The organism is Streptomyces sp. A01 (genome assembly GCF_059026195.1).
In genome coordinates, this window is the sequence record NZ_JBWLKN010000004.1 from 56050 (window position 1) to 113720 (window position 57671).

General features: G+C 71.3%; 47 protein-coding genes and 2 pseudogenes (2 of these 49 only partly in view). 42 read left to right on the plus strand and 7 right to left on the minus strand.

The features are described 5' to 3' along the window. The 5 genes from yajC to AC5P1B_RS06490 all read left to right on the plus strand — a co-directional run. Window positions 1–153, plus strand: partial view of a preprotein translocase subunit YajC gene (gene yajC / locus AC5P1B_RS06470; protein WP_493885555.1) — the 3' end only. 387 nt of this gene lie to the left of the window's left edge; the window shows 153 of its 540 coding nt (coding positions 388–540); the start codon falls outside the window, past its left edge; the stop codon is at window positions 151–153. A gap of 148 nt (window positions 154–301) precedes the next feature. After that, on the plus strand, window positions 302–2083 hold the full coding sequence (gene secD / locus AC5P1B_RS06475; protein ID WP_493885557.1) for a protein translocase subunit SecD: 1782 nt from the start codon (window positions 302–304) through the stop codon (window positions 2081–2083). Between the two features lies 1 nt (window position 2084). Beyond that, window positions 2085–3242, plus strand: a complete 1158-nt coding sequence (secF, locus tag AC5P1B_RS06480; protein ID WP_493885559.1) for a protein translocase subunit SecF — start codon at window positions 2085–2087, stop codon at window positions 3240–3242. Between the two features lie 71 nt (window positions 3243–3313). Next, the gene (locus AC5P1B_RS06485) at window positions 3314–3844 is read left to right on the plus strand and encodes an adenine phosphoribosyltransferase (RefSeq protein ID WP_493885798.1); all 531 of its coding nucleotides are present in this window, start codon (window positions 3314–3316) and stop codon (window positions 3842–3844) included. 221 nt (window positions 3845–4065) lie between these two features. Next, window positions 4066–6507 (plus strand): RelA/SpoT family protein, encoded by a 2442-nt coding sequence (locus AC5P1B_RS06490; RefSeq protein WP_493885799.1) that lies wholly within the window; start codon window positions 4066–4068, stop codon window positions 6505–6507. A gap of 78 nt (window positions 6508–6585) precedes the next feature. On the opposite strand, the gene AC5P1B_RS06495 is transcribed toward AC5P1B_RS06490, so the two are convergent. Both AC5P1B_RS06495 and AC5P1B_RS06500 read right to left on the minus strand, forming a co-directional pair. Then, entirely contained in the window at window positions 6586–7815 is a 1230-nt protein-coding gene (locus tag AC5P1B_RS06495; RefSeq protein WP_493885561.1) for a DUF349 domain-containing protein, read from the minus strand. A gap of 297 nt (window positions 7816–8112) precedes the next feature. After that, window positions 8113–8970, minus strand: coding sequence for a peptidylprolyl isomerase (locus tag AC5P1B_RS06500; RefSeq protein WP_493885563.1), 858 nt, complete (start codon window positions 8968–8970; stop codon window positions 8113–8115). 298 nt (window positions 8971–9268) lie between these two features. On the opposite strand from AC5P1B_RS06500, the gene AC5P1B_RS06505 reads away from it, so the two are divergent. The 4 genes from AC5P1B_RS06505 (at window position 9269) to AC5P1B_RS06520 (ending at window position 13469) form a co-directional block, all read left to right on the plus strand. Further along, a complete protein-coding gene (locus AC5P1B_RS06505; RefSeq protein WP_493885565.1) occupies window positions 9269–9979 on the plus strand; it encodes an MBL fold metallo-hydrolase in 711 nt (236 codons plus the stop codon). Window positions 9980–9990: 11 nt separating this feature from the next. Further along, window positions 9991–11253, plus strand: a complete 1263-nt coding sequence (hisS, locus tag AC5P1B_RS06510; protein ID WP_493885566.1) for a histidine--tRNA ligase — start codon at window positions 9991–9993, stop codon at window positions 11251–11253. A 60-nt stretch (window positions 11254–11313) separates the two neighbouring features. Next, on the plus strand, window positions 11314–11973 hold the full coding sequence (locus AC5P1B_RS06515; protein WP_493885568.1) for a vitamin K epoxide reductase family protein: 660 nt from the start codon (window positions 11314–11316) through the stop codon (window positions 11971–11973). Window positions 11974–12080: 107 nt separating this feature from the next. Further along, entirely contained in the window at window positions 12081–13469 is a 1389-nt protein-coding gene (locus AC5P1B_RS06520) for a replication-associated recombination protein A (protein ID WP_493885570.1), read from the plus strand. Between the two features lie 18 nt (window positions 13470–13487). Here AC5P1B_RS06520 and AC5P1B_RS06525 read toward each other — a convergent pair whose 3' ends face one another. Then, complete coding sequence (locus AC5P1B_RS06525; protein WP_493885800.1) at window positions 13488–14171, minus strand: DUF2470 domain-containing protein; 684 nt, start codon at window positions 14169–14171, stop codon at window positions 13488–13490. 185 nt (window positions 14172–14356) lie between these two features. On the opposite strand from AC5P1B_RS06525, the gene rpsD reads away from it, so the two are divergent. Beyond that, entirely contained in the window at window positions 14357–14971 is a 615-nt protein-coding gene (rpsD, locus tag AC5P1B_RS06530) for a 30S ribosomal protein S4 (RefSeq protein ID WP_493885572.1), read from the plus strand. A gap of 95 nt (window positions 14972–15066) precedes the next feature. Here the strand turns inward: rpsD and AC5P1B_RS06535 are convergent, their stop codons facing one another. Then, the gene (locus AC5P1B_RS06535; RefSeq protein WP_493885574.1) at window positions 15067–17346 is read right to left on the minus strand and encodes an ATP-binding protein; all 2280 of its coding nucleotides are present in this window, start codon (window positions 17344–17346) and stop codon (window positions 15067–15069) included. Between the two features lie 259 nt (window positions 17347–17605). On the opposite strand from AC5P1B_RS06535, the gene AC5P1B_RS06540 reads away from it, so the two are divergent. The 14 genes from AC5P1B_RS06540 (at window position 17606) to nusB (ending at window position 32088) form a co-directional block, all read left to right on the plus strand. After that, the gene (locus AC5P1B_RS06540; protein WP_493885576.1) at window positions 17606–18040 is read left to right on the plus strand and encodes a DUF948 domain-containing protein; all 435 of its coding nucleotides are present in this window, start codon (window positions 17606–17608) and stop codon (window positions 18038–18040) included. Window positions 18041–18045: 5 nt separating this feature from the next. Next, the gene (locus AC5P1B_RS06545) at window positions 18046–18420 is read left to right on the plus strand and encodes a DUF6167 family protein (protein ID WP_493885578.1); all 375 of its coding nucleotides are present in this window, start codon (window positions 18046–18048) and stop codon (window positions 18418–18420) included. Further along, window positions 18420–21089 (plus strand): alanine--tRNA ligase, encoded by a 2670-nt coding sequence (gene alaS / locus AC5P1B_RS06550; protein ID WP_493885580.1) that lies wholly within the window; start codon window positions 18420–18422, stop codon window positions 21087–21089. Before AC5P1B_RS06545 ends, alaS begins: the two co-directional genes overlap by 1 nt. Before the next feature lie 97 nt (window positions 21090–21186). Continuing rightward, window positions 21187–21651 carry a Holliday junction resolvase RuvX gene (ruvX, locus tag AC5P1B_RS06555; RefSeq protein WP_493885801.1) on the plus strand — a complete coding sequence of 155 codons (465 nt, stop codon included), beginning with the start codon at window positions 21187–21189 and terminating at the stop codon, window positions 21649–21651. Window positions 21652–21777: 126 nt separating this feature from the next. Next, window positions 21778–23637: an endolytic transglycosylase MltG gene (mltG, locus tag AC5P1B_RS06560; protein WP_493885582.1), complete on the plus strand. Its 1860-nt coding sequence runs from the start codon at window positions 21778–21780 to the stop codon at window positions 23635–23637. Between the two features lie 14 nt (window positions 23638–23651). Beyond that, window positions 23652–24485: a shikimate dehydrogenase gene (locus tag AC5P1B_RS06565; protein ID WP_493885584.1), complete on the plus strand. Its 834-nt coding sequence runs from the start codon at window positions 23652–23654 to the stop codon at window positions 24483–24485. 479 nt (window positions 24486–24964) lie between these two features. Further along, on the plus strand, window positions 24965–26149 hold the full coding sequence (aroC, locus tag AC5P1B_RS06570) for a chorismate synthase (protein WP_493885586.1): 1185 nt from the start codon (window positions 24965–24967) through the stop codon (window positions 26147–26149). 107 nt (window positions 26150–26256) lie between these two features. Beyond that, window positions 26257–26754 (plus strand): shikimate kinase, encoded by a 498-nt coding sequence (locus AC5P1B_RS06575; protein WP_493885802.1) that lies wholly within the window; start codon window positions 26257–26259, stop codon window positions 26752–26754. Window positions 26755–26794: 40 nt separating this feature from the next. Beyond that, on the plus strand, window positions 26795–27943 hold the full coding sequence (gene aroB, locus AC5P1B_RS06580) for a 3-dehydroquinate synthase (RefSeq protein ID WP_493885588.1): 1149 nt from the start codon (window positions 26795–26797) through the stop codon (window positions 27941–27943). Continuing rightward, a complete protein-coding gene (gene aroQ / locus AC5P1B_RS06585) occupies window positions 27940–28386 on the plus strand; it encodes a type II 3-dehydroquinate dehydratase (protein ID WP_493885590.1) in 447 nt (148 codons plus the stop codon). Before aroB ends, aroQ begins: the two co-directional genes overlap by 4 nt. Window positions 28387–28562: 176 nt before the next feature. Further along, window positions 28563–29453, plus strand: coding sequence for an AAA family ATPase (locus AC5P1B_RS06590; protein ID WP_493885592.1), 891 nt, complete (start codon window positions 28563–28565; stop codon window positions 29451–29453). A gap of 476 nt (window positions 29454–29929) precedes the next feature. Then, the gene (locus AC5P1B_RS06595; protein ID WP_493885594.1) at window positions 29930–31036 is read left to right on the plus strand and encodes an aminopeptidase P family protein; all 1107 of its coding nucleotides are present in this window, start codon (window positions 29930–29932) and stop codon (window positions 31034–31036) included. 48 nt (window positions 31037–31084) lie between these two features. After that, window positions 31085–31651: an elongation factor P gene (gene efp, locus AC5P1B_RS06600; RefSeq protein ID WP_493885596.1), complete on the plus strand. Its 567-nt coding sequence runs from the start codon at window positions 31085–31087 to the stop codon at window positions 31649–31651. A 2-nt stretch (window positions 31652–31653) separates the two neighbouring features. Then, window positions 31654–32088, plus strand: coding sequence for a transcription antitermination factor NusB (nusB, locus tag AC5P1B_RS06605; RefSeq protein ID WP_493885598.1), 435 nt, complete (start codon window positions 31654–31656; stop codon window positions 32086–32088). 244 nt (window positions 32089–32332) lie between these two features. Here the strand turns inward: nusB and bldD are convergent, their stop codons facing one another. Next, complete coding sequence (gene bldD, locus AC5P1B_RS06610) at window positions 32333–32833, minus strand: transcriptional regulator BldD (protein ID WP_030879716.1); 501 nt, start codon at window positions 32831–32833, stop codon at window positions 32333–32335. 222 nt (window positions 32834–33055) lie between these two features. On the opposite strand from bldD, the gene pyrR reads away from it, so the two are divergent. The 14 genes and pseudogenes from pyrR to AC5P1B_RS06680 all read left to right on the plus strand — a co-directional run bounded on the left by pyrR (window position 33056) and on the right by AC5P1B_RS06680 (window position 50711). Continuing rightward, on the plus strand, window positions 33056–33667 hold the full coding sequence (gene pyrR, locus AC5P1B_RS06615) for a bifunctional pyr operon transcriptional regulator/uracil phosphoribosyltransferase PyrR (RefSeq protein WP_493885600.1): 612 nt from the start codon (window positions 33056–33058) through the stop codon (window positions 33665–33667). An 86-nt stretch (window positions 33668–33753) separates the two neighbouring features. Further along, window positions 33754–34785 carry an aspartate carbamoyltransferase catalytic subunit gene (locus tag AC5P1B_RS06620; RefSeq protein ID WP_493885602.1) on the plus strand — a complete coding sequence of 344 codons (1032 nt, stop codon included), beginning with the start codon at window positions 33754–33756 and terminating at the stop codon, window positions 34783–34785. Window positions 34786–34788: 3 nt separating this feature from the next. Then, window positions 34789–36084: a dihydroorotase gene (locus tag AC5P1B_RS06625; protein WP_493885603.1), complete on the plus strand. Its 1296-nt coding sequence runs from the start codon at window positions 34789–34791 to the stop codon at window positions 36082–36084. Beyond that, window positions 36081–36614 (plus strand): annotated as a pseudogene (locus AC5P1B_RS06630) (PH-like domain-containing protein); the annotation flags it as partial. The gene AC5P1B_RS06625 and the pseudogene AC5P1B_RS06630, both read left to right, overlap by 4 nt. Window positions 36615–36832: 218 nt before the next feature. Then, a complete protein-coding gene (carA, locus tag AC5P1B_RS06635) occupies window positions 36833–38005 on the plus strand; it encodes a glutamine-hydrolyzing carbamoyl-phosphate synthase small subunit (RefSeq protein WP_493885803.1) in 1173 nt (390 codons plus the stop codon). Beyond that, the gene (carB, locus tag AC5P1B_RS06640; protein ID WP_493885604.1) at window positions 37998–41309 is read left to right on the plus strand and encodes a carbamoyl-phosphate synthase large subunit; all 3312 of its coding nucleotides are present in this window, start codon (window positions 37998–38000) and stop codon (window positions 41307–41309) included. Before carA ends, carB begins: the two co-directional genes overlap by 8 nt. Window positions 41310–41458: 149 nt before the next feature. Next, window positions 41459–42568, plus strand: a complete 1110-nt coding sequence (locus tag AC5P1B_RS06645; RefSeq protein ID WP_493885605.1) for a quinone-dependent dihydroorotate dehydrogenase — start codon at window positions 41459–41461, stop codon at window positions 42566–42568. Window positions 42569–42657: 89 nt separating this feature from the next. After that, on the plus strand, window positions 42658–43488 hold the full coding sequence (gene pyrF, locus AC5P1B_RS06650; protein WP_493885804.1) for an orotidine-5'-phosphate decarboxylase: 831 nt from the start codon (window positions 42658–42660) through the stop codon (window positions 43486–43488). 215 nt (window positions 43489–43703) lie between these two features. Continuing rightward, window positions 43704–44027 (plus strand): integration host factor, encoded by a 324-nt coding sequence (locus AC5P1B_RS06655; protein ID WP_493885606.1) that lies wholly within the window; start codon window positions 43704–43706, stop codon window positions 44025–44027. Window positions 44028–44077: 50 nt separating this feature from the next. Then, entirely contained in the window at window positions 44078–44698 is a 621-nt protein-coding gene (gmk, locus tag AC5P1B_RS06660; RefSeq protein ID WP_493885607.1) for a guanylate kinase, read from the plus strand. Window positions 44699–44739: 41 nt separating this feature from the next. Next, complete coding sequence (gene rpoZ / locus AC5P1B_RS06665; protein ID WP_003970369.1) at window positions 44740–45012, plus strand: DNA-directed RNA polymerase subunit omega; 273 nt, start codon at window positions 44740–44742, stop codon at window positions 45010–45012. 148 nt (window positions 45013–45160) lie between these two features. Further along, window positions 45161–46411 carry a bifunctional phosphopantothenoylcysteine decarboxylase/phosphopantothenate--cysteine ligase CoaBC gene (gene coaBC / locus AC5P1B_RS06670; protein WP_493885805.1) on the plus strand — a complete coding sequence of 417 codons (1251 nt, stop codon included), beginning with the start codon at window positions 45161–45163 and terminating at the stop codon, window positions 46409–46411. 486 nt (window positions 46412–46897) lie between these two features. After that, window positions 46898–48106: a methionine adenosyltransferase gene (gene metK / locus AC5P1B_RS06675; RefSeq protein ID WP_493885608.1), complete on the plus strand. Its 1209-nt coding sequence runs from the start codon at window positions 46898–46900 to the stop codon at window positions 48104–48106. Between the two features lie 385 nt (window positions 48107–48491). Next, a complete protein-coding gene (locus AC5P1B_RS06680; protein ID WP_493885609.1) occupies window positions 48492–50711 on the plus strand; it encodes a primosomal protein N' in 2220 nt (739 codons plus the stop codon). Window positions 50712–51072: 361 nt separating this feature from the next. Here AC5P1B_RS06680 and AC5P1B_RS06685 read toward each other — a convergent pair whose 3' ends face one another. Further along, window positions 51073–51612, minus strand: coding sequence for a hypothetical protein (locus AC5P1B_RS06685; protein ID WP_493885610.1), 540 nt, complete (start codon window positions 51610–51612; stop codon window positions 51073–51075). Window positions 51613–51862: 250 nt separating this feature from the next. Here AC5P1B_RS06685 and fmt point away from each other — a divergent pair, with 250 nt between their 5' ends. From fmt to AC5P1B_RS06705, 4 genes and pseudogenes are all read left to right on the plus strand, one after another. Next, the gene (fmt, locus tag AC5P1B_RS06690) at window positions 51863–52795 is read left to right on the plus strand and encodes a methionyl-tRNA formyltransferase (RefSeq protein ID WP_493885611.1); all 933 of its coding nucleotides are present in this window, start codon (window positions 51863–51865) and stop codon (window positions 52793–52795) included. Window positions 52796–52821: 26 nt separating this feature from the next. After that, window positions 52822–53031 (plus strand): annotated as a pseudogene (locus AC5P1B_RS06695) (LLM class flavin-dependent oxidoreductase); the annotation flags it as partial. A gap of 180 nt (window positions 53032–53211) precedes the next feature. Further along, window positions 53212–54627 (plus strand): RsmB/NOP family class I SAM-dependent RNA methyltransferase, encoded by a 1416-nt coding sequence (locus AC5P1B_RS06700; RefSeq protein WP_493885612.1) that lies wholly within the window; start codon window positions 53212–53214, stop codon window positions 54625–54627. Window positions 54628–55348: 721 nt separating this feature from the next. After that, entirely contained in the window at window positions 55349–55999 is a 651-nt protein-coding gene (locus AC5P1B_RS06705; RefSeq protein WP_493885613.1) for a hypothetical protein, read from the plus strand. 659 nt (window positions 56000–56658) lie between these two features. Here AC5P1B_RS06705 and AC5P1B_RS06710 read toward each other — a convergent pair. Then, window positions 56659–57671: the 3' portion of an MMPL family transporter gene (locus AC5P1B_RS06710; protein WP_493885614.1), read on the minus strand. 1120 nt of this gene lie beyond the right edge of the window; only the last 1013 of its 2133 coding nucleotides appear in the window; its start codon lies off the right edge, out of view; its stop codon occupies window positions 56659–56661.

Consider the following 57671-nt stretch of genomic DNA (forward strand, 5'->3'; position numbering starts at 1 on the left):
GACACCGCCGGTGAGCCCGAGGCCGCCGACGAGGCCGACACGACCGGCAAGGCCGACCTCAAGAAGGCCGACACCGGCTCGGCCGACTCCTCCGAGTCCGACGCCGCGGAGCCCGAGGACACCAAGCGTCCCGGCGACAACGACGCGAAGTAGTCGCACTCGGGGCAACGCGGAGCGCCACCGCTCGGTGCGCCGCGGCTCCGAGACGGTCTAGGCTCCGGCGGGGGGCACGTCCCCACAACACTTCGTGGCCGCTTGGCGCGCACCCTCGCCTGGCGGTTGGACAGGGAGAAACGAAAAGGTGGCAGCACCGAAGAAGGGCCGTAGGACCCTTGGGCCCAAGGGCAGGCCCGGTCGTGCCCTCGTCGCGATCCTGATCGCCATGGTGGCGCTCGTGGGGGGAATGTTCCTCTCCGGCAACACCACGCCCCGGTTGGGCATCGACCTCGCGGGCGGCACCAGCTTCACGCTGGAGGCCAAGAACGAGCCGGGCAAGCCCAACGCGATCAACAGCGACAACATGAACACCGCCGTCGGCATCATGGAGCGGCGGGTCAACGGGTCCGGTGTGACCGAGGCCGAGGTCCAGACGCAGGGCAGCAAGCACATCATCGTGAACATCCCCAAGGGGACGGACGCGAAGCAGGCCCGGGAGCAGGTCGGCACCACGGCCAAGCTCGGCTTCCGCCCGGTGCTGACCATGGCGGCGGGGGAGCCCACCAAGGAGCCGAAGCCCGACCCCACCAAGGGCGGCGCTGACAAGGGCAAGGACGGCGACAAGGACAGCGGCAAGAACGGCGACAAGCCCAAGGACGGCGACGAGGGCGAGAACGGCGACAAGACGTCGCCGAACCCCACCGCCACCGCCCAGGGCCGCGCCGTCCCCAGCGCGCTGAAGGCGCCGACGCCCACGCCCACGCCGACCCCTCCGGGCAGCGAGGACCCGCAGAAGCCTTCGAAGGACGAGCAGGCCAAGATCGCCGCGCTGCAGAAGAAGTTCGCGGCGCTGGACTGCACCACCACGAAGGCCCAGGCCAAGGCGAGGACCGCCGGTGCCACGGCCAAGACGACCGAGCCGATCGTCGCGTGCAACAAAGACGGCCAGAAGTTCCTGCTGGGCCCGGTCGACATCGAGGGTGACAAGATCACCGACGCCTCGGCTGTCTACGACTCGGCGCAGGGCCAGGGCTGGACCGTCAAGCTCGACTTCAACAAGAGCGGCGGCAAGAAGTTCGGGAAGATCACCGCCGAGCTCGCCAAGCAGCCCGAGCCGCAGAACCAGTTCGCGGTCGTCCTCGACGGCGAGGTCGCCTCGAACGCGCGGGTGACCAACGCCATCACCGGCGGTGCGGCCACCATCTCCGGCGGTTTCAACAAGGACTCCGCCGACGACCTGGCCAACATCCTGTCGTACGGTTCGCTGCCGCTCTCGTTCAAGATCGCCGACCAGCAGACGGTCTCCTCCGCCCTCGGCGAGGAGCAGCTGCAGGCCGGTCTGACCGCCGGTGCCATCGGCCTCGCGCTCGTCATCCTGTACATGGTCGTCTACTACCGCGGCCTGGCCCTGGTGGCCATCGCCAGCCTCGGCGTCTCCGCCGTGCTGACGTACACGATCATGGTCCACCTCGGTGAGGGCATCGGGTTCGCACTGAACCTGCCGGCGGTCTGCGGCGCCATCGTGGCCATCGGTATCACCGCGGACTCGTTCATCGTCTACTTCGAGCGCATAAGGGACGAGATCCGCGACGGCCGCTCCCTGCGGCCCTCCGTGGAACGCGGCTGGCCCCGCGCCCGGCGCACCATCCTCGTCTCCGACTTCGTGTCGTTCCTCGCCGCCGCCGTGCTCTACATCGTCACCGTCGGCAAGGTGCAGGGCTTCGCGTTCACGCTCGGACTGACGACCCTGCTGGACGTCGTCGTGGTCTTCTTCTTCACGAAGCCGCTGATGACGATCCTCGCCACCCGCAAGTTCTTCGCGAGTGGGCACCCCTGGTCCGGCCTCGACCCCACGCGGCTCGGCGCCAAGCCGCCAGTGCGGTCCCGCCGCCGCCCCATCGCTCCCGCCGACACGAAGGAGGCGTGAGATGTCGCGACTCGGCAGTCTCGGCGCCAGGCTCTACCGGGGCGAGGTCGGGTACGACTTCGTCGCCAAGCGGATGATCTGGTACGGCATCTCGATCCTGATCACCATCACGGCGATCGTGGGCCTGGGGGTGCGCGGTCTGCACATGGGCATCGAGTTCTCCGGTGGCGCGGTCTTCACCACGCCCAAGACGAGCATCTCCGCCGACGAGGCGCGGGACAAGGCGGAGTCGGCCGCCGAGGGTCACACCGCCATCGTCCAGGAGCTCGGCAACGGCGGCCTGCGCATCCAGATCAGCGATCTGGACACCGCGGCGTCCGAGCCGGTCCAAGAGGCCCTCGCCAAGGACCTCGGTGTGCCGGCGCAGAAGATCGACACGCAGCTCGTCGGCCCCAGCTGGGGTGAGGAGATCGCCAAGAAGGCCTGGCAGGGCCTGGCGATCTTCATGGTCCTGGTGGTGATCTATCTCGCCATCGCCTTCGAGTGGCGGATGGCACTGGCCGCCCTCATCGCCTTGATACACGACCTCACGATCACGGTCGGCGTGTACGCGCTGGTCGGGTTCGAAGTCACACCAGGCACCGTGATCGGTCTGCTGACCATCCTCGGTTACTCCCTCTACGACACCGTCGTCGTCTTCGACGGCCTCAGAGAGGGCTCGAAGGGCCTCACCAAGCAGTCCCGCTACACCTACAGCGAGATCGCCAACCGCAGCCTCAACTCCACGCTGGTGCGTTCCATCAACACCACCGTGGTGGCGCTGCTGCCCGTCGGCGCGCTGCTGTTCATCGGCGGCGGCCTGCTCGGCGCCGGCATGCTCAACGACATCTCGCTGGCGCTGTTCGTGGGTCTCGCCGCCGGCGCGTACTCCTCGATCTTCATCGCCACCCCGCTGGTCGCCGACCTGAAGGAACGCGACCCGCAGATGAAGGCCCTGGCCAAGCGGGTGCTCGCCAAGCGCGCAGCGGCCGCCGCCAAGGCCGACTCCCAGGGCGAGGGCGATCCGGCCGAGGACGCGCGCGGCACCTCCGACGCGAGCGACGACGAGGACGACGACGTGGAGTCCGACGACGCGACCCCGGCAGGCGTCGTCGGCCAGCGCCGCACCCAGCCCGCCCGCAACCGCGGCCGCGGCAGGCCCTCGGGCAAGCGGCGGTGACCGGGGTGGAGGCCACGGGCCTGGAGACGGGCGGCGCACGGCTGGATGCCAGCAGCCCCGCCGGTGCGGAGCTGCGCACGCTGCTCCTCAACCGCATCCACGACGTCCCCGACTACCCGCAGCCGGGGGTGATGTTCAAGGACATCACCCCGCTGCTCGCCGACGCCGAGGCGTTTGGCGCGCTGACCGAGGCGCTGGTGGAGCTGTGTGTCGCCGCTCGGGCCGACAAGGTCGTCGGTCTGGAGGCCAGGGGCTTCATCCTGGCGGCGCCGGTCGCGGTGCGGGCCGGGGTGGGGTTCGTGCCCGTGCGGAAGGCGGGCAAGCTGCCCGGGGCGACGCTGAGCCAGGCGTACGAGCTGGAGTACGGCACGGCGGAGATCGAGATACACGCCGACGCCGTACGTGCCGGGGACCGGGTTCTGGTCATCGACGACGTGCTGGCCACCGGTGGCACCGCCGAAGCGTCGCTGCACCTGATCCGGCGGGCCGGGGCCGAGATCGCCGGCGTCGCCGTCCTGCTGGAGCTGGGATTCCTCGGTGGCAGGAAGCGGCTTCAGGGCGCGCTTGACGGCGCCCCGCTGGAGGCGTTGATCACGGTCTGACCAGCGGATATCTGTCCAGGGCGGGCACCAGGGGCGACCTCGGTGCCCGCCTTCGGTGTGCCGGGGGGACGTGGTGGGAGCGAGAATGGACTGGCGGGATCGATATCATGGCTGTCCGAGCTCCTTTACGGACCGGTCCTGCATGAGGAGTGCTCTTGCCAGACGAGGCCCAGCCGCTGACCGCCGCGCACCCTGACGAGCCGAACGCCGCGGGTGCCCCGGTGGGAGCCGACGCGCCGAGGACCAGTGGTGGCGGTGCGTCCAGCCCTGGACCCAAGCCGGGACCCAAGCCCCCGGCCGAGCTGCCCGAGGGCGGCCCGAACACCAATGTCCCGGCCCGGCCGCAGGCGCCGGGTCCCGCGCCGCGGCAGGGTTCCTCCAACCGGGTGCGCGCGCGGCTCGCCCGGCTCGGCGTGCAGCGCTCCAGCCCGTACAACCCGGTCCTCGAACCGCTGCTGCGCATCGTCCGGGGCAACGACCCCAAGGCCGACGCGGCCACGCTGCGCCAGATCGAGCGGGCGTACCAGGTCGCCGAGCGCTGGCACCGGGGGCAGAAGCGCAAGAGCGGCGACCCGTACATCACGCATCCGCTCGCGGTCACCACGATCCTCGCCGAGCTGGGGATGGACCCGGCGACGCTGATGGCGGGCCTGCTGCACGACACCGTGGAGGACACCGAGTACGGCCTGGACACGCTGCGCCGCGAGTTCGGCGACCAGGTCGCGCTGCTGGTCGACGGCGTCACCAAGCTCGACAAGGTCAAGTTCGGTGAGGCGGCGCAGGCCGAGACCGTACGCAAGATGGTCGTGGCCATGGCCAAGGACCCCCGCGTCCTGGTCATCAAGCTCGCCGACCGCCTCCACAACATGCGCACCATGCGGTACCTGAAGCGGGAGAAGCAGGAGAAGAAGGCCCGCGAGACCCTGGAGATCTACGCCCCGCTGGCGCACCGGCTGGGCATGAACACCATCAAGTGGGAGCTGGAGGACCTCGCCTTCGCGATCCTCTACCCCAAGATGTACGACGAGATCGTGCGGCTGGTCGCCGAGCGGGCGCCCAAGCGCGACGAGTACCTGGCGGTCGTCACCGACCAGGTCCAGGGCGACCTGCGCGCGGCGCGCATCAAGGCGACCGTGACCGGGCGCCCCAAGCACTACTACTCCGTGTATCAGAAGATGATCGTGCGGGGCCGCGACTTCGCCGAGATCTACGACCTGGTGGGCATCCGGGTCCTGGTCGACACCGTCCGCGACTGCTACGCCGCGCTCGGGACCATCCACGCCCGGTGGAACCCGGTGCCGGGGCGGTTCAAGGACTACATCGCCATGCCCAAGTTCAACATGTACCAGTCGCTGCACACAACGGTCATCGGACCCAGCGGCAAGCCCGTCGAGCTCCAGATCCGCACCTTCGACATGCACCGCCGCGCCGAGTACGGCATCGCCGCGCACTGGAAGTACAAGCAGGAGGCCGTCGCCGGTGCCTCCAAGGTCCGCACCGACGTGCCCAGGGGCAAGGGCGATCGCCAGGACACCGTCAACGACATGGCGTGGCTGCGGCAGCTGCTCGACTGGCAGAAGGAGACGGAGGACCCGGGCGAGTTCCTGGAGTCCCTGCGCTTCGACCTCTCCCGCAACGAGGTCTTCGTCTTCACGCCGAAGGGCGACGTCATAGCGCTCCCGGCCGGTGCCACGCCGGTGGACTTCGCTTACGCGGTGCACACCGAGGTCGGCCACCGCACCATAGGCGCGCGGGTCAACGGCCGTCTGGTGCCGCTCGAATCGACGCTCGACAACGGTGACCTGGTGGAGGTCTTCACCTCGAAGGCGCCAGGCGCCGCCCCGTCCCGCGACTGGCTCGGCTTCGTCAAGTCACCACGCGCCCGGAACAAGATCCGCGGCTGGTTCTCCAAGGAGCGCCGCGACGAGGCCATCGAGCAGGGCAAGGACGCCATCGCCCGCGCGATGCGCAAGCAGAACCTGCCGATCCAGCGCATCCTCACCGGCGACTCCCTGGTCACCCTCGCGCACGAGATGCGCTACTCCGACATCTCCTCGCTGTACGCAGCGATCGGCGAAGGCCACGTCGCCGCGCAGAACATCGTGCAGAAGCTGGTCCAGGCCCTCGGCGGGGAGGACGCGGCGAGCGAGGACCTCGCCGAGTCCACCCCGCTGCGGACCCGCACCAAGCGGCGTAAGAGCACCGACCCCGGCGTGGTCGTCAAGGGCGTCGACGACGTGTGGGTCAAGCTGGCGCGCTGCTGTACGCCCGTGCCGGGCGACCCCATCATCGGCTTCGTGACCCGCGGCAGCGGCGTCTCCGTGCACCGGGCGGACTGCGTCAACGTGGACTCGCTGTCCCAGCAGCCGGAGCGCATCCTCGAAGTCGAGTGGGCGCCCACCCAGTCCTCGGTCTTCCTCGTCGCCATCCAGGTGGAGGCGCTCGACCGGTCCCGGCTGCTGTCCGACGTCACCCGGATTCTCTCCGACCAGCACGTCAACATCCTCTCGGCCGCCGTGCAGACCTCCCGCGACCGGGTCGCCACCTCGCGCTTCACCTTCGAGATGGGCGATCCCAAGCACCTGGGCCATGTCCTGAAGGCCGTACGGAGCGTCGAGGGCGTCTACGACGTGTACCGCGTGACGTCGGCGCGCAGGCCGTAGGACCGACCGGCCCACGGCATAAGGCGGCCCCGGTACGCGCCGCGTACCGGGGCCGCCTCACGCCCGGACGGAAAAGCGTCAGCCGCCGAACTCCTGCAGGCCCTTCAGCGCCTGGTCGAGCAGCGCCTGACGCCCCTCAAGCTCCTTGGCGAGCTTGTCGGCCTTGGCGTTGTTGCCGGCGGCACGGGCCTTGTCGACCTGCTCCTGCAACTTCTCCACGGCCGCTTGCAGCTGCCCGGTGAGCCCGGCGGCGCGCGCCCGCGCCTCGGGGTTCGTACGCCGCCACTCGGTCTCCTCGCTCTCCTGGAGCGCCCGCTCGACGGCCTGCATCCGGCCCTCGATCTTCGGCCGGGCGTCCCTCGGCACGTGGCCGACGGCCTCCCAGCGCTCGTTGATCGAACGGAAAGCGGCCCGCGCCGCCTTCAGGTCCGTGACCGGCAGGAGCTTCTCCGCCTCGGCGGCCAGCTCCTCCTTGCGCGTCAGGTTCTCCCGCTGCTCCGCGTCGCGCTCGGCGAACACCTCGCCGCGCGCCTGGAAGAAGACGTCCTGCGCGCCCCGGAAGCGGTTCCACAGGTCGTCCTCGGCCTCGCGCTGCGCGCGGCCCGCCGCCTTCCAGTCCGCCATCAGGTCCCGGTACCGGGCGGCCGTGGGGCCCCAGTCCGTCGACTTGGACAGCGCCTCGGCCTCGGCGACCAGCTTCTCCTTGGCCTTGCGTGCCTCCTCGCGCTGCGCGTCGAGCGAGGCGAAGTGCGCCTTGCGCCGCTTGGAGAAGGCCGAGCGGGCGTGCGAGAAGCGGTGCCACAGCTCGTCATCCGTCTTGCGGTCCAGGCGCGGCAGGCCCTTCCAGGTGTCGACGAGGGCACGCAGCCGTTCCCCGGCCGACCGCCACTGCTCACTGGCGGCCAGTTCCTCGGCCTCGGTGACCAGCGCCTCCTTGGCCTTACGGGCCTCGTCGGACTGTTTGGCCTTGACCGCCTTGCGCTCCTCGCGGCGCGCCTCGACCGTCTCGACCAGCTTGTCCAGGCGCTTCTTCAGCGCGTCCAGGTCGCCGACGGCGTGGTGCTCGTCGACCTGCTGGCGCAGATGGTCAATGGCGGTCGTCGCGTCCTTCGTCGACAGGTCAGTGGTTTTGACCCGGCGTTCGAGGAGGCCGATTTCGACAACAAGGCCCTCGTACTTGCGCTCGAAGTAGGCGAGGGCTTCCTCGGGGGAGCCCGCCTGCCAGGAACCGACGACCTGTTCGCCCTCGGCCGTCCGCACGTACACGGTCCCCGTCTCGTCGACGCGGCCCCATGGGTCGCTGCTCACAGCGCCTCCTCCACATGATGCCGACGCGGGCGCGCGGCCCGCGGGCATCGTCCACGGTTTACTCCCGGCCGGGCAGCGCCGGGCCGGTCCGACGGGCTGCTGGTGCACCGATCCGGCAGGGCGGCAGCCGTCGGAGCAGGCACCCTACACAACGCAAACATAGGCGACCGGCGGCCCGGCTGTCCGTATCCAGCGCGACCGAAATTTCGCAGTACGCGCGTCAGTACGCGTCCTGCCCCGCCCGTTGGCGGGGCGGGGCCGGGACCTCCACCGGGCACGGGCCAGGGCCGGGCGGCCTCAAGAGCGCGTGACGGTGGCCTTGTTGATCACCACGGTGGCGTTGGGCGCGGTGTTTCCCGACGTCGGGTCGGGGGCGGACGCACCGGCCTCGGCGATCTTCTTCAGCACGTCCTTGCCGCCCTTGATGGTGCCGAACGGTGTGTAGTAAGGGGGCAGCTCGCTGTCCTGATAGACGAGGAAGAACTGGCTGCCGCCGCTGTTCTTGTTCTCGCTCTGGCCCTTTTCGGGCTTGGGGTTGTACCGGTTGGCCATCGCGACCGTACCGGCCGGGTACACGTTGCCCTTGAGCTTCGGGTCCTTCAGGTTCTCGTCGGGGATGGTGTAGCCGGGGGAGCCGGTGCCGTCACCCTTCGGGTCGCCGCACTGGAGGACGAAGATGCCCTGATTGGTCAGCCGGTGGCACTTGGTGTGGTCGAAGTACCCCTTGCCCGCCAGGAAGTTGAAGGAGTTCACCGTGTGCGGCGCCTTGTCGGCGTCCAGGTCGATGGAGATGTCGCCGCAGGTGGTCGCCAGCTTCATCGCGTACGAAGCGGACGTGTCGATGTCCAGCGCGGGTTCCTTCTTCCAGCTGAGGCTCTTCGGGCCGCCCTTCGCGGGCTTCGCGCACGGGTCGGGCGCCTTGCTGGTGGGCGGGGCGCTCGGGGTGGGGGAGGCGTCGGCCTTGTCGGACGAGTCGCCGCCGCCGAGGCCGACCGAGGCGTACGCCGCCGCACCCGCGGCCAGTACCACGGCGAGTGACGTCGCGATCACCGCGTTGCGGCGGCTGTTCCGCTTGCGTGCCATGGCCCTGCGCTGCTGCTGCCGTTCGTACTTGGCGCGGGCGAGCTGCCGCCGCCGCTGATCGTGACTGACCACCGGGTCTTCTCCTCGTGTCCTGATGCCTGATGTGCGATGCGGTGTGCTGGGATGCGGTGTGTTGCGTGCGGTGTGTGGCGATGCGGGATGTGCGGTGCCGGACGCGCGGGCTGATGGCCCGGGGCACCCGGGGGCGGAAGCGCCCTTCCCGCGCACGCCGTCGTGCCGCACGCCGTCGTACGGCCGTACCGTATATCGGTTACCTGTGCCCGGTGCGTCGCCGGTAGGCTCTGTGAACGCCGAGTTCCACGGCACCGACGCCACCGTACGCAGACCACCGGACGACTGAAGGACGATCGTGCTCATTGCTGGGTTCCCCGCCGGGGCCTGGGGGACCAACTGCTATCTGGTCGCCCCCGCCGCCGGTGAGGAGTGCGTGATCATCGACCCGGGCCACCAGGCCGCCCAGGGAGTCGAAGAGGCCATCGCCAAGCACCGGCTCAAGCCCGTCGCCGTCATCCTGACCCACGGCCATATCGACCACGTCGCCTCCGTCGTCCCCGTATGCGGCGCGCACGACGTACCGGCGTGGATTCACCCGGCGGACCGCTACATGATGAGCGACCCGGAGAAGGCCCTCGGCCGCTCCATCGGGATGCCGTTGATGGGCGAGCTGACCGTGGGGGAGCCCGACGACGTCAAGGAGCTGACCGACGGCGCCGCCCTGAGCCTGGCCGGGCTGGAGCTGACCGTCGAGCACGCACCCGGCCATACCAAGGGGTCGGTGACCTTCCGGATGCCCGAGACCACCGACATCCCGCCGGTCTTCTTCTCGGGTGACCTGCTCTTCGCCGGCTCCATCGGACGTACCGACCTGCCTGGCGGCGACCACGCCGAGATCCTCCAGTCGCTGGCCCGTGTGTGCCTGCCGCTCGACGACTCGACCGTGGTGCTGTCCGGCCACGGCCCCCAGACCAGCATCGGCCAGGAACGCGCCACCAACCCGTATCTGCGGCAGGTGGCCGCCGGCCTCGGAGGCGGCCCCGCCGCCCCGCGACGAGGAATGTGACGAACTGCCCCGTGAACGCCTTCACCGCCCCCAAGGGCACGTACGACCTGACGCCTCCGGACTCCGCGGTCTTCCTCGCGGTGCGCGAGGCCATCGCCGCGCCCGTACGCCGCGCCGGATACGGCTACATCGAGACGCCCGGCTTCGAGCACGTCGAACTCTTCTCACGCGGCGTCGGTGAGTCCACCGACATCGTGACCAAGGAGATGTACACCCTCACCACCAAGGGCGGCACCGAGCTCGCGCTGCGCCCCGAGGGCACCGCCTCCGTGCTGCGCGCCGCCCTGGAGCGCAACCTCCACAAGGCCGGGAACCTGCCGGTCAAGCTCTGGTACTCCGGTTCGTACTACCGCTACGAGCGGCCGCAGGCCGGACGCTACCGGCACTTCTCACAGGTCGGCGCCGAGGCGATCGGCGCTGAGGACCCCGCGCTCGACGCCGAGTTGATCATCCTGGCCGTGGACGCCTACCGCTCGCTCGGACTGCGCCAGTTCCGGGTGCTGCTCAACTCGCTCGGCGACAAGGAATGCCGCCCCGCCTACCGCTCCGCCCTCCAGGACTTCCTGCGCGGCCTCGACCTCGACGAGGAGACGCGGCGCCGCGTCGACATCAACCCGCTGCGGGTCCTCGACGACAAGCGGGAGGCGGTCCGGGCCCAGCTCGGCGGCGCCCCGAAGCTGCGCGACCGCCTGTGCGAGGCGTGCAAGGAGTACCACGAGCAGGTACGCACGCTGCTGACCGCGGCGGGCGTCGAATTCGAGGATGACGAGCGGCTGGTGCGCGGCCTTGACTACTACACGCGTACCACTTTCGAGTTCGTTCACGACGGTCTCGGCTCGCAGTCGGCGGTGGGTGGCGGCGGCCGGTACGACGGGCTGTCGGAGATGATCGGCGGACCCGCGCTGCCGTCCGTCGGCTGGGCGCTCGGCGTGGACCGCACGGTGCTCGCGCTCCGCGCCGAGGGCGTCGAACTCGACCTGCCCGCCGTCACCGAGGTCTACGCGGTGCCGCTCGGCGAGGAGGCCAGGCGCGTCCTGTTCGAACTGGTCACGGCGCTGCGCCGGGCCGGAGTCGCCACCGACTTCGCCTTCGGCGGCAAGGGGCTGAAGAACGCCATGAAGTCCGCCAACCGCTCGGGGGCGCGGTTCGCGCTCGTCGCGGGTGAGCGGGATCTGGCCGACGGGGTCGTTCAGCTCAAGGATCTGGAGAGCGGCGATCAGACACCTGTCGCCCTGGACGCCGTCGTGGAGGAACTCCTCACGAAGCGGCGCTGACGCACAGGACCCTGGTGCACAATGACCAGGCAATGTCCGGCTGACGAGACGAATGGCGTTATGACCACTTCGGCACTTCACCGCTCTGACAGAGGCGAGAGCGACGCGGAGACTCCCACGGGCGCCGTCGGCGGCGGCCGGATCTTCGCCGCACTCCTCATCATCACCGGGGCCCTGGGACTGCTGGCCGCCTGGGTCATCACGCTCGACAAGAACAAGATCCTTGAGGCGAAGGCAGACGGCGGCTCGTACACGCCGGGGTGCAGCATCAACCCGATCGTGTCCTGCGGCAACATCATGGAGAGCGACCAGGCGGAGGCGTTCGGGTTCCCGAACCCGATGCTCGGCCTGGTCGCCTACGGGATCGTCATCTGCGTCGGGGTCTCGCTGCTGGCCGGGGCGCGCTACCCGCGCTGGTACTGGCTGGGGCTGTGGGGCGGCACGCTGTTCGGCGTCGCCTTCTGCACCTGGCTCCAGTACCAGTCGCTGTACGAGATCAGCTCGCTGTGCCTGTGGTGCTGCCTGGCCTGGGTCGCGACCATCGTCATGTTCTGGTACGTGACGGTGCACAACCTGCGGCACGGGTTCCTCCCGGCTCCGGAGTCGCTGAAGCGCGGCCTGCTGGAGTTCCACTGGGTCGTGCCGGTGCTGTGGATCGGCGTCATCGGCATGCTGATCCTCACCAAGTGGTGGGATTTCTGGACGACCGGCCAGGCGTGAGGGCCGGGGCCGGGCGGCCCCTCGGACAGGCGTGGACAGCGGCTCCCTCACGGGGGCCGCTTCGCTGTTCCGGGGGGAGTGTCACAGGGGTGGCATAGGGTTTCAGCGTGGAGCCCGACCTGTTCACCGCCGCCGCCGAGGACCGTCAGCAAAAGGACCCGGCCAGCAGCCCCCTCGCGGTCCGGATGCGCCCGCGCACCCTCGACGAGGTGGTGGGCCAGCAGCATCTGCTGCGGCCCGGATCACCCCTGCGCAGACTCGTCGGGGAGGGGAGCGGGGGCCCGGCGGGGCCGTCGTCCGTCATCCTGTGGGGCCCGCCGGGCACCGGCAAGACGACGCTGGCCTACGTCGTCAGCCTGGCCACGCAGAAGCGCTTTGTCGAGCTGTCCGCGATCACCGCCGGGGTGAAGGAGGTGCGGGCGGTCATCGACAGCGCGCGCCGCAGCTCCGGGGGGTACGGCCGCGACACCGTGCTGTTCCTGGACGAGATCCACCGTTTCAGCAAGGCCCAGCAGGACTCGCTGCTGCCCGCCGTGGAGAACCGCTGGGTGACCCTGATCGCGGCCACCACGGAGAACCCGTACTTCTCGATCATCTCCCCGCTGCTGTCCCGCTCGCTGCTGCTCACGCTGGAGTCGCTGACCGACACCGACCTGCGCGGTCTGGTGCGGCGGGCGCTGACCGACGAGCGGGGGCTCGGCGGCGCCGTGGAGCTGCCCGCTGACGCCGAGGAGCATCTGCTGCGCATCGCGGGCGGGGACGCCAGGCGGGCGCTGACGGCCCTGGAGGCGGGTGCGGGCTCGGCCATATCGAAGGGCGAGCCCTCGATCACCCTGGAGACGCTGGAGGAAGCGGTCGACCGGGCCGCGGTGAAGTACGACCGTGACGGCGACCAGCACTACGACGTCGCCAGCGCGCTCATCAAGTCCATCAGGGGCTCGGATGTGGACGCGGCGCTGCATTATCTGGCGCGGATGATCGAGGCGGGTGAGGACCCGCGGTTCATCGCCAGGCGGCTCATGATCTCGGCGAGCGAGGACATCGGCATGGCCGACCCGACGGCCCTGCAGACGGCGGTCGCCGCCGCTCAGGCCGTCGCGATGATCGGCTTCCCGGAGGCCCGTATCGCGCTCGGCCAGGCGACGGTGGCGCTGGCCCTGGCGCCGAAGTCCAACGCCGCCTATCTCGCGATCGACGCCGCGCTCGCCGATGTCAGGGCCGGGCTCGCCGGCCCGGTGCCGGCGCATCTGCGGGACGGCCACTACAAGGGCGCGGCGAAGCTCGGCCACGCCCAGGGCTATCTGTATCCGCATGACATGCCCGGCGGCATCGCCGCCCAGCAGTACGCGCCGGACGCGGTGCACGGCAAGCGCTACTACACGCCCACGCGCTACGGCGCCGAGGCGCGCTACGCGGACGTGGTGGAGCGGGTCCGCGCACGGCTGGGCGGCGAGCAGCCGGGCCCGGCGGAAGGCCCGGCCGACGGGCGGCAGTGACCGGGCGGCGCGTGGAGTTCAGTGCGCCGCCGCGTCGAAGAGGGTGTGCATGGCCCGGCGCAGCCCGGTGATGTCGCTCACCGGCTCGGGGAAGTCGAAGCGCGCGTCGAAGCACTCCTGGCCGGTGAAGCGGACCCGCAGGCCGAACCGGTCGAGCGCGAGCGGCACGGCGGCGGTGGTGGCCTGCTTGACCCGCTCGCCGAGCAGCCCGCACAGCCCCTGGACCTGCTCGCTGTGGGCGGAGTGCAGATGCTGGAGCAGCTCCGTCTCGTGCGCGGCCAGCGGGTCGGCTGTGGCGTGGACGAGGTCCTCGGGCTCGACGTCCTCGGCGCCCCACAGGTCGTCGATGTACGCCTCGCCGACCTCAAGGCGCAGCATCATGCGGCCCGGCTCGGCCATGCCGGGCGCGCACACGAGCCACCCGGAGAGCCAGGCCCTGCCCCGGATGCGGTGCGGGACGGAGACCGGTGCGACATCGGTGATCTCCAGCACAGCGGCCAGCTCGTCGTCCTGCGCGTGGGTGGCGGCCCGTACGGCCGGTGAGTCGGCGGGGAAGAGCAGGAACACCTCGCCGTCGTTTCCGGTGCTCCGGGCCTCCGAGGTGAGCTGGTCGGGGCGCGCTCCGTCCAGCCCGGGGATGAGCAGCACTCCGCAGGAGGTACTCTGTACGAGAGTTCGTGTGCGTTCGGCTGCTGACGGCATCCGTGCGATATCAAGTCCGCTGGGACGCGGCTGACCACGATCTGATCGGACCTCCGTCGCGTCGACGCCCAGAGCGTCGGCCTTCTTCGTGTTGTCCGTGACGTGACTGGTGTTCCCCGGGCGAGACATGCGATCTCCTTCAGTAAGGTGAGCCTAACCTAACTTACAACGGAGGTCTGGAGAACGTGCCTAACCAGTCGCGTCCCAAGGTCAAGAAGTCTCGTGCGCTCGGCATCGCGCTGACGCCGAAGGCCGTCAAGTACTTCGAGGCACGCCCCTACCCGCCGGGCGAGCACGGCCGTGGCCGCAAGCAGAACTCGGACTACAAGGTCCGTCTGCTGGAGAAGCAGCGTCTGCGCGCCCAGTACGACATCAGCGAGCGCCAGATGGCGCGTGCGTACGACCGCGCCAAGAAGGCCGAGGGCAAGACGGGCGAGGCACTGGTCGTCGAGCTTGAGCGCCGCCTCGACGCGCTGGTCCTGCGTTCGGGCATCGCCCGGACCGTCTACCAGTCGCGCCAGATGGTCGTCCACGGCCACATCGAGGTCAACGGCCGCAAGGTCGACAAGCCGTCCTTCCGGGTCCGCCCGGGCGATGTCGTCATGGTCCGCGAGCGCAGCCGCGAGAAGCACCCGTTCCAGGTCGCCCGTGAGGGTGGCTACGACACGGACGGCGAGACCCCGCGTTACCTTGAGGTCAACCTGAAGGCCCTGGCCTTCCGCCTTGACCGGGACCCGAACCGCAAGGAAATCCCGGTCATCTGCGACGAGCAGCTCGTCGTCGAGTACTACGCCCGCTAAGCAGGGCTCCGCGCGCCGCTCGCGGCGTGCACGCACCACCCGCGCGAGACCGCTCCGCCGTACGGCCAGCCCGTACGGCGGACGCCATGCGCACCTCAGCCCGCGGGCTCCTCACCGGTTTCGGCCGACGGGGGGCCCGCGGGCTGTTTGCGCCGCAGCGCGGCCGCCGCCCGGGCCGCCCACTCCTCGGCGGCCCGCCCCTCGCTGGCCCGGTCCTCCCGTGGCCAGGGCCGCCCCGCCGCCCCGCCGGCCTGGCCCACCAGGCTCGCCGGTTTCCCGCGCCCCCGCTCCAGCACCTGCGCCACCGCCGCGTCCAGGCCGCCGAGCCGCCCGTCCCGGTGCGCCTCCTCGTACCGCGCGTCGCCCAGCTCGCCGCGGGCCCGCGCCGCGCAGCGCTCGTGCTGCCCCCGCAGGTGCCGCGACCGGTACGGCTTACCGCTCACCTCCAGCCAGCCTCTGGCCGCCGCGCCCTGCAGCCGCGCCGCCCACTCCGGCGCGTCCACGACGACCAGCGGCGCCAGCTGCTCAAGCGCCAGCGTCGTGCCCAGCACATCGCCGAACTCCCGCTTGATCTCCAGACAGGCCACCAGCAGCTCCCTGGCGTCGGCGTCCTCGCCCCGCGCCGCGTGCGCGTACGCCAGCGCGTACAGCGCGTACGAGCGCACCCAGCGCTCGCCGCTGTCCTCGGCGACCTGCCGGGCGTCCTCGCCCAGGGCCAGCGCCGCCTCGATGTCGCCGTCGAGCGCCAGCGCCAGCGCGAGCTGCACCTGCGCCAGCAGCACCAGCGCGTTCAGCTCACCCAGCGCCCGGTAGCGCTCCAGGCACTCACGGAGCAGCGCGATCGCGCGCGGCAGGTCGTCGCTGATCAGCGCCGTCGTGCCGAGCATCTGCGTCGCGTACGCGGCGGCGCTGTCATCGCCGCGGCTCTCCGCGATCTCCTGGCACTCGTGCAGGGCGGTCAGCGCCGCCACCGCCTCGCCCCGTACCGCGGCCGTCAGCCCCGCCACCCACAGCGCCTTCGCGCGGGGCTCGGGCTGCTCGCTGTCCAGCGCCAGTGCCCGGTCCAGCCACCGCTGCCCCTCCGTCAGCCGCCCGCAGCCCACCCAGCAGAACCACAGGGTGCCGGTCAGATACTGGGCGACGTGCGCGTCCTCGGGGTTCTCCAGGCTGTACTCCAGGGCCAGCCGCACGTTCGGCAGCTCGACCTCGACCCGCTGCGCGACCTCGGCCTGCCGCATGCCGAACCAGTCCAGCTCACACCAGGTCGCCAGGCCCAGGTACCAGTCCCGGTGCCGCTTGCGCAGCCGCTCCGTCTCGCCCAGCTCCGCCAGCCATCGGGCGCCGTACGCACGCACGGTGCCCAGCATCCGGTAGCGGGCCTGCCCGCCGCCGTCCGGCGGGTCCTCCCGTGCGACCACGGACTGTTCCACCAAGCCCGACAGCGCGCCCAGCACCTCGTCGGCGGGGAGGCTGGCGCCGGAGCACACGTACTCGACGGCGTCCAGGTCGAAGCCGGTGGCGAAGACCGAGAGCCGCGCCCACAGCAGCCGCTCCCCGGGCGTGCACAGCTCATGGCTCCAGCCGATGGCCGTCGACAGCGACCGGTGCCGGGGCAGCGCGCTGCGGCTGTGGCTCGTCAGCAGCCCCAGCGGGTCGTCCAGCCGGTGCAGCAGCTGCTGCGGCGACAGTGCCCGCAGCCGGGCCGCCGCCAGCTCCAGCGCCAGCGGGAGGCCGTCGAGCCTCCGGCACACCTCGGTGACGATGTCGCGGCCCGCCGCCCCGGCGTCGAAGCCCGGCAGCACGGCGCGCGCCCGGTCGCTGAACAGGGCCACCGCGTCCGGTGTGAGCGGCAGCGGGCCCAGCGGCAACAGCCGCTCGCCCGCGACATCGAGCGGGCGCCTGCTGGCGACGAGCACTCGCAGGCCAGGGGCGCGCCGCAGCAGGTCGGTGACGAGCGCGGCACACGCGTCGAGCAGGTGCTCGCAGCCGTCGAGGACGAGGAGCGCCTCCTGGCCCGCCAGCCGCTCCAGCAGCGCCTCGCGCTGCGAGCGGCCGGCGGGCACGGTCAGTCCGAGCGCCATGGCGACCCGCTGGTCGGGCTTCTCGTCGGCGGGCAGCTCGGAGAGTTCGGCCAGGTGGACGCCGTCGCAGAAGCGATTCCGCAGCCCTCTCGCCGCGCGGAGTACGAGCCGGGACTTGCCGATGCCGCCCGTGCCTGTGACGGTGACCAGGCGGGCGTCGGAGAGTAAGTCCTCCAGATCGGCCAGCTCGGCGCTCCGGCCGGTGAACCGGCTCAGTTCGGCGGGGAGACCGTCGGGCGAGGCGGGCTGTGCGGGGGAACCCGGCTGCGGGCCGGGGCACGGAGCTTGTCGCATGGAACACGGAGCGTACTCAAGGGTAAGCGGGCCGTACAATCCCGTCTCGCGGCCGCCCGCCCACTTCCCGCCCGTGCCCCGCGCCCCCCTTGGCGGCGAGCGGGAATCGGGTAGGGGCCGGGAGGCGCGGCGCGATAAGGTCGGTACCTGCCGCCCCTGCCCGGAAAGACGCAGGTCCTCTCCGCTCGCAGGGGGCGGCCGACTGTGACGATCAAGACCAGCCAATGACCCGCCAAGATTCAGCAGGGAGCGGTGCGACGTGTCCGGTGGAGAGGTGGCCGGGATTCTCGTGGCCGTCTTCTGGGCGATCCTTGTGTCCTTCCTCGCCCTCGCGCTGGTGAGGCTCGCACAGGTGCTCAAGGCGACGACGAAGCTGGTGGCCGATGTCACCGACCAGGCGGTCCCGTTGCTCAGCGAGGCGTCGGCGACGGTGCGGTCGGCGAACACGCAGCTCGCCCGGGTGGACTCCATCGCGGCCGATGTCCAAGAGGTGACCTCCAACGCCTCGGCGCTCTCCTCGACCGTCTCCTCCGCCTTCGGCGGGCCGCTGGTCAAGGTCGCCGCCTTCGGCTACGGCGTACGCAAGGCGATCGGCCGCAAGGGCGAGCCCGCCCGGCGCACCACCGTGGTCGTTGGCAAGACCGTGCCACGCGCCAGGCGCGGTGGCCGCCGCAACCGGGGTAAGAAGGACTGATCGCGATGTTCCGCCGCGCATTCTGGTTCACGACCGGCGCCGCCGCCGGGGTATGGGCCACCACCAAGGTCAACCGCAAACTGCGCCGCCTGACCCCGGAGAGCCTCGCCGCGCAGGCGGCGGACAAAGCCGTCGAGACCGGCCACCGGCTGAAGCAGTTCGCCATCGACGTACGCGTCGGAATGGCCGACCGCGAGGCGGCGTTGAACGACGCACTGGGCCTGACAGCCGGCCAGGAACCCATGAAGGAGCTCCCCGCCCAGCGCGGGGAAGCGGTGCTTGAGGCGAAGGCCTACCGCCCGGCGACCTGGCCCGCGACGAACGACCGGAACACCCACCGGAATCACGACCGGAATCACGACCGGAAAGAGGACTACTGATGGAGTCGGCCGAAATCCGCCGCCGCTGGCTGCGCTTCTTCGAGGAGCGGGGGCACACCGTCGTGCCGTCGGCGTCGCTGATCGCGGACGACCCGACGCTGTTGCTGGTCCCCGCGGGCATGGTCCCCTTCAAGCCGTACTTCCTCGGTGAGGTCAAGCCCCCCTTCGACCGCGCCACCAGCGTGCAGAAGTGCGTGCGCACCCCCGACATCGAAGAGGTCGGGAAGACCACCCGGCACGGCACGTTCTTCCAGATGTGCGGCAACTTCTCCTTCGGCGACTACTTCAAGGAAGGCGCCATCGTCTACGCCTGGGAGCTGCTGACCAGCTCGCAGGCGGACGGTGGCTACGGCCTTGACCCGGAGAAGCTGTGGATCACCGTCTACGAGCAGGACGACGAGGCCGAGCGCATCTGGCGTGAGGTCGTCGGCGTCCCCGCCGAGCGCATCCAGCGCCTCGGCATGGGCCCCAACTACTGGTCCATGGGCGTGCCCGGGCCGTGCGGGCCGTGCTCCGAGATCAACTACGACCGCGGCCCCGAGTTCGGCGTCGAGGGCGGCCCCGCCGTCAACGACGAGCGCTACGTGGAGATCTGGAACCTGGTCTTCATGCAGTACGAGCGCGGCCCCGGCTCCGGCAAGGAAGACTTCCCCATCCTCGGCGAGCTGCCGAGCAAGAACATCGACACCGGCCTCGGCCTCGAACGCCTCGCGATGATCCTGCAGGGCGTGCGGAACATGTACGAGACCGACACCCTCCGCGTCGTCATGGACCAGGCGACCGCCCTGACCGGCGTCTCCTACGGCGCCTCCCAGGACACCGACGTGGCGCTGCGCGTGGTCGCCGACCACATCCGCACCTCCGTCATGCTGATCGGTGACGGCGTCACCCCCGGCAACGAGGGCCGCGGTTATGTGCTGCGCCGCATCATGCGCCGCGCCATCCGCAACATGCGGCTGCTCGGCGCCACCGGGCTGGTCATGGCCGAGCTCGTGGACGTCGTCCTGAAGACGATGGGCGAGCAGTACCCGGAGCTGCTCCAGGACCGCAGGCGCATCGAGACGGTCGCGCTCGCCGAGGAGAACGCCTTCGTCAAGACGCTCAAGGCGGGCACCAACATCCTCGACACCGCCGTCAGCGAGACCAAGTCCGCCGGGTCCAGCGTGCTCGCCGGAGACAAGGCGTTCCTGCTCCACGACACGTGGGGCTTCCCGATCGACCTGACCCTGGAGATGGCCGCCGAGCAGGGCCTGTCCGTCGACCAGGACGGCTTCCGCCGCCTGATGAAGGAGCAGCGGGAGCGGGCCAAGGCCGACGCCAAGGCCAAGAAGCAGGGCCACGCCGACCTGTCCGCCTACCGCGCCGTCGCCGACACCGCCGGTTCGACGGTCTTCACCGGCTACGCGCACACCGAGGGCGAATCCTCCATCGTCGGCCTGCTGGTCGACGGCGTCTCCTCTCCCGCCGCGCACGAGGGCGACGAGGTCGAGGTCGTCCTCGACCGCACCCCCTTCTACGCCGAGGGCGGCGGCCAGCTCGCCGACACCGGGCGCATCAAGCTCGACTCGGGCGCCATCGTCGAGGTCCGCGACGTGCAGCAGCCGGTGCCCGGCGTCAGCGTGCACAAGGGCGTCGTGCAGGTCGGCGAGGTCACCGTGGGCGCCGGCGCCCACGCCCAGATCGACGAGACCCGGCGGCGCGCCATCGCCCGCGCCCACAGCGCCACCCACCTGACCCACCAGGCGCTGCGTGACGCGCTCGGCCCGACCGCCGCCCAGGCCGGTTCGGAGAACTCACCCGGCCGCTTCCGCTTCGACTTCGGCTCGCCCGCCGCCGTTCCCGGCACGGTGCTCACCGACGTCGAGCAGAAGATCAACCACGTGCTCTCCCGCGAACTCGACGTCACCGCCGAGGTCATGAGCATGGAGGACGCCAAGAAGCAGGGCGCCATCGCCGAGTTCGGCGAGAAGTACGGCGACCGGGTCCGGGTCGTCACCATCGGCGACTTCTCCAAGGAGCTGTGCGGCGGTACGCATGTGCACAACACCGCCCAGCTCGGCCTGGTCAAGCTGCTCGGCGAGTCCTCGATCGGCTCCGGCGTGCGCCGCGTGGAGGCCCTTGTCGGCGTCGACGCGTACAACTTCCTCGCCCGTGAGCACACCGTGGTCTCCCAGCTGACGGATCTCGTCAAGGGCCGCCCGGAGGAGCTGCCGGAGAAGATCTCCGGGATGCTCGCCAAGCTCAAGGACGCGGAGAAGGAGATCGAGCGGTTCCGCGCCGAGAAGGTGCTCCAGGCCGCGGCCGGTCTCGCCGAGGGCGCCAAGGACGTACGCGGTGTCGCCCTGGTCACCGGCCAGGTGCCTGACGGCACGGGCGCCGACGACCTGCGCAAGCTCGTCCTCGACGTGCGCGGCCGCATCCAGGGCGGCAGGCCCGCCGTCGTCGCGCTCTTCACCGTGGCCGGCGGCCGTCCGCTCACCGTGATCGCCACCAACGAGGCGGCCAGGGAGCGCGGGCTCAAGGCCGGCGAGCTGGTCCGTGCCGCCGCGAAGACGCTGGGCGGTGGCGGCGGAGGCAAGCCGGACGTCGCCCAGGGCGGTGGACAGAACGCGGACGCCATCGGCGACGCGGTCGCCGCCGTCGAACGCCTCGTCGCCGACCAGGCGTGACGGGCGACCGCGCGGACGCGGTGGGCGTCCGGGCAGCCGTGCCGAGGGGCCGGAGGAACATGAGCGAGGACAGCGCGGCGTGAACGACCAGCACCCCATGCGCCGTGGCCGGCGGATCGCCGTCGACGTCGGGGACGCCCGGATCGGGGTCGCCTCGTGCGACCCCGACGGGGTCCTCGCCACCCCGGTGGAGACCGTGCCGGGCCGGGACGTCCCGGCCGCACGGCGCAGACTGGCGGCGATCGTCGAGGAGTACGAGCCGATCGAGGTCGTCGTCGGCCTGCCCCGGTCGCTCAGCGGCAAGGAGGGCCCGGCGGCCACGAAGGTCCGCGGTTTCGCCGGTGAGCTGGCCCGGGACATCGCCCCGGTGCCGGTCAGACTGGTCGACGAGCGTATGACGACCGTCACAGCCACCCACGGCCTGCGGGCCTCCGGCGTGAAGTCCAAGAAGGGGCGAGCCGTGATCGACCAGGCGGCCGCCGTCATCATCCTCCAGAGCGCCCTGGAGACCGAGCGTTCCTCCGGCCGACCGCCGGGGGAGGCCGTCAAAGTGGTCATCTGATCGCGATACGGTAACGTTCCGCGCGGCAAGGCAGCTGTTCGAACACCTGACGTGGCAATAGCCCGGCGGAGCGAACCCCGCGCCCCACGCGCGTACCGGCTGCCGCAGCGCGGCACTAGGGGATTGATGACTGAGTACGGCCGGAGCTCCGGCTCCCAATCGTGGCACCCCGAGGACCCGTTGTACGGCGACCCGGGGTGGGATGGGCAGCAGGACGCAGCAGGTCACAGCCCCACCAGTGACCAGCAACAGCACTACGCGCAGCAGCAGCCGTACTACCCGCACGATCCTCAGCAGCAGCAGTACGCGCACGATGCTCAGCAGTCACAGCAGTACGGGCACGACCCCCAGCAGCAGTACCAGCAGCAGGACTACGGCTGGGACGGCTCGCAGGGCTCCGGCGTGCCGTACGCCGAGGGGCAGGGCGACCCGTACGCACAGATCCCCCCGGGCGACCCCTATGGCGGACCGGTGGACCCGTACAGCGGGCAGCAGCCCGACTTCTACGGGACACCGGACGGCTACCCGCAGCCGGAGCCGCACCCCATGGGGCAGCAGCAATACCCGGAGCGGGGACACCCGCAGCAGCATCCCCCGCAGACTCAGCAGCAGGGCTACCCGCAGCAGGGGCAGCAGCGAGTGGGGCGGGAGGGCCAGCCGGTCCAGCAGTCCCCTGAGCCCGACGAGCCGACCGACGACTGGCGTGCCGAACCCGAACTGGCGCGCCGCGAGCGCGACCCCGAGCACCCGTTCTTCGCGGATGAGAAGCCCGACTTCTTCGCCGGTGGGCGGAGCGGCGGCTCGTCCGACGACGGTGACGACGGCTATGACGACGAGGCCCTCGACCCGCGTGAGGAGCGGCGCCGCAGCAAGGAGCGCCGCGGCAAGCAGACGAAACGGCGCAGCGGAATCGCCTGCCTGATGGTCACCGTGGTGCTGGGCGGGGCCATCGGCGGTGCCGGGTACTTCGGCTACCAGTTCTACGACAGTCACTTCGGCACCCCCGCCGACTACGCGGGCGAGGGCACCGACGATCAGGTGCAGATCGAGATCCCGCCAGGGACCGGCGTCGCCGCGATGGGCGACATTCTCAAACGCGAAGACGTCGTCAAGAGCAGCCGGGCGTTCGTGGACGCCGCCAACGCGAGCCCCAAGGGCGAGAGCATCCAGGCAGGGAACTACACCCTCAACAAGCGGATGTCGGCTGAGGCCGCCGTCAGGATGATGACGGACCCAGCCTCCATGAACGCGCTCATCGTCACCGAGGGCATGCGCGACAACGCCGTCTACGCCGCCATCGACAAGAAGATCGGCGCCTCGGCGGGCACCACCAAGAAGGCGGCCAAGAAGGAGTACAAGAACCTCGGCCTGCCCGACTGGGCGAACAAGGGCGGGAACATCAAAGACCCGCTGGAAGGTTTCCTCTTCCCCTCCCGCTACAGCGTGGGCAAGGACGCCAAGCCCGCCGACGTGCTCCGCAAGATGGTCGCGCAGGCGAAGATCGAGTACACGAGGCTGGGCCTGGACGACGCGAAGGCCAAGAGCCTCGGCCTGAAGTCGCCGCTGGAGATCGTCACCGTGGCGAGCCTGGTCAACGCCGAGGGCATGACGCACGACGACTTCCGCAAAATGGCCGACGTCGTCTACAACCGGCTCAAGCCCGACAATCCGCAGACATTCGGCAGGCTTGAGTTCGACTCGACGTACAACTACGTCAAGGACCAGAGCGAGATCGACCTGACGATCGAAGAGCTGCGGAACTACGACAACCCGTACAACACGTACCACGACAAGGGCCTGCCGCCGGGGCCCATCGGCAACCCGGGCCACGACGCCCTGAAGGCCACGCTGAAGCCGGAGAAGAGCGGCTGGTTCTACTTCATCTCCATCGACGGAAAGACGACGAAGTTCACCAAGACCTACGCCGAGCACCAGAAGCTCGTCGCGGAGTTCAACAAGAAGCGTCAAGGCAAGAGCGGTAACTAGGGGGCCGGGAAGAGATGCCGGAAGACCGCAGGGCGGCGGTCCTTGGATCGCCCATCACACACTCACTCTCTCCGGTGCTGCACCGGGCGGCGTACGAGAAGCTGGGGCTGACCGGCTGGAGGTACGACCGGTTCGAGGTGGACGAGGCGGGGCTGCCGTCCTTCCTGCAAGGTCTCGACCGCGGATGGGCGGGGCTTTCGCTGACGATGCCGCTGAAGCGGGCGATCATCCCGCTGCTCGACGACATCAGCGAGGCGGCGGCCTCGGTGGAAGCGGTCAACACGGTCACCTTCACCGACAGTGGTCGCCGTATCGGCGACAACACCGACATCCCCGGCATGCTCGCCGCGCTGCGGGAGCGCGGTGTGGAGCGCGTCGCGAGCGCGGCCGTGCTCGGCGCGGGAGCGACGGCGTCCTCCGCGCTGGCGGCCCTGGGCAGGCTGCACGTCGGTGAGGTCACCGCGTACGTGCGCAGCCGGGCCCGCGCCACCGAGATGCGGCAGTGGGGCGAGCGGCTCGGCGTCGAGGTGAGGACCGCCGACTGGGCGGAGGCGGCGCAGGCGCTCAGCGCTCCGCTGGTCATCGCGACGACACCCGCGGGCACGACGGACGCCCTGGCCGAGGCCGTTCCGGAGCGCCCCGGCGCGCTGTTCGACGTGCTGTACGACCCGTGGCCGACACGGCTCGCCGCCGCGTGGTCGGCGCGCGGCGGGGCGGTTGTCGGCGGGCTCGACCTGCTGGTGCACCAGGCGGTGCTTCAGGTGGAACGGATGACGGGGCTTGAACCGGCACCGCTGGCCGCGATGCGGGAGGCGGGCGAGGCCGCCCTGACCACCCGCCACCAGTAAGCGGGGCTCTCCGGCCCCGCCGCCCTTCCCTTTTGACGCCGGCCACTCCTCGCTCACGCGCGGACCGAGCCCACGGGCCTGCCCGCGTGCGGGACCGCGCCCTCAAGTAGCCGGACGGGCCGGCTTTGTCCTCGGGCGCCGGACGAGCTGAGGTGTGTCCTCAAGCGCCGGACGGGCTGGAAAATCCAGCCCGTCCGGCGCTTGAGGACAGCCGCACCTTCCGGCGGCAGCCGGGGCAGCGGCCAGGGACGCAGCCCCGGGCGGTGCGACTCCCGCAACGGCGCGGAACCCCCGGGCGGGGGCGCCCCCAGGGCGGCGCGGGACGCCGTCCCCGTGGGGCGGGGGGCCTGCGGGTGGCTGTGTGGGGGCGGGCGGAGCGGCGGTGTCGTCCGTAGCGTGGACGGCAGGGCAAGGCGCCACACCGCTCGTGGGAAGATCGAGCCTGAGCACTCGCACGGGCGCAAGGTTAAGGAGCACCGTTGAGCAGGTTGCGTTGGCTGACGGCGGGGGAGTCGCACGGCCCCGCACTGGTGGCGACCCTGGAGGGGCTGCCCGCCGGGGTACCGGTCACCACGGACATGGTGGCGGACGCGCTGGCCAGGCGGCGGCTCGGCTACGGCCGTGGCGCCCGGATGAAGTTCGAACGCGACGAGGTCACCTTCCTCGGCGGCGTGCGGCACGGCCTCACCATGGGCGGCCCGGTGGCCATCATGGTGGGCAACACCGAGTGGCCCAAGTGGGAACAGGTGATGTCGGCCGACCCGGTGGACCCCGAGATCCTCGCGGGGCTCGCCAGGAACGCCCCGCTCACCCGCCCCCGCCCTGGCCACGCCGATCTCGCCGGTATGCAGAAGTACGGCTTCGACGAGGCCCGGCCGATCCTGGAGCGCGCCTCGGCGCGGGAGACCGCCGCCCGCGTGGCGCTCGGCGCCGTCGCCCGGTCCTACCTCAAGGAGACGGCCGGGATCGAGATCGTCTCGCACGTGGTGGAGCTGGCCGCCGCGAAGGCCCCGTACGGCGTCTACCCGGTCCCCGGCGATGTCGAGCGTCTCGACGCGGACCCGGTGCGCTGCCTGGACGCCGAGGCCGGCGAGGCGATGGTCGCCGAGATCGACCAGGCGCACAAGGACGGCGACACGCTCGGCGGCGTCGTGGAGGTCCTGGCGTACAACGTGCCGGTGGGCCTCGGTTCGCATGTCCACTGGGACCGGCGGCTGGACTCGCGCCTGGCCGGTGCGCTGATGGGCATCCAGGCCATCAAGGGCGTCGAGGTCGGCGACGGCTTCGACCTCGCCCGCGTGCCGGGTTCCAAGGCGCACGACGAGATCGTGCCGAGCGACGACGGGATCAGGCGCGCCACCGGCCGCGCCGGTGGCACCGAGGGCGGGCTGACGACCGGCGAGCTGCTGCGGGTGCGCGCCGCGATGAAGCCGATCGCGACCGTGCCCCACGCGCTGGCCACCGTCGACGTCACCACCGGTGAGGCCACCCAGGCGCACCACCAGCGATCCGATGTCTGCGCGGTCCCCGCGGCGGGCATCGTCGCCGAGGCGATGGTCGCGCTCGTGCTGGCCGACGCCGTGGCGGAGAAGTTCGGCGGTGACAGCGTGCCGGAGACCCGCCGCAACGTGCGCGGCTTCCTCGACAACCTCGCGATCCGGTGAACGGCGCGCGCGAGGACGCCGGGCGGCGGCAGCCGTCCGAAGGACCGGACGCCGCGACCGGCCCGCACGCCGTCCGCGGACCGGCTGCGGGCGGCCGGGGCCCCGCCGTGATCCTTGTGGGCCCGCCGGGCGCGGGGAAGTCGACCGTCGCCGCGCTGCTCGCCGAGCGGCTCGGCACCGCCAGCCGCGACACCGACGCCGACATCGAGCGGGTCGCCGGGAAGACGATCCCGGACATCTTCTTCGAACACGGTGAGGACCACTTCCGCGCCCTGGAGCGGGAGGCGGTGCGTACGGCGGTCGCCGAGCACCCCGGCGTGCTCTCGCTCGGCGGCGGCGCGGTCATGGACGAGGGCACCCGGGCGCTGCTCAAGGGTCTCGCCGTCGTCTTCCTCGACGTCGAGCTGGCCGCCGCCGTGCGGCGGGTCGGCCTCGACGCGCCGCGCCCGCTCCTGGCCATCAACCCGCGGCAGCGCTGGCGGGAGCTGATGGCGGCGCGCCGTCCGCTGTACACCGAGGTGGCCCGCGCCGTCGTCAGCACCGATGACCGCAGCCCGCAGGAGGTGGCCTTGGCGGTCGCCGACGCGCTGGAGCTTGAGAAGTAACCGTGACGCATCATCCCGCTCATCCCGCAGTGAGGAACGCATGACTGACCCGTCCCAGGCCGCCTCCACCGCTGCCTCCGCCGACTCCTCCCAGTCCGCGCCGCAGGCCCCGACCCGTATCAAGGTCGGCGGCAGCGCCGGGACGGCGCCGTACGAGGTGCTGGTCGGCCACCAGCTGCTCGGCGAGCTCGCCGGGCTCATCGGTCCCGGGGTCAAGCGGGTCGCCGTGCTGCACCCCGAGGCGCTGGCCAGCACCGGCGAGGCGCTGCGCGAAGACCTCGCCGAGCAGGGCTACGAGGCCATCGCTATCCAGTTGCCCAACGCGGAGGAGTCCAAGACCGTCGAGGTCGCCGCGTACTGCTGGAAGGCGCTCGGCCAGACCGGATTCACCCGCTCCGACGTGATCGTGGGTGTCGGTGGCGGTGCCACCACCGACCTTGCCGGTTTCGTCGCGGCGACCTGGCTGCGCGGTGTGCGCTGGATCGCCGTGCCCACCACCGTGCTCGGCATGGTGGACGCCGCGGTCGGCGGCAAGACCGGCATCAACACCGCCGAGGGCAAGAACCTCGTCGGCGCCTTCCACCCTCCGGCCGGGGTCCTGTGCGATCTCGCGGCGCTGGAGTCGCTGCCGGTCAACGACTACGTCAGCGGGCTCGCCGAGGTGATCAAGGCGGGCTTCATCTCCGACCCGGTCATCCTCGACCTGATCGAGTCCGACCCGGCCGCCGCCCGTACGCCGCAGGGCCCGCACACCGCCGAGCTGCTGGAGCGCTCCATCCGGGTCAAGGCGAACGTCGTCTCCTCCGACCTGAAGGAGTCGGGACTGCGCGAGATCCTGAACTACGGCCACACCCTCGCGCACGCCATCGAGAAGAACGAGCGCTACAACTGGCGGCACGGCGCCGCCGTGTCCATCGGCATGGTCTTCGCCGCCGAACTCGGCCGCCTCGCGGGCAGGCTGGACGACGCGACCGCCGACCGGCACCGCACCGTGCTGGAATCGGTGGGCCTCCCGCTCACCTACCGCGGCGACCAGTGGCCCAAGCTGCTGGAGACGATGCGCGTCGACAAGAAGTCCCGTGGCGACATGCTCCGGTTCATCGTGCTCGACGCCCTCGGCAAGCCCACTGTGCTGGAGGGTCCTGACCCGGCGCTGCTGCTCGCCGCGTACGGGGAGGTCTCCAAGTGACGGCCGCCCAGCGGGTGTACGTGCTCAACGGGCCCAACCTCGGACGGCTCGGCAGCCGCGAACCGGACGTCTACGGCGCCACCTCGTACGCCGGGCTCGTCGAGCAGTGCACGACGCTCGGCAAGGAACTCGGCTTCGACGTCGACGTCCGCGAGACCAACGACGAGGGCGAGATGATCCGCTGGCTGCACGAGGCCGCGGACGGCGCGATCCCCGTCGTGATCAACCCGGGCGCGTTCACGCACTATTCGTACGGCATGCGGGACGCGGCCGCCCAGCGCACCGCGCCCCTCATCGAGGTGCACATCTCCAACCCGCACGCGCGCGAGGAGTTCCGTCACAACTCTGTCATCGCCGCTGTCGCCAGCGGCACCATCGCGGGTTTCGGAATCGGGTCATATCGCCTCGCGTTGCAGGCGCTCGCGGCCGAACTCCCCGGCTGACGGGGCATATCGGGCACTCGTCGCCTGTCCCGGCCGTTCACTCGGTGAAGGCCGAGAACGGGTGCACCGCCCAGCGGCGTCCGGGGGATGTACCGTTCGGTAGCGCGCCCGGCCCGCTCTCGGTAAACGGCTGGTCGCGACAGGTCAGTCGCCCGTACGAGACGGAGAGCCACCGGATGCAGCACGCAGTGGGAGTTCCGCTGCCCCCGTCGCAGGGGCCGGAGCAGGGGCCCGGCGCCGACGGGCCGCAGTACGCGGGGCCGCCCGCCCCGCATGGCCGGCCGCCCACCATGGGCGGCCACCCGGTACAGCACCCCGGCTCCGCCCCCGGCTGGACCGGGCAGGGCCGGCAGCCCGCGCCCGCCGCGCCACCGGCGCCGCCGATAACCGCGCCGCCGCCCGCCGCGCCGCCGACCACGGACACCACCACGGGTCCGGTCCGGCTGCCCCCCGGCGCGCCCGTCCCGCTGCCGCACGCGCTCGCCGACCAGCCGGTGATCGACGCCTCCAGGGCGGCCGTCGCCGTGCTGCTGATCGGCCCGGCGGGAGCCGGGAAGACCACCGTCGCCCGGCTCTGGGCCGACAACCGGCGGGTGCCGACCTCCCACATCAGCCTGGACGACGTCCGCGAGTGGGTCAGATCCGGGTTCGCGAACCCGCAGTCCGGCTGGAACGACAACTCCGAGGCCCAGTACCGCCTGGCCCGCCGCACCTGCGGCTTCGCCGCGCGCAACTTCCTCGCCAACGGGATCTCCTGCATCCTCGACGACGCCGTCTTCCCGGACCGCCCGGTCGTCGGCCTGGGTGGCTGGAAACGGCACGTGGGTCCCGGGCTGCTGCCCGTGGTCCTGCTGCCTGGCCTGGAGATCGTCCTGGAGCGGAACGCCGCTCGCTCGGGCAACCGGCGCCTCAGCGATGAGGAGGTCGCCCGTATCCATGGGCGGATGGCCGGGTGGTACGGGTCGGGGTTGCCGATCATCGACAACTCGCAGTACGACGTGGCGACGACGGCGCGCGTACTGGACGACGTAGTAGCCCGCAGCATCGCCAGCCCCCCCAGCTGGTAGCCCCACTCCGGCCCGCGGCTCAGCCACGCCCAAGCTGTGTCCTCAATCGCCGGACGGGCTGGTTTCGTCCTCAAACGCCGGACAGGCTTGTTTTGTGGCCCCGGACGGGGTCGGTGTGTCCTCAATCGCCGGACGGGCTTGATAGGGCGCCTGGCCGGGCTTGTTTGTCTGCGGGTGCCGGTCGGGCGTGGTGTGTCCTCAATCGCCGGACGGCTTGATTCAGCGGACCGGGCTCGTTTTGTCCGCGTGCGTCGAAGACGGGCCTGGCATGCCAGGCCCGTCTTCGTGTGGCCCCGGTGGCGGATGGGCTGAAAGTCAGCCCGTCCGGCGATTGAGGACAGCCCAGCGGTAGCTGGGCAAGGGGGCGGGCCGCCCCGCCCGCCGGGGGACTGCCCGCCGCTCAGCGCAGCGCACCGCACCGCCCAGTCGGACGCGCCCGACCGGCCAGGCCCGCCGCTCGGACCTACGCTCGGAGCATGTCCGAGGTGTTCGCGGCCCGACGCACCCGGCTGCGCGACCGGTGCGCGGCGGTCGGCAGCTCGGCCGCCCTGGTCTCCCGTCCTGCCAATGTGCGCTATCTGTGCGGTGGCTCGCCGCCAGGCGCGGTCCTGCTTCTCGGCCCCGCCGAGGACGTGCTGCTGCGCCCGGCCTGCGGTGTCTTCGACCCGGCGCTCGGGCTGCCGGCCGACGGTGTCCGGGTGCTTGAGCTGGCCGCGCCGTACGCCGACGCGGCCGTCGCCGCCGCTGACCTGGTGGAGACCGCCGGGGCGGACCGGCTGGCCGTCGAGGAGCATGACCTGACCGTCGCCCGGCACCGCGCCCTGCGCTCCGTAGCGCCCAGGCTGGCGCTGACCGACCTCGGCTGCGCCGTCGAGCAGCAGCGGATCATCAAGGACGACGAGGAGATCTCCTGTCTGCGGATCGCCGCCGAGATCGCCGACCAGGCCCTCGGAGAGCTGCTGGAGTCGATCCTCGTCGGCCGCACCGAACGGCACCTCGCGCTGGAGCTGGAGCGCCGCCTCGTGGACCACGGGGCGGACGGTGCCGCGTTCGCCACGTCGGTGGGCGCCGGACCGCACTCCGGGCAGGCGGGGCACGCGCCCACCGACCGCCGGGTGGAGGAGGGCGACTTCCTCACTGTCTGTCTGGGCGCCAGTTACCGGGGTTACCGCTGCGAGGTCGGCCGTACGTTCGTGATCGGCACCTCGCCCGCCGACTGGCAGATCGAGCTGTACGACCTGGTTTTCGCGGCGCAGCGGGCCGGGCGGGAGGCGCTGGCCCCGGGAACCGCGTACCGGGATGTGGACCGTGCGGCGCGGCAGGTGCTGGCCGCCGCGGGCCAGGTGGAGACGCTGGGAGACCGGATCGGGCATGGTGTGGGCCTGGAAAACGACGAGGACCCTCGGCTGGCACCGGAAGCCATGGGTAAACTGGACGCTTGTGTGCCGGTAACCGTCGAACCGGGGGTCCACCTCCCGGGTCGGGGCGGCGTCCGGATCGATGACACGCTCGTCGTCCGCCCCGAGGCGGACGGCGGACCCGAGCTACTCACCATCACGACCAAGGAGCTGCTCGCGCTCTAGCGCGCACCTTCTGGTTCCACCAGCTTCAGTCCAGGAGATTCCGCAACCGTGGCATCCACGAACGACCTCAAGAACGGCCTGGTGCTCAAGCTCGACGCAGGCCAGCTCTGGTCCGTAGTCGAGTTCCAGCACGTCAAGCCGGGCAAGGGCCCTGCCTTCGTCCGCACCAAGCTGAAGAATGTGCTCTCCGGCAAGGTCGTCGACAAGACCTTCAACGCTGGCGTGAAGGTCGAAACGGCCAACATCGACAAGCGCGGCATGCAGTTCTCGTACAAGGACGGCTCCGACTTCGTGTTCATGGACACGGAGACGTTCGAACAGATCAACATCCCCCCGGACACGGTCGGCGACGCAGCCAACTACCTCCTTGAGGGCAACGAGGCCGTCATCGCGATGTACGAGGGCTCGGTCCTCTACATCGAGCTGCCCGCCTCCGTCGAGCTGGTCATCGAGTACACCGAGCCGGGCGTTCAGGGTGACCGCTCCACCGGTGGCTCCAAGCCCGCTCGCCTGGAGACCGGCCACGAGATCGCCGTGCCGCTCTTCATCACCACCGGTGAGAAGATCAAGGTTGACACCCGCTCCGGTGAGTACCTCGGTCGGGTGAACAGCTAACCGTGGCTGCCCGCAACAAGGCCCGCAAACGCGCCTTCCAGATCCTCTTCGAGGCCGACCAGCGCGCGACCGCCGTGCAGACGGTCCTCGGTGACTGGATTCGGCACGGGCGGACCGACGACCGGCAGCCGCCGGTCACCGAGTACACGATGCAGCTGGCCGAGGGGTACGCGGCACACGCGGACCGTATCGACGAGCTGATCGCCACCTACGCGGTCGGCTGGACGCTCGACCGGATGCCGGTCGTGGACCGGAACATTCTGCGACTCAGCGCCTACGAGCTGATCTGGGAAGACGAGACCCCGGACGCGGTGGTGATCGACGAGGCGGTGCAGCTCGCCAAGGAGTTCTCCACCGATGACTCACCGGCGTTCATCAACGGCCTGCTGGGCCGTCTGAAGGACCTCAAGCCCAGCTTGCGCCGCGAAGAAGGCTGAAGCTGACACGACACTGCCCCTGGGGCGGACCCGATCGGGTCCGCCCCAGGGGCAGTGTGACGTTTGCGCGCGATGCGCGTTGCGTGGCGTGAGCCGTCGCCGTGTGCCGGGCCAAGGCGCCTGGCAGGGCGGCGCTCGGGCGGCGGGTGCCGGTCGAGCGGTACGCGCTCAGGCGGCGGCCGGGCACCGGCCATGCCGCGCGAACGGCTGTGGCCGGAGAGCCGGAGCTGGTGCCGTCAGCCGGTCAGAGGTCCTCGTGCTGCACGGCGCGCCGGGCGTCCGCGTCGAGCACGCCCCAGCTGATGAGCTGCTCGGTCAGCACGGACGGCGACTGGTCGTAGATCACGGCGAGGGTGCGCAGGTCGTCCTGGCGGATCGAGAGCACCTTGCCGTTGTAGTCGCCGCGCTGGCTCTGGATGGTGGCGGCATACCGCTGGAGCGGGCCCGCCTTCTCGGCCGGCACGTGCGCCAGCCGCTCCAGGTCGAGCACGAGCTTCGGCGGCGGCTCGGCGGCGCCACCCGGCGTCGTGCCGGGCAGCAGTTCCTGCACGGGCACGCCGTAGAAATCGGCCAGCTCAGCCAGTCGCTGCACGGTCACGGCACGGTCGCCGCGCTCGTACGAACCGACGACCACGGCCTTCCAGCGGCCCTGCGACTTCTCTTCGACACCGTGAAGGGAGAGCCCCTGCTGGGTGCGGATGGCGCGGAGCTTGGCTCCGAGCTGCTTAGCGTATTCGCTGGACATAAAGCTCCCCGGACGCTGTATAGACGTGCGGCTCCGCCGCGTGTCTGGTAACTCACTGTGAGGTTACGCAGCGTAATCTGCCTTCGTCAAGCCGAATGTTGCGTACGCGTGCTCGTGGGGGGTGCCGACACCGTTCGTTTTCAGTCCTGGTACCGTCAATATCGTAAATCCGACGTCCTTTAACGTCCGTCCCGTGAGGCGGAGAAGGAGGTCCGTTCAGTGATGGACGCATCCCCCCAGAAGAATTCCGCTCCCGCACGCCCAGTGCTGGAGGCTCCGGACATCGCGCGGGTCCTGACCCGCATCGCCCACGAGATCGTTGAGCGCGCCAAGGGCGCCCACGACGTGGTCCTCCTCGGCATCCCGACCCGCGGCGTCTTCCTCGCCCGCCGGCTCGCCGACAAGCTCGAAGAGATCACCGGCCGTGCCATTCCGGTCGGCTCGCTCGACATCACCATGTACCGCGACGACCTGCGGCTCGGTCCCGCCCGTACGCTCGCGCGCACCGAGATCCCCAGCGACGGCATCGAGGGACGCGTCGTGATCCTCGTCGACGACGTGCTGTTCTCGGGCCGTACCATCCGCGCCGCGCTCGACGCCCTCAACGACATCGGACGGCCCCGCGCCGTACAGCTCGCCGTCCTCGTCGACCGCGGCCACCGCGAGCTGCCGATCCGCGCCGACTACGTCGGCAAGAACCTCCCGACCTCGCTGCGCGAGACGGTCAAGGTCCAGCTCACCGAGCTGGACGGCCGGGACAGCGTGCTCCTTGGTGTCTCCTCCGCCGCGCCCCGCGTCGGCGCCTCCCCGGACCTCGGGGACGCCGAGCAGTAGCGCCCCCGCGTGGACCCGGGAACCCTGGGCCCGCGCTGTCGCCTGCCCGCACGCCTTACCCACTCCTTCACCCACGGAGCCCCCAGATGAAGCGACATCTCATCTCGGCCGCCGATCTCACGCGCGACGACGCCGTCCTCATCCTCGACACCGCCGAGGAGATGGCCAGGGTCGCGGACCGGCCGATCAAGAAGCTGCCCACCCTGCGCGGCCGTACCGTCGTCAACCTCTTCTTCGAGGACTCGACGCGGACCCGCATCTCCTTCGAGGCCGCGGCCAAGCGCCTCTCCGCCGATGTCATCAACTTCTCCGCGAAGGGCTCGTCCGTCTCCAAGGGCGAATCGCTCAAGGACACCGCGCTGACCCTGGAGGCGATGGGCGCGGACGCCGTCGTCATCCGGCACCACGCCTCCGGCGCCCCGCACCGGCTGGCCACCTCCGGGTGGATCAACGGCTCGGTCGTCAACGCCGGAGACGGCACCCACGAACACCCCACCCAGGCGTTGCTCGACGCCTTCACCATGCGCCGCCACCTGGCGGGCGCCCCCGACGGCGGCCCCACCCACCACCAGGGTCCCGGCGAGGGCACAGGGCGTGACCTGGCGGGCCGCAAGGTCACCATCGTCGGCGACATCCTGCACGGCCGGGTCGCCCGCTCCAACGTGCACCTGCTCCACACCCTCGGCGCCGAGGTCACCCTCGTCGCGCCGCCCACGCTGGTGCCCATCGGCGTCGAGCAGTGGCCGTGCGAGGTGAGCTACGACCTCGACGCGGTGCTGCCGAAGTCCGACGCGGTGATGATGCTGCGCGTGCAGCGCGAGCGGATGAACGCCGCCTTCTTCCCCACCGAGCGTGAGTACGCCCGCCGCTACGGCCTCAACGGCGACCGCATGGCCCGCATGCCGGAACACGCGATCGTCATGCACCCCGGCCCGATGAACCGGGGAATGGAGATCACCGCCGAGGTCGCCGACTCCCGCCGCTGCACCGCCGTCGAACAGGTCACCAACGGCGTCAGCATCCGGATGGCCGTCCTGTACCTGCTGCTCGGCGGGAACGAGCCCGCCATCGCCCCCACGGCCGCCGCCACCGAGACCCGCACCGACGAGAGCGAATAAGACATGAGTGAGAACACCAGGACCCTGCTCCGCGGCGCGAAGATCCTCGGTGGCGAGACCGCCGACGTCCTCATCGACGGCACGCACGTCGCCGCCGTCGGCACCGGTCTGGACGCGGCGGGCGCCACCGTCGTCGAGGCGGCGGGCCAGATCCTGCTCCCCGGCCTCGTCGACTTGCACACCCACCTGCGGGAGCCGGGCCGCGAGGACTCCGAGACCGTCCTGACCGGCACCCGCGCCGCCGCCGTCGGCGGCTTCACCGCCGTACACGCCATGGCCAACACCTTCCCCGTCGCCGACACCGCCGGTGTCGTCGAGCAGGTCTGGAGGCTCGGCCGCGAGTCCGGCTACTGCGACGTGCAGCCGGTCGGCGCGGTCACCGTCGGCCTCGCGGGCAAGCAGCTCGCCGAGCTGGGCGCCATGCACGACTCCGCAGCCGGGGTCGTCGTCTTCTCCGACGACGGCAAGTGCGTGGACGACGCGGTGATCATGCGCAGGGCGCTGGAGTACGTGAAGGCGTTCGACGGCGTCGTCGCCCAGCACGCTCAAGAGCCCCGGCTGACCGAGGGCGCCCAGATGAACGAGGGCGTCGTCTCCGCCGAACTCGGCCTCGGCGGCTGGCCCGCCGTCGCCGAGGAGTCCATCATCGCGCGCGACGTCCTGCTCGCCGCGCACGTCGGCTCCCGGGTGCACATCTGCCACCTGTCCACCGCCGGGTCCGTGGAGATCGTGCGCTGGGCCAAGTCCAAGGGCTGGAACGTCACCGCCGAGGTCACCCCGCACCACCTGCTGCTCACCGACGAGCTCGTACGCTCCTACAACCCCGTCTACAAGGTGAACCCGCCGCTGCGCACCGAGGCCGACGTCATGGCGCTGCGTGAGGCCCTGGCCGACGGCACCATCGACTGCGTGGCCACCGACCACGCACCGCACCCGCACGAGGACAAGGACTGCGAGTGGGGCGCGGCCGCCATGGGCATGGTGGGCCTGGAGACGGCGCTCTCCGTCGTCCAGCACACGATGGTCGACACCGGGCTGCTGGACTGGGCGGGCGTCGCCGACCGCATGGCCTTCCGCCCCGCCGTCATCGGCCGGCTCGCCGGGCACGGCCGCCCGATCGCCGCCGGTGAGCCCGCCAACCTGACCCTGCTCGATTCGGCATACCGTGGAGTCGTGAACCCCGCGGGTTTCGCCTCCCGCAGCCACAACACGCCGTACGAGGGCCGTGAGCTGCCGGGCCGGGTGACACACACCTTCCTGCGGGGCCGGGCGACGGTCGTGGACGGGAAGCTGACGTGACACCTGTGACAATTCTGGCGGCGGACGAGAACACCCAGAACGCGAGCGACTGGGCGGCGCGTACCGGCTGGGTCGTCGGTCTGCTGCTGGTCATCGCGCTGCTGTACTGGCTGATGCGGGAGGGCTGGAAGTGGCGCGGTCTGCTCCAGTCCGACGTGCCGGAGCCCGCCGCCGTCCCCGACGAGCCGGGCGAGCCGATACTGAGCATGGCCGGGCGCTACCACGGCAGCACCAACGCCGGGCAGTGGCTTGAGCGCATCGTCGCGCACGGCCTCGGCACCCGCAGCCGCGCGGACGTCACGCTCACCGAAGCGGGCCTGAGCGTGCTGCGCCCCGGGGCACGGGACTTCTTCGTGCCCGCCGCCGCCCTGCTCGGCGCCCGCCTCGACAAGGGCATCGCGGGCAAGGTGCTCGCCGAGGGCGGCCTGCTGGTCGTCACCTGGCAGCACGGCGACCACCGGATCGACTCCGGCTTCCGCTCCGACCACGCCGCCGAGCACGCGGCGTGGGTCACGGCGATCAACGACCTCACCGGCGGCCCCAGCGACGCGGCCGGCACAGCCACAGCCACAGCCACACAGCGTGACGGGAAGGCGACCGGCCGGGACTCCTCCCCGGCGCCCGCACTCGCGCAGGGGACGACCCCCGCGACCCCCGAGGCTGCTGTCTCCGTGGGGACGACCCCCGCGACCCCCGAGGCTGCGACATTGCGGGGGACGACCCCCGCGACCCCCGAGAAAGGCACATGATGACGCTCTCCACCCAGGGAGCCAAGGTTCCCGCCGTACTCGTCCTGGAGGACGGCCGCACGTTCCGTGGCCGGGCCTACGGGGCGGTGGGGGAGACCTTCGGCGAGGCGGTGTTCTCCACCGGCATGACCGGATACCAGGAGACCCTGACCGACCCTTCGTACCACCGGCAGGTCGTCGTCATGACCGCCCCGCACATCGGTAATACCGGCGTCAACGACGAGGACCCCGAGTCCGCGCGGATCTGGGTCTCCGGCTACGTCGTACGCGACCCGGCCCGCAAGCCGTCCAACTGGCGCTCCACCCGCTCCCTCGATGAGGAGCTCGCCGGTCAGGGCGTCGTCGGCATCAGCGGCGTCGACACCCGCGCCCTCACCCGCCACCTGCGCGAGCGTGGCGCGATGCGCGTCGGCATCTTCTCCGGCTCGCCGCTGGCCGCCACCGACGACGCCGTGCTGCTCGCCAAGGTCCAGGCAGCCCCGCAGATGAAGGGCGCCGACCTGTGGGCCGAGGTCACCACCGAGCGGACCTACGTCGTCCCCGCGATAGGGGAGAAGAAGTACACCGTCGCCGCGATCGATCTCGGGATCAAGACGATGACCCCGCACCGGATGGCCGAGCGCGGCATCGAGACGCACGTCTTCCCCGCCACGGCGACGCTGGAGGAGGTCTACGAGGTCGCCCCCGACGGCGTGTTCTTCTCCAACGGCCCCGGTGACCCCGCCACCGCCGACCACCCCATGGCCCTGGCGCAGGGCGTCCTGGAGCGGAAGACCCCGCTCTTCGGCATCTGCTTCGGCAACCAGGTGCTCGGCCGGGCCCTCGGCTTCGGCACGTACAAGCTCAAGTACGGCCACCGGGGCATCAACCAGCCGGTACAGGACCGTACGACCGGCAAGGTCGAGATCACCGCGCAGAACCACGGCTTCGCCGTGGACGCCCCCCTCGACACGGTCATCGACACCCCGTACGGGCGGGCCAAGGTCGCCCACGTCGGGCTCAACGACGACGTGGTCGAGGGCCTGGAATGCCTCGACGTCCCCGCGTTCAGCGTCCAGTACCACCCCGAGGCAGCGGCGGGACCGCACGACGCCGACTACCTGTTCGACCGCTTCGTCGCGCTCATGCGCGACAAGCGGAGCACCCAGCACATGGAGGGCCAGCGTGCCTAAGCGCACCGATATCCAGTCCGTCCTGGTCATCGGCTCCGGCCCGATCGTCATCGGTCAGGCAGCCGAGTTCGACTACTCCGGCACCCAGGCATGCCGTGTCCTGAAGGCCGAGGGTCTGCGGGTCATCCTGGTCAACTCCAACCCGGCGACGATCATGACCGACCCGGAGATCGCCGACGCCACGTACGTCGAACCGATCACCCCCGAGTTCGTCGAGAAGATCATCGCCAAGGAGCGCCCCGACGCGCTCCTGCCCACCCTCGGCGGCCAGACCGCGCTCAACGCCGCGATCTCCCTGCACGGCTCCGGCACGCTCGCGAAGTACGGCGTCGAGCTGATCGGCGCCAACGTCGAGGCCATCAACAAGGGCGAGGACCGCGACCTGTTCAAGGAGGTCGTGCGGGCCGTCAACGCCAAGATCGGCCACGGCGAGTCCGCCCGCTCGGTCATCTGCCACTCCATGGAGGACATCCTCGCGGGCGTCGACGAGCTCGGCGGCTACCCCGTCGTCGTCCGCCCCTCCTTCACCATGGGCGGCGCCGGGTCCGGCTTCGCCCACAACGAGGACGAGCTGCGCCGCATCGCCGGTCAGGGCCTCATGCTCTCGCCGACCACCGAGGTGCTCCTGGAGGAGTCCATCCTCGGCTGGAAGGAGTACGAGCTGGAGCTGATGCGCGACAAGAACGACAACGTCGTGGTCGTCTGCTCCATCGAGAACTTCGACCCGATGGGCGTGCACACCGGCGACTCCATCACCGTCGCCCCGGCGATGACGCTCACCGACCGTGAGTACCAGACGCTGCGGGACGTCGGCATCGCGATCATCCGTGAGGTCGGCGTCGACACCGGTGGCTGCAACATCCAGTTCGCCGTCAACCCCGACGACGGCCGGGTCATCGTCATCGAGATGAACCCGAGGGTCTCCCGCTCCTCCGCGCTCGCCTCGAAGGCCACCGGCTTCCCGATCGCCAAGATCGCGGCCCGGCTCGCCGTCGGCTACACGCTCGACGAGATCCCGAACGACATCACCGAGAAGACCCCGGCGTCCTTCGAGCCGACGCTCGACTACGTCGTCGTGAAGGTGCCGCGCTTCGCCTTCGAGAAGTTCCCGGCCGCCGACGCCACCCTCACCACCACCATGAAGTCGGTCGGCGAGGCCATGGCCATCGGCCGCAACTTCACCGAGGCGCTGAACAAGGCGCTGCGGTCGCTGGAGAAGAAGGGCTCCCAGTTCGACTTCGTCAGCCCGCCCGGCGACAAGGCCGCCCTGCTGGAGAAGGCCGCGGTCCCCACCGACGGCCGGATCAACACGGTGATGGACGCGATCCGCGCCGGAGCCACCCAGGAGGAGGTCTTCGAGGCCACCAGGATCGACCCGTGGTTCGTCGACCAGCTCTTCCTGATCAAGGAGATCGCCGACGAGGTCGCCGCCGCCGACAAGCTCTCCCCCGAGGTCCTGACGGAGGCAAAGCGCCACGGCTTCTCCGACGTCCAGATCGCCGCCATCCGGGACCTCGGCCCCGATGTCGTCCGCGAGGTACGGCACGCGCTCGGCATCCGCCCCGTCTACAAGACGGTCGACACCTGCGCCGCCGAGTTCGCCGCCACGACCCCGTACTTCTACTCCTCCTACGACGAGGAGAACGAGGTCGCGCCGCGCGAGAAGCCCGCCGTGATCATCCTCGGCTCCGGGCCCAACCGCATCGGCCAGGGCATCGAGTTCGACTACTCGTGCGTCCACGCCTCCTTCGCGCTGAGCGAAGCGGGCTACGAGACCGTCATGGTCAACTGCAACCCGGAGACGGTCTCCACCGACTACGACACCTCCGACCGGCTGTACTTCGAGCCGCTCACGCTGGAGGACGTGCTGGAGATCGTGCACGCCGAGCGGCAGGCCGGACCCGTCGCCGGTGTCATCGTCCAGCTCGGCGGCCAGACCCCGCTCGGCCTCGCGCAGGCGCTCAAGGACAACGGCGTCCCCATCGTGGGCACCTCACCCGAGGCGATCAACCTCGCCGAGGAGCGCGGCGCCTTCGGCCAGGTGCTGCAAGAGGCCGGGCTGCCCGCCCCGAAGTACGGCACGGCCTTCTCCTTCGAGCAGGCCAAGGGCATCGCCGCCGAGATCGGCTACCCGGTCATGGTCCGCCCCTCGTACGTGCTCGGCGGGCGCGGCATGGAGATCGTCTACGACGAGCCCTCACTGGGGGAGTACCTGACCCGGCACGCCGGTCTGATCTCCGAGCACCCGGTCCTCATCGACCGCTTCCTCGACGACGCCATCGAGATCGACGTGGACGCGCTCTACGACGGCCACGAGCTGTATCTGGGCGGCGTGATGGAGCACATCGAGGAGGCCGGTATCCACTCCGGTGACTCCGCGTGCGCCCTGCCCCCGATCACCCTCGGCGGCTTCGACATCAAGCGGCTGCGCACCTCCACCGAGGCCATCGCACGCGGCGTCGGGGTGCGCGGGCTGATCAACATCCAGTTCGCGATGGCCGGGGACATCCTCTACGTCCTGGAGGCCAACCCGCGCGCCTCCCGTACGGTCCCCTTCACCTCCAAGGCGACCGCCGTGCCGCTCGCCAAGGCCGCCGCCCGCATCTCGCTCGGCGCGACCGTCGCCGAACTGCGCGCCGAGGGCATGCTGCCCGCCACCGGCGACGGCGGCACGCTGCCGCTGGACTCGCCGATCTCCGTCAAGGAGGCCGTGATGCCGTGGACCCGGTTCCGCGACGCCTCGGGCCGCGGCGTCGACACCATCCTCGGCCCGGAGATGCGCTCCACCGGCGAGGTCATGGGCATCGACACGGTCTTCGGCACGGCGTACGCCAAGTCGCAGGCCGCCGCGTACGGGGCGCTGCCCACCAAGGGCCGGGCCTTCGTCTCCGTCGCCAACCGCGACAAGCGCTCGATGATCTTCCCGGCCCGCGAGCTGGTCGCCCACGGCTTCGAGCTGCTCGCCACCTCCGGCACCGCCGAGGTCCTGCGGCGCAACGGCATCACCGCCACCGTCGTACGCAAGCAGAGCGAGGGCGAGGGGCCGAACGGTGAGAAGACCATCGTCCAGCTCATCCACGACGGACAGGTCGACCTGATCGTCAACACCCCGTACGGCACCGGCGGCCGCCTCGACGGCTACGACATCCGCACCGCGGCCGTCGCACGCTCGGTGCCCTGCCTCACCACGGTCCAGGCGCTCGCCGCGGCCGTCCAGGGCATCGAGGCGCTGAGCCGCGGCGACATCGGCGTCCGCTCCCTCCAGGAGCACGCCGAGCAGCTGAACGCCTCCCGCGCGGAGTAGGGACAGGCCAGGGGGACGGCGGGGGCTTCCCACAGCGGACACCCCGGCCGTCCCCCTCCGCGCGCCCGCACCCGGCCCGGCGCCCCGCCGCGCTTCGCGTCCCCTCCGTACTCCCGGTACTCCTTCGCACGGAAGGCCCACGGCCCGCCATGTATCCCCTCCTCTTCCGGCTCCTCTTCCAGCGGATGGACCCCGAGCGGGCCCATCACCTCGCCTTCGGCTGGATTCGGCTCGCCGCGCGCGTGCCGGGCCTGCGTACCCTCGTCGCCGCCGCGCTCGCTCCCCGCCACAAGGCGCTGCGCACCACGGCGCTCGGTCTGCGCATGTACGGCCCCTTCGGCCTCGCCGCCGGGTTCGACAAGAACGCCGTGGCCATCGACGGCATGACCATGCTCGGCTTCGACCACATCGAGATCGGCACCGTCACCGGGCAGCCGCAGCCGGGCAACCCCAAGAAGCGGCTGTTCCGGCTCGTCCAGGACCGGGCGCTGATCAACCGGATGGGCTTCAACAACGAGGGCTCGGCCGCCGTCGCCGCCCGCCTCGCGGCCCGCGAACCCGTCTTCAAGACGACCGTCGGCGTCAACATCGGCAAGACCAAGGCCGTCCCGGAGGCCGAGGCCATCGCCGACTACGTGACCTCCACCGAGCGACTGGCCGCCCACGCCGACTACCTCGTCGTCAACGTCTCCTCACCCAACACCCCCGGCCTGCGCGACCTCCAGGCGACCGCCCACCTGCGGCCGCTGCTGACGGCCGTACGCGAGGCGGCCGACCGTACCGTCACCGGCCGCCGCGTCCCCCTCCTGGTGAAGATCGCGCCCGACCTGGCCGACGAGGACGTCGACGCCGTCGCCGACCTCGCCGTCGACCTCGGCCTCGACGGCATCATCGCCACCAACACCACCATCGCCCGCGACGGCCTGGGCCTGACCAGCGACGAGCGGCTGGTCCGCGAGACCGGCGGGCTCTCCGGCGCCCCACTGAAGGCACGCTCCCTGACGGTGCTGCGCCGCCTGTACGCCCGCGTCGGCGACCGGGTCACCCTCGTCGGTGTCGGCGGTGTCGAGACCGCGGACGACGCCTGGGAGCGCATCCTGGCCGGTGCCACCCTCGTCCAGGGGTACAGCGCCTTCATCTACCAGGGCCCGTTCTGGTGCCGCACCATCCACAAGGGGCTGGCGGCCCGGCTCGCCGCCAGCCCGTACGCCACCCTCGCCGACGCGGTGGGGGCCGAAGCCCGGAGGAACGCCGCGTGAGTGAAGCGAAGAACGACACCGACTCCGCCGGGGGCACCGCTGCCGGACCGGCCGGTGCGCCGCCGTTCGGGGCCCGGCTGCGCCGCGCCATGGACACCCGTGGCCCGCTGTGCGTGGGCATCGACCCGCACGCGTCGCTGCTCGCCGACTGGGGCCTGACCGACGACGTCGCGGGCCTGGAGCGGTTCTCCCGTACGGTCGTCGAAGCCCTCGCCGACCGGGTCGCCGTCCTCAAGCCGCAGTCCGCGTTCTTCGAGCGCTTCGGCTCACACGGCGTCGCCGTACTGGAGCGGACCGTCGCCGACGCCCAGGCCGCCGGGGCCCTGGTGCTGATGGACGCCAAGCGCGGCGACATCGGCTCCACGATGGCCGCGTACGCCGCCGCCTTCCTCGACCCGGCCTCCCCGCTGTCCTCCGACGCGGTGACCCTCAGCCCGTACCTGGGCTTCGGCTCGCTGCGCCCGGCGGTCGAGCTGGCGCGCCGGTACGGCCGCGGCCTGTTCGTCCTCGCTCTCACCTCCAACCCGGAGGGCGCCGAGGTGCAGCACGCCACCGGCGCCGACGGGCGCAGCGTCGCCGCCACCGTGCTCGCCCATCTGAAGGCGGAGAACGCGGCCGAGCGCGAGGCGTCCCCCGAGGGCGCCGTGCCGCTGGGGTCCTTCGGCGCCGTCGTCGGCGCGACGCTGGGCGGGTCGCTGGGCGCGGCGGGCGCCTCGCTGGAGATCGAGGGACCGCTGCTCGCCCCCGGCATCGGCGCGCAGGGCGCGACGCCCGCGGACCTTCCCGGAGTGTTCGGCGCGGCGGTCGGCAATGTCGTCCCGAGCGTCAGCCGGGGAGTGCTGCGGCACGGCCCTGACGTGGCCGCGCTGCGTGCCGCCGCGGCCCGGATCGCCGAAGAAGTGCGGGCGGCTGCGAAATAAGTTCGCAAGAACGCGGTGGGTTTGCCCCGAAAAGTCCTGGTCGATCGAGTCTGACCAGGACTTTTCGTCTGTTCTCGCTGACTGGAGCGGCCGCGCCCGCTAGTCTCCGACGAGAGCGAACGTGCAAGCGCGTTGCGCGTTGCTCCCCAGGTGAGGGGCGACTAGGTTCCTCACCGGTCCGTATCCGACAGTTCGATATCCGAGGTGACGTAGGCGTGGCTCTTCCGCCCCTTACCCCTGAACAGCGCGCAGCCGCGCTCGAAAAGGCCGCCGCGGCTCGCCGGGAGCGCGCCGAGGTCAAGAATCGGCTCAAGCACTCCGGCGCCTCGCTCCATGAGGTCATCAAGCAGGGCCAGGAGAACGACGTCATCGGCAAGATGAAGGTCTCCGCTCTGCTGGAGTCGCTCCCCGGCGTCGGCAAGGTCCGCGCCAAGCAGATCATGGAGCGGCTCGGCATCTCCGAGAGCCGCCGTGTGCGGGGTCTCGGTTCCAACCAGATCGCCTCCCTGGAGCGCGAGTTCGGCGGCGGCTCCGCCTGACGCCGGGCCTGACGTTCTCAAGGGCTCCCGGGAACCTGGATAATCGCCGCATGGCAGCACACACCCGGGGGGCGACCAGCCCCCTCGCTTCGCAGGCGGTTTCCCCCGTATCTCCGGACGCAGGTCCGCGGCTGACCGTGCTCTCCGGCCCCTCCGGGGTCGGCAAGAGCACGGTCGTCGCGCATCTGCGCAAGGCCCACCCCGAGGTGTGGCTCTCGGTCTCCGCCACGACCCGCAAGCCGCGTCCCGGCGAGCGGCACGGCGTCCAGTACTTCTTCGTGGAGGACGAGGAGTTCGACAAGCTCGTCGCCAACGGCGAGCTGCTGGAGTGGGCCGAGTTCGCGGGCAACCGCTACGGCACTCCGCGCCGGGCGGTCCTGGACCGCCTTGAGGCGGGTGAGCCGGTGCTGCTGGAGATCGACCTACAGGGCGCGCGACTGGTCCGCGCGTCGATGCCGGAGGCGCAGCTGGTCTTCCTCGCACCGCCGAGCTGGGAGGAACTGGTACGCCGCCTCACCGGCCGGGGCACCGAGGCCCCCGAGGTCATCGAGCGCCGTCTGAAGGCCGCGAAGGTGGAACTGGCCGCCGAGTCCGAGTTCGATACGACCCTGGTCAACACCTCGGTCGAGGACGTCAGCGCTGAGCTGCTAGCCTTGATGCGAGTGGTCTGATCCATAAGCCCCATTCTTTGAACCCCATCGGAAGGCAGAGAGTGTCCTCTTCCATCACCACGCCCGAGGGCATCATCAACCCGCCGATTGATGAGCTGCTTGAGGCCACCGACTCGAAGTACAGCCTCGTGATCTACGCCGCCAAGCGCGCGCGCCAGATCAACGCGTACTACTCGCAGCTCGGTGAGGGCCTGCTGGAGTACGTGGGTCCGCTCGTGGACACCCACGTCCACGAGAAGCCGCTCTCGATCGCACTCCGCGAGATCAACGCGGGTCTGCTGACCTCCGAGGCCATCGAGGGCCCGGCTCAGTAGCACAGGGCACAGTTTCGTTATTTCACCACGGGCCCGGCAGGGGCACTCTCAGCGTCGAGCTGGGGGAGCGGCTGCCGGGCCCGTGGTGTGTCATGGGTCAATGCGAGAGTGCGGGGAGACACGAGCGATGGACAAGCCCTCAGCCGGGGTGGACAAGCCCTCAGTGGTCCTGGGAGTCAGCGGCGGCATCGCCGCGTACAAGGCGTGCGAGCTGCTGCGCCGCCTGGCCGAGTCCGGCCATGACGTACGGGTCGTGCCGACCGCCTCGGCGCTGCACTTCGTCGGCGAGGCGACGTGGGCCGCGCTGTCCGGGCACCCCGCCGCCACGGAGGTGTGGGAGACCGTCCACGAGGTGCCGCACGTGCGCATCGGCCAGTCGGCCGACCTCGTCGTCGTGGCCCCCGCCACCGCCGACCTGCTGGCCAAGGCCGCCCATGGCCTCGCTGACGACCTGCTGACCAACACCCTGCTCACCGCGCGCTGCCCCGTCGTCTTCGCGCCCGCCATGCACACCGAGATGTGGGAGCACCCCGCCACCCAGGAGAACGTGGCGACGTTGCGCCGCCGGGGCGCGGTCGTCATCGAGCCCGCCGTCGGGCGGCTGACCGGCGTGGACACCGGCAAGGGGCGGCTCCCCGACCCCGGAGAGATCTACGAGGTCTGCCGCCGGGTGCTGGCGAGGGGCGCGCGTGCCACGGGCGAAGGCGGCACCGGCCTCGCGGGCCGCCATGTGGTCGTCAGCGCGGGCGGCACCAGGGAACCGCTGGACCCGGTGCGTTTCCTCGGCAACCGCTCCTCGGGCAAGCAGGGGTACGCGCTGGCCCGCGCCGCCGTGGCCCGCGGCGCCCGCGTGACCCTCGTCGCCGCCAACAGCGAGCTGCCCGACCCCGCCGGGGCCGACGTGGTCCGGGTGGGCACGGCCGTACAGCTGCGGGAGGCCATGCTGAAGGCCGCGGCGGACGCCGATGTCGTGGTGATGGCCGCCGCCGTCGCGGACTTCAGGCCCGCCCAGTACGCCTCCGGCAAGATCAAGAAGAGGGACGGGCAGGAGCCCGCGCCGATCACCCTGGTGCGTAATCCGGACATCCTCGCCGAGCTCTCCGCCGAACGCGCTCGTCCCGGCCAGCTCGTTGTCGGCTTCGCCGCCGAGACCGACGACGTTCTCGCCAACGGCCGCGCCAAGCTCGCCCGCAAGGGCTGCGATCTGCTGGTCGTCAACGAGGTGGGGGAGCGCAAGACCTTCGGCGCCGAGGAGAACGAGGCCGTCGTGCTCGCCGCCGACGGCACCGAGACGCCCGTGCCCTACGGCCCGAAGGACGCCCTTGCCGAGGCCGTATGGGACCTGGTGGCCGACCGTTCCGAGCCGCCCGCCCGTGACCCCAGGGGGCGGACCGGCTGACTCCGGCGGAGACCTGGGCCGTGTCCTGCGGATCGTGCTGGGGAGGGGACCCCTGTCCGCGCGTCGCGGAGTGCGGGTGCGTCGTGGCTGGTCGCGCGGTTCCCCGCGCCCCTGACGGGGCACACGCCTGCGCCAGGGCTGCCTGCCCCGGGTCTGGCGGCCTGGGAGGCCCCATGCGCGGCCCGTTGCTGGGCACGCGCGATCCGCCGGACATTTCCGGGGCGCGCGGTAGGGGGCGGAGCGCCCCCACAACCGCGGGGCTCGCGTGCACGGCAGGCGGAGAAACGCCGCCCCGGACGTCTCCGTAGCCTTCGCCGGCCCCTGGCGCAAGCGTGTGTGACAAGTCACGCTGTGCCCGTGTTGCGAGACAGGAGGCCCATTCATCGAGAACGCCGGATAAACTGAGCTCCGGATTCGCGTCGGGCGCAGCTCCCGGACGATTCCGCCAATGATCAGCCAGCAGCCGCTGCAACCCCAGGGAGCGATGTGTCCCGCCGCCTGTTCACCTCGGAGTCCGTCACCGAGGGCCACCCTGACAAGATCGCTGACCAGATCAGCGACACCATCCTCGATGCCCTCCTGAAGGAGGACCCGCACTCGCGGGTCGCCGTGGAAACCCTCATCACGACCGGCCTGGTGCACGTGGCCGGTGAGGTGACGACGAAGGCGTACGCGCCCATCGCCACGCTCGTGCGCAACAAGGTTCTTGAGATCGGGTACGACTCGTCCAAGAAGGGCTTCGACGGCGCGTCCTGCGGGGTGTCCGTATCGATCGGGGCACAGTCCCCCGACATCGCCCAGGGCGTCGACACCGCGTACGAGAACCGTGTCGAGGGCGACGACGACGAGCTCGACAAGCAGGGCGCGGGCGACCAGGGGCTGATGTTCGGCTACGCCTGCGACGAGACCCCCGAGCTGATGCCGCTGCCGATCCACCTCGCGCACCGGCTCTCGCGCCGCCTGTCGGACACCCGCAAGAACGGGACCATCCCGTACCTGCGCCCCGACGGCAAGACCCAGGTCACCATCGAGTACGACGGCGACAAGGCCGTCCGCCTCGACACCGTGGTCGTGTCCTCGCAGCACGCCTCGGACATCGACCTGGAGTCGCTGCTCGCGCCCGACATCCGCGAGTTCGTCGTCGAGCCGGAGCTGAAGGCCCTGGTGGACGACGGCATCAAGCTGGAGACCGAGGGCTACCGGCTGCTGGTCAACCCGACCGGCCGCTTCGAGATCGGTGGCCCGATGGGCGACGCCGGGCTCACCGGCCGGAAGATCATCATCGACACCTACGGCGGCATGGCCCGGCACGGCGGCGGCGCCTTCTCCGGCAAGGACCCGTCCAAGGTGGACCGCTCGGCCGCCTACGCGATGCGCTGGGTCGCCAAGAACGTCGTCGCCGCGGGCCTCGCGTCGCGCTGCGAGGTCCAGGTCGCCTACGCCATCGGCAAGGCCGAGCCCGTCGGCCTCTTCGTGGAGACCTTCGGCACCGCCACGGTGGACGCGGAGAAGATCGAGCAGGCCATCAGCCAGGTCTTCGACCTGCGCCCGGCCGCGATCATCCGCGACCTCGACCTGCTCCGCCCGATCTACGCCCAGACCGCTGCGTACGGCCACTTCGGCCGCGCGCTGCCCGACTTCACCTGGGAGCGCACGGACCGGGTGGACGCCCTGCGCACGGCCGTCGGCCTGTAACCAGGCGGCCCGACGGCGAGCCGTCGGCGCGAAGAACACCACGACGCGGCCCCGGACCCGGATGAGGGTGCGGGGCCGCGTCGTGCGCCCCGCCAGGGGCGCGGGGAACTGCGCGCCCAGTCAGGACGCACCCGCACTTCGCGACGTACGGGCAGGGGCTTCCAGGCCGCGCCAGGCTCGGGGGGAAGCAGCCCTGGCCCAGCCAGGTGGTGTGCCCCGTCAGGGGCGCGGGGAACTGCGCGCCCAGCCACAACGCGCCCGCACTTCGCGACGCACGGACAGAAGCTCCCGCGCCGCCAGGCCCAGTGGCAGAGCGCCGCCCCCGACTCCCCTCCCGGGCGCCCAGGCCCCCGCACTGTCAGTGGCCTCTGCTAAGACTGATGCTGTGAGCAGCGAGAACGGGCGGCCGGGGCGTGATCCGGCGGGCCAGGAAGAACAGCCCCCGGCGGAGCCGCCAGGGGGCGAGCAGCTCGCGCTCATCCGGGAGACCGTCCGCAAGACGAAGGTGCCGCGCGCCAAGCCGCGCACCTGGCGGGGGGCGGCGCTCGCCAAGGAGCTGCCCGTGGCCCGGGTGCTGGTCGACAAGGGCCCGGTCCACCTCGACAAGCTCTGGGACTACGCCGTCCCCGCCGAGCTGGACGCCGAGGCGCAGCCGGGGGTGCGGGTGCGGGTGCGGTTCGGCGCGGGCACGAGCCAGGTGCGCGGGGGGCGTCGCGAAGGCGGCGGGCTTCTCGACGGCTACATCCTTGAACGGGTGGCCGAGTCCGACTACCAGGGCCCGCTCGCCGCCATCGCCCAGGTCCTCTCGCCGGAGCTGGCCCTCGGCCCCGGGCTGCTCACCGTGTGCCGACTGGTCGCTGACCGGTACGCGGGCTCGCTCGCCGACGTCCTACAGCTGGCCGTGCCGCACCGCCACGCGCGCGTGGAGGCCCAGCCGTCCGACGATCCGCTGCCGCCGCCGGCCGCGCCCGATCCGGGCGGCTGGAGCCGGTATCCGCACGGGCCGAGCTTTGTGGGAGCCCTCGCCCGGGGCGACGCCCCCCGTGCGGTGTGGACCGCGTTGCCGGGCCCGTCCTGGCCGGAGGAGCTGGCCAGGGCCATGGCCGGCACGCTCGCCTCGGGCCGTGGCGCCCTCGCCGTGCTGCCCGACGGCCGCAGCGCGGTGCGCGTCGACGCCGCACTGAGCGCTCTCCTCGGCGCCGGGCACCATGTACTGCTCACCGCCGACAGCGGCCCCGAGGAGCGTTACCGGCGATGGCTGGCGGTCAACCGCGGCGCCGTGCGGGCGGTCGTCGGGACCCGCGCCGCGATGTTCGCCCCCGTCCGTGACCTCGGGCTCGTCGCGATATGGGACGACGGGGACAGCAGCCACAGCGAGCCGCACGCACCTCAGCCGCACGCGCGCGAGGTGCTGCTGCTGCGCAGCGCGCACGAGAAGGCCGCCTTCCTGCTCGGCGGCATCAGCTGCACGGTCGAGGGCGCCCAGCTCGTCGAGACCCGGTGGGCGCGTCCTCTGATCGCGGACCGTGAACAGACGCGCCGCGCTGCCCCGTTGGTGCGTACGGTCGGCGACAGCGAGCTGGCGCGGGATGAGGCGGCGCGCGCCGCGCGGCTGCCCAGCCTCGCCTGGCAGACCGTGCGGCAGGCCCTGCCACACGGCCCGGTCCTCGTGCAGGTCCCGCGCCGCGGCTACGTGCCCCGGCTGGGCTGCGAGCGCTGCCGGGAGCCCGCGCGGTGCGGCCACTGCCACGGCCCCCTGGAGGCCCATGCCGCGGACACCGCCCTGTGCTGCGGCTGGTGCGGCACGGCCGCGCCGGACTGGCACTGCGCCGAGTGCGGCGGGCGACGGCTGCGCGCGCGCGTCGTCGGCGCGCGGCGGACCGCGGAGGAGCTGGGCCGCGCGTTCCCCGACGTGCCCGTGCTCGCCTCCGGCAAGGACCACGTGCTCGACACCGTCCCCGGGCGACCGGCGCTGGTCGTCTCCACGCCCGGTGCCGAGCCCGTCGCTGAGGGACCCGGCTACGCCGCCGCGCTGCTGCTCGACGGCTGGGCGCTCCTCAACCGCGCTGATCTGCGCGCGGGCGAGGAGGCACTGCGCCGGTGGCTGGGGGCCGCCGCGCTCGTCCGGGGCCAGGAGGCGGGTGGCGTGGTGACCATCGTCGCCGAACCGACGCTGCGTCCCGTACAGGCGCTGGTGCGCTGGGACCCCGTGGGGCACGCGGTGCGTGAACTGGCCGAGCGGTCGGAGCTCGGCTTTCCGCCGGTCTCCCGGATGGCCTCGGTCTCGGGCCCACCGGAGGCGGTCGCCGCGCTGCTGGAGCTGGCGGCGCTGCCGGACACCGCTGAAGTGCTCGGCCCCGTGCCGGTCACACCGCCCGCCTCGGGGCGCGCCCGGCCCGGGTCCGCGGCGGGGCAGCCGCCGCCGACGGCGGTGCGGCTCGGCGCTGACGAGCCGGACGGCAGCTGGCAGCGCGCGCTGGTACGGGTGCGGCCGGGGCAGGGCGCGGCGCTCGCCGGCGCGCTGAAGCAGGCTCAGGCGATCCGGCTGACGCGCCGCGACGGCGATCCAGCCTGGGTGCGCGTCGATCCGCCCGACATCGGCTGAGTGCGGGCTGACACCGGTAGGAGACCGCTGGGAAGGCGGACAGGCGTCCGGCCCGGCAGCCGCTGAGCCGCCAGGCCGGTGGAAGACGATGCCCTGTGCGCTGAGCTCTGACGAGCTTTCAGGCGGGCCCGGCCCTCGTGGAGCGGGTGGTCTGGCCACCCGCTGAGGGCGGGGCTGCCGGACGGTGTCCGGTCAGGGGTGAGGCAGTTGGGGGGAGTGGGGGAAGTGGGGAGTCGGTGGGGGGATGCCGGGGCGGTCCCGCTGGTCACCCGGACCGGCCGGGTGGTCGCGTCGGCCTCCGGAGTCGCCGCCGAGCAGCGACGCGGCGCGGTGGGGGCGCCCCGTTGACGCGGCGGTGGCGTCAGCCGTTGCGGGGACCGGGAAGCGCACCAGGGAGCGCGCCCGAGCGGGCGTCCTCGCGGAGGCTGGGGACGGCCTGGCTGGGCAGCGACGGGACCGAACGCGCCGCGGGGACGACCGGCAGACCCGGCACGTCCGCCGGGCGCTCGGCGGTCCGCAGCGACTCGCCGTTCTCGCCCCCGCCCTGTGTGGCGGTGCGGCGTGAACCGTAGCGACGGTGCACCGCTTGCTTGGTTACTCCGAGCGCCGAACCCACGGCGTCCCACGAGAAGCCGAGCGAGCGATCGAAGTCCACCGCGGCCGTGACCAGCGTCTCGATGCTGTCCCTCAACTCCTGCGCGAGTCGCACGGTGGGGGCGGGGGCGCGGCCGTAGACGACGAAGCCCGCGGACGGGCCGGTGCGGCGCGGACGGTAGACGTTGCCGAGCTGGGCGGTGAGGGTACGCAGTGCGTCCACCTGCCGCCGGACCCGCTCGATGTCCCGGACCAGCAGATGGAGGCTGGCCCGGGCCTGGGCGTCGTGGGTTGCGTGGTCGGCCATGAACAAGCCTCTCGAAACCGGCGTTGAAACCTACAGGGAAGAACACCGGGCCGCTGAAGCGGCCCGGTGAGGTCAATCTCACTTGACCAACGCGTCAGCAGCCCTGGTGGTCACGGTCCGGGGCGCGCGCAGCTGATCGCGTACGCCCCCTTTGACCGGGCGCCGGGCTGGTCACGGCGCGGGGCCATCCGGTGGGCGGCCCCTAGACTGAGGCGTTGTTCCGCAGCGCGAGAGAGGTAGTTCGCCAGCTATGAGGCTCGTCTTCGCCGGTACCCCCGAGGTCGCCGTACCCGCCCTTGACGCACTGCTCGCGTCGGACCGGCACGAGGTCGTGGCCGTGGTCACCCGGCCCGACGCGCCGGCCGGGCGCGGGCGGCGGCTCGTCGCCAGCCCGGTCGCCCAGCGCGCCGAGGAGGAGGGCATCGAGGTCCTCAAGCCGGTCAAGCCGCGCGATGAGGACTTCCTCGCCCGGCTGCGCGACATCGCCCCGGACTGCTGCCCCGTCGTCGCCTACGGGGCGCTCCTCCCGAAGGCCGCCCTGGACATCCCCGCCCACGGCTGGGTCAACCTGCACTTCTCCCTGCTGCCGGCCTGGCGGGGCGCCGCCCCCGTACAGCACGCGGTGCTCGCGGGGGACGAGGTGACGGGCGCGTCAACGTTCCTGATCGAGCAGGGACTTGACTCGGGCCCGGTCTACGGCGTGCTGACCGAGGAGGTGCGGCCCACCGACACCAGCGGTGACCTGCTGACACGCCTCGCCTTCGCGGGGTCGGGACTGCTGGCGGCGACGATGGACGGCATCGAGGACGGCACGCTGCACGCCGTGCCGCAGCCCGCGGAAGGCATCTCGCTCGCCCCGAAGATCGAGGTGGAGGACGCCCGGCTGGACTGGTCGGCGCCCGCGCTGCGCGTCGACCGGGTCGTGCGCGGCTGCTCCCCGGCGCCCGGGGCCTGGACGACCTTCCGCGGCGAACGGCTGAAGGTGATCTCGGCGGGGCTGGTCACCGACCGTACCGACCTGGCGGCCGGTGAACTGGCCGCCACCAAGAACGCCGTCCACGTCGGGACCGGCAGCCACGCGGTGGAGCTGCTGTGGGTGCAGCCGCAGGGCAAGAAGCCGATGCGCGGCGCGGACTGGGCGCGCGGCGTGCGCATCTCCGCCGGGGAGCGGCTGGGCGGGTAGCGGCCCCCGCCGCCGCGGGCGGCGGTGCCCGACGGCTGTCCATCGCCGGCACACCCGCGGAGTGCCTGGACGAGATCCGTACCCAGATCGCCCCGACCGGCGTCAACCACATGATCTGCGCGATCACCGACCGCGGCCTGGTGCGGACGTTCACGGGCCTGGACCTGGAGGGCGTCCCCGACGTGGACACGCAGCTGCGGCTCATCCACGACGAGATCATGCCCGCCTTCGCCTGACGGGGCGGGCTGATCACCCCACCCCGCCCGGGAGGCATACGGGAGGTGTCCGGGGGCGCCCGTGTGGCGTTCGCGGGGCGCCCGGGGGACGGTGGCCGCGCGCGGCGTACCGCGCGCACGACGCCGCCCGCAGGGACGTAGGCTGGCATTCTTCGTCATTCCAGCCCCGGAGCACCTTTCGTGAACGAGCGTCGCCGCCCCGCCAAGCCCTACCGCCGTCCCCAGAAGGACCCCGTGCGGGTCCTCGCCTTCGAGGCGCTGCGGGCCGTCGACGAGCGCGACGCGTACGCCAACCTCGTCCTGCCGCCGCTGCTCCGCAAGGCCAGGGAGGACACCGGTTTCGACGCGAGGGACGCGGCGCTGGCCACCGAGCTGGTGTACGGGACGCTGCGCTGGCAGGGCACGTACGACGCGATCATCGCCGCCTGCGTGGACCGGCCGCTGCGCGAGGTCGACCCGCCGGTGCTCGACGTGCTGAGCCTGGGCGCGCACCAGCTGCTCGGCACCAGGATTCCGACGCACGCGGCGGTCAGTGCCACCGTCGAGCTGGCCAGGGTGGTGCTGGGGGACGGGCGCGCGAAGTTCGTCAACGCGGTGCTGAGGAAGATCGCCGCCGACGATCTCGATGGCTGGCTGGCCCGCGTCGCGCCCCCCTACGACGATGACGCCGAGGCGCACCTGGGCGTCATGTACTCGCACCCGAGCTGGATCGTCTCCGCGTTGTGGGACGCCCTTGGTGGCGGCCGGGCCGGGATCGAGGACCTGCTGGAGGCCGACAACGAGCGGCCCGAGGTCACCCTCGTCGCGCGCCCCGGGCGGGCGAGCGTGACGGAGCTGATGGACGCCGTCGGCGAAGACCGCGCCCTGCTGGGCCGTTGGTCACCGTATGCCGTACGGCTCACCGAGGGAGGCGAGCCGGGCGCGCTGGACGCGGTGCGTGAGGGGCGCGCCGGAGTGCAGGACGAGGGCAGCCAGCTGGTCGCCGCCGCGCTGGCCAACGCGCCCATCGAGGGTGTGGACGGGCGCTGGCTGGACGGCTGCGCCGGACCCGGCGGCAAGGCCGCCCTGCTCGCCGCGCTGGCCGCGCAGCGGGGAGCGGCGCTGGTGGCCTCCGAGAAGCAGCCGCACCGGGCCCGGCTGGTGGCGCGGGCGCTGGAGGGAAACCCCGGCCCGTACCAGGTGATCGCCTCCGACGGCACCCGGCCGAGCTGGCGGCCCGGCTCCTTCGACCGGGTGCTGGTCGATGTGCCGTGTACGGGTCTCGGTGCGCTGCGGCGGCGGCCGGAGGCGCGGTGGCGGCGCAAGCCGACGGACCTGGAGGGGTTCGCTCCGCTCCAGCGCGGCCTGTTGCAGGAGGCGCTGGCGGCCGCCCGCGTAGGCGGTGTGGTCGGGTACGCGACGTGCTCGCCGCACCTCGCCGAGACGCGGGCCGTGGTCGACGACGTGATGAAGGCGTCAGGGAACGCGGAGTGGATCGACGCCCGGCCGATGCTGCCGGGAGTCGCGGGCCTGGGCGAGGGCCCGGACATCCAGCTGTGGCCGCATCTGCACGGCACGGACGCGATGTATCTGGCGCTGCTGCGGCGTACGGCCTGACGGCGGGGGGCGCTTGTAGGGTCGTATTGACGCGGGCCCGGGGTGCCCGGGCCACGCATGGCTCGGGCACCCCGCTGATCTCGTGGTGCCCGGGCCGAAGGCCCGGTAATGGGCTCTAGGCATGGGCCGACCGGTTGGGGGATGAAAGCCCTGATGGGGCGGAGGGCGGCCACTGCCGAGCGAAGGGTAGGCAGCCCCTGAGACGGGTAGGTCTGACCGGCGTTCGGCCGTGTTCCGCCAGGGAGCCATCGGGCGGCTCCCACGCCTGGAAGGGTGCTCATGACCGTCAACAGCCATGACGAGTGGTCCCCGCTGCGCGAGGTCATTGTCGGTTCACCTGACGGCTACGACGGCCATGAACTGGACCTGGCCTTCCGGCTGTTCTTCAAGGTGTTCGACGAGTTCACCGGTATGTCACGGAAACCGGTCAGAAAGCGATACGTCGAGGAACTGCGGGAGGACATCGAAGAGTTGGTGGCCGCCCTGGAGGGGCTGTCCGTCACGGTGCACCGACCGTTGTCGCTGCCCAAACGCGCGGACTTCCGGACGCTGTACTGGGAATCCATGAGCACTCCCGCGCTCAACGTCCGAGACCAGGTCATCATCCTCGGGGACGAGATCGTCGAAACCTCACCGCAGGTCCGGGCTCGGTACTTCGAGAACGATCTCCTCAAGCCGCTATTTGCCGGGTGTTTCGCCAAGGGGGGCGAAGTGGTCGGTCATGCCCCGGCCGGTCATGGCCGACCATTCCTTCGATCTCTCCCTCGCCCGAACCAAGGATTCTCGGCACGTCCCCGGGACCGACGAACTGGCCTCCTTCGCCAGTGGCATGGGTGTGGAGATGCTTTTCGATGCCGCGCAGTGCTTGCGCTTCCGCCGGGACGTCCTCGTCAACACCGCCACCAAGCACCATGCACTGGGTGCCCAATGGCTGTGCCGACATTTCGGCGAAAGGTTCCGCTTCCACCTCATACGCTGCCTGGACAACAACCACATCGATACACAGGTGCTGCCGCTGCGGCCCGGCATGCTCCTCCTGCGCCACCCGGGAGTCGTCGACTGGCTGCCCGAGCCGCTGCGCCGGTGGGACAGAATCCATGCACCGGAGCCCAGCGCAGCCGACTTCCCTGACTACGGCCCCGATGACCTGACCCTCACCAGCCTTCATATCGACATGAACGTGCTCTCCATCGACGAGAACACCGTGATCGCCAACTCTCAGGCGTCCCAGCTGATCAAAACTCTCGAAACGCACGGGTTCACCGTGGTGCCGGTGCGCCACCGCCACCGGCGGCTGTTCAGCGGTGGATTCCACTGCTTCACCCTCGATACCGTACGCGCCGGCTCCGGCCCCGAGGATTACTTCAGTTGAACAGCCCGGCACACAGGCCAACGCTTTCGGCGATAATTCCCTGCGCCCTCGCCACCCATCAGCAGCCGCTGATCGACATGGTGGGGGGCGGAACCCATGGGCCACGGTCGTGAGACGAACGTTTGCTGTCCCCAGGTGAGACAGGCCGGATCACAGCAGGTCGTTGCCGGGCGCTGGGACAGCCGAGTTGGGAACCCACAGCGCTGTCACGCCAGGCGAGCGCCTGGAGCCGGAGTCCCGTCTCTAGGGATCTGGTCCACGTCTCAGGTGAAGTGGTTCGATTCACTTGTGGTCTCAGGTGATCCGGTTCGCCTATGCGTTTGAAACGGACTGTCGCTCGTTGGGGTGACGTGATCTGCGTGAAGGCCATGGGGGCTCCGCGCGGAAGCATGCTCCCTACTCGACGGGGGTCAGGCTCAGATGGTCGGCCGGGGTGGACATGCGGCCGCCGACGAGCTCCCACTGCTGGTCCGCGTCCTCCGGATCGCAGCGTCGGAAGACCGCCGACGCGTTCTCGCGGGTAATGCAGTGACCGCTGACGCTGTTCTGTCCGCTCGAAGCCTGGTCACGTTGTTCGCCCGGTTGGAGTAGGCCCAGTCCAGCTCACCCCCACCCTGATGCGTGCCCTGTCCGGCCCCTCGCGCGCCGCTGAGCCGCCGTCAGCGCAGCCCCGCCCGCTCGGCGAAGGGGCGCCCGTCCTCCTTGGCGAGCCGGTGCGGCCACCACATGCGGGGGCCCAGGTCGAGGAAGAGCGCGGTGACCAGCACGGACCGTACGACGAAGGTGTCCAGCAGGACGCCGAGGGCCACGGCGAAACCGATCTCGGCGAAACCCACCATGGGCAGGGTGGCCAGTGCGGCGAAGGTTCCGGCGAGGACCAGACCGGCCGAGGTGATCACGGCGCCCGTCGCGGCGAGTCCGGTGCGGGTGCCCGCGCGGGTGCCGTGCTGGAGGGACTCCTCGCGGACGCGGGTGGACAGGAAGATGTTGTAGTCGATGCCCAAGGCGACCAGGAAGACGAAGACGAACAGCGGGAAGGCGGTGTCCTCGCCCGCGTAGTCGAACAGGTACCGGAAGGCGAGCGCGCTGATGCCGAGCGCTGTGGCGTACGAGAGGACCACCGTCGCGATCAGCACCAGCGGCGCTATGAGGGCGCGCAGCAGCAGCGCGAGGATGATCAGGACCATGAGCAGCACGAGCGGGATGACGACGATGTTGTCGCGGGTGGACGCCTCGTCGGCGTCGAGCAGTGCGGCCGTGCCCCCGCCGACCTTGGCGTCGGCTCCCGGCACCTCATGCGCGGCATCCCGTACGCGCTCCACGGTGTCCTTCGCCGCGCGGCTGTCGGCCGGGTCGGTCATCGTGGCCTCGAACAGGACCCGGCCTTCGTGTTCCGGCGCGGTGCCCGGCGGCACGGTGGCGGACCCGGGGGATACGCCGGGGTCCTGGGCCACCACGCGTTTCACGGTATGTGCCTGGGCCGCGTCCGCGACGACGACCAGCGGGTCGCCGCTGCCCGCCGGGAAGTACTCGGCCGAGACCCGCTGGCCGGTGATGGAGTCCGGGGTGTCGGTGAAGGCGTCGGCGTTGCTGATGCCCGCGGCGCGCAGCCCGAGGATGCCGAACGCCAGGGAGGCGAGGATGACGGAGGTGGTCAGCCAGACGGCCCGGG

Bases quoted from the DNA above. Each gene is read 5' to 3' on its own strand.
- AC5P1B_RS06620 (WP_493885602.1), top strand. From the start codon at position 33,754: ATGAAGCGACATCTCATCTCGGCCGCCGATCTCACGCGCGACGACGCC.
- AC5P1B_RS06705 (WP_493885613.1), top strand. From the start codon at position 55,349: ATGCCCCGGCCGGTCATGGCCGACCATTCCTTCGATCTCTCCCTCGCC.
- AC5P1B_RS06545 (WP_493885578.1), top strand. From the start codon at position 18,046: ATGTTCCGCCGCGCATTCTGGTTCACGACCGGCGCCGCCGCCGGGGTA.
- AC5P1B_RS06525 (WP_493885800.1), bottom strand. From the start codon at position 14,171: ATGCCGTCAGCAGCCGAACGCACACGAACTCTCGTACAGAGTACCTCC.
- AC5P1B_RS06590 (WP_493885592.1), top strand. From the start codon at position 28,563: ATGCAGCACGCAGTGGGAGTTCCGCTGCCCCCGTCGCAGGGGCCGGAG.
- mltG (WP_493885582.1), top strand. From the start codon at position 21,778: ATGACTGAGTACGGCCGGAGCTCCGGCTCCCAATCGTGGCACCCCGAG.
- AC5P1B_RS06515 (WP_493885568.1), top strand. From the start codon at position 11,314: ATGACCACTTCGGCACTTCACCGCTCTGACAGAGGCGAGAGCGACGCG.
- bldD (WP_030879716.1), bottom strand. From the start codon at position 32,833: ATGTCCAGCGAATACGCTAAGCAGCTCGGAGCCAAGCTCCGCGCCATC.
- AC5P1B_RS06595 (WP_493885594.1), top strand. From the start codon at position 29,930: ATGTCCGAGGTGTTCGCGGCCCGACGCACCCGGCTGCGCGACCGGTGC.
- AC5P1B_RS06685 (WP_493885610.1), bottom strand. From the start codon at position 51,612: ATGGCCGACCACGCAACCCACGACGCCCAGGCCCGGGCCAGCCTCCAT.
- AC5P1B_RS06565 (WP_493885584.1), top strand. From the start codon at position 23,652: ATGCCGGAAGACCGCAGGGCGGCGGTCCTTGGATCGCCCATCACACAC.
- pyrR (WP_493885600.1), top strand. From the start codon at position 33,056: ATGGACGCATCCCCCCAGAAGAATTCCGCTCCCGCACGCCCAGTGCTG.
- AC5P1B_RS06625 (WP_493885603.1), top strand. From the start codon at position 34,789: ATGAGTGAGAACACCAGGACCCTGCTCCGCGGCGCGAAGATCCTCGGT.
- gmk (WP_493885607.1), top strand. From the start codon at position 44,078: ATGGCAGCACACACCCGGGGGGCGACCAGCCCCCTCGCTTCGCAGGCG.
- AC5P1B_RS06645 (WP_493885605.1), top strand. From the start codon at position 41,459: ATGTATCCCCTCCTCTTCCGGCTCCTCTTCCAGCGGATGGACCCCGAG.
- secF (WP_493885559.1), top strand. From the start codon at position 2,085: ATGTCGCGACTCGGCAGTCTCGGCGCCAGGCTCTACCGGGGCGAGGTC.
- aroB (WP_493885588.1), top strand. From the start codon at position 26,795: ATGACTGACCCGTCCCAGGCCGCCTCCACCGCTGCCTCCGCCGACTCC.
- pyrF (WP_493885804.1), top strand. From the start codon at position 42,658: ATGGACACCCGTGGCCCGCTGTGCGTGGGCATCGACCCGCACGCGTCG.
- carA (WP_493885803.1), top strand. From the start codon at position 36,833: ATGACGCTCTCCACCCAGGGAGCCAAGGTTCCCGCCGTACTCGTCCTG.
- alaS (WP_493885580.1), top strand. From the start codon at position 18,420: ATGGAGTCGGCCGAAATCCGCCGCCGCTGGCTGCGCTTCTTCGAGGAG.
- fmt (WP_493885611.1), top strand. From the start codon at position 51,863: ATGAGGCTCGTCTTCGCCGGTACCCCCGAGGTCGCCGTACCCGCCCTT.
- AC5P1B_RS06535 (WP_493885574.1), bottom strand. From the start codon at position 17,346: ATGCGACAAGCTCCGTGCCCCGGCCCGCAGCCGGGTTCCCCCGCACAG.
- ruvX (WP_493885801.1), top strand. From the start codon at position 21,187: ATGCGCCGTGGCCGGCGGATCGCCGTCGACGTCGGGGACGCCCGGATC.